Origin of the sequence: Vibrio sp. 10N.239.312.D08 (genome assembly GCF_041466145.1) — a bacterium.
GTDB lineage: Bacteria > Pseudomonadota > Gammaproteobacteria > Enterobacterales > Vibrionaceae > Vibrio > Vibrio crassostreae_C.
The window spans coordinates 1-53,163 of record NZ_JBFSSD010000037.1 but is presented as its reverse complement, the minus strand read 5'-3'; the positions used below and the strand labels follow the sequence as shown (position 1 = coordinate 53,163).

The 53,163-nt window shown below is 44.9% G+C and carries 46 protein-coding genes and 3 pseudogenes; 27 read left to right on the top strand and 22 right to left on the bottom strand.

The window, feature by feature from the left end; all coding sequences use genetic code 11:
* Positions 1–1,088, top strand: a pseudogene (gene tnpC, locus AB6D58_RS17930) (IS66 family transposase); the annotation flags it as partial.
* A gap of 243 nt (positions 1,089–1,331) precedes the next feature.
* On the opposite strand, the gene AB6D58_RS17925 reads toward tnpC, so the two are convergent.
* Positions 1,332–2,126 (bottom strand): ABC transporter permease, encoded by a 795-nt coding sequence (locus AB6D58_RS17925; protein ID WP_136979658.1) that lies wholly within the window; start codon positions 2,124–2,126, stop codon positions 1,332–1,334.
* 437 nt (positions 2,127–2,563) lie between these two features.
* Between AB6D58_RS17925 and torE the strand changes: the two genes are divergently transcribed.
* The 3 genes from torE to torA are packed head-to-tail and all read left to right on the top strand — an operon-like array spanning position 2,564 to position 6,466.
* Positions 2,564–2,746 carry a trimethylamine N-oxide reductase system protein TorE gene (torE, locus tag AB6D58_RS17920; RefSeq protein WP_017060298.1) on the top strand — a complete coding sequence of 61 codons (183 nt, stop codon included), beginning with the start codon at positions 2,564–2,566 and terminating at the stop codon, positions 2,744–2,746.
* A 51-nt stretch (positions 2,747–2,797) separates the two neighbouring features.
* Positions 2,798–3,979 (top strand): pentaheme c-type cytochrome TorC, encoded by a 1,182-nt coding sequence (gene torC / locus AB6D58_RS17915; RefSeq protein ID WP_102393833.1) that lies wholly within the window; start codon positions 2,798–2,800, stop codon positions 3,977–3,979.
* A 24-nt stretch (positions 3,980–4,003) separates the two neighbouring features.
* Positions 4,004–6,466, top strand: a complete 2,463-nt coding sequence (torA, locus tag AB6D58_RS17910; protein WP_017067667.1) for a trimethylamine-N-oxide reductase TorA — start codon at positions 4,004–4,006, stop codon at positions 6,464–6,466.
* Positions 6,467–6,760: 294 nt separating this feature from the next.
* Here the strand turns inward: torA and AB6D58_RS17905 are convergent, their stop codons facing one another.
* Positions 6,761–7,975 carry a putative manganese transporter gene (locus tag AB6D58_RS17905; RefSeq protein WP_102393832.1) on the bottom strand — a complete coding sequence of 405 codons (1,215 nt, stop codon included), beginning with the start codon at positions 7,973–7,975 and terminating at the stop codon, positions 6,761–6,763.
* 201 nt (positions 7,976–8,176) lie between these two features.
* Here AB6D58_RS17905 and AB6D58_RS17900 point away from each other — a divergent pair, with 201 nt between their 5' ends.
* Both AB6D58_RS17900 and AB6D58_RS17895 read left to right on the top strand, forming a co-directional pair.
* Entirely contained in the window at positions 8,177–9,082 is a 906-nt protein-coding gene (locus AB6D58_RS17900) for a manganese-dependent inorganic pyrophosphatase (protein WP_102393831.1), read from the top strand.
* Between the two features lie 149 nt (positions 9,083–9,231).
* A complete protein-coding gene (locus AB6D58_RS17895; protein WP_004734596.1) occupies positions 9,232–9,621 on the top strand; it encodes a DUF2750 domain-containing protein in 390 nt (129 codons plus the stop codon).
* A gap of 98 nt (positions 9,622–9,719) precedes the next feature.
* On the opposite strand, the gene AB6D58_RS17890 is transcribed toward AB6D58_RS17895, so the two are convergent.
* The 7 genes from AB6D58_RS17890 to pspF all read right to left on the bottom strand — a co-directional run bounded on the left by AB6D58_RS17890 (position 9,720) and on the right by pspF (position 16,899).
* Positions 9,720–10,499: a DUF2927 domain-containing protein gene (locus AB6D58_RS17890; protein ID WP_029235328.1), complete on the bottom strand. Its 780-nt coding sequence runs from the start codon at positions 10,497–10,499 to the stop codon at positions 9,720–9,722.
* A 36-nt stretch (positions 10,500–10,535) separates the two neighbouring features.
* A complete protein-coding gene (locus AB6D58_RS17885) occupies positions 10,536–11,318 on the bottom strand; it encodes an ATP-binding cassette domain-containing protein (protein WP_017060304.1) in 783 nt (260 codons plus the stop codon).
* Entirely contained in the window at positions 11,315–12,316 is a 1,002-nt protein-coding gene (locus AB6D58_RS17880; RefSeq protein ID WP_017060305.1) for an oligopeptide/dipeptide ABC transporter ATP-binding protein, read from the bottom strand. The genes AB6D58_RS17885 and AB6D58_RS17880 overlap by 4 nt, the downstream gene beginning before the upstream one ends.
* A complete protein-coding gene (gene sapC, locus AB6D58_RS17875; protein WP_052879883.1) occupies positions 12,316–13,203 on the bottom strand; it encodes a putrescine export ABC transporter permease SapC in 888 nt (295 codons plus the stop codon). Before sapC ends, AB6D58_RS17880 begins: the two co-directional genes overlap by 1 nt.
* Positions 13,190–14,152, bottom strand: coding sequence for an ABC transporter permease subunit (locus tag AB6D58_RS17870; protein WP_102393830.1), 963 nt, complete (start codon positions 14,150–14,152; stop codon positions 13,190–13,192). Before AB6D58_RS17870 ends, sapC begins: the two co-directional genes overlap by 14 nt.
* Positions 14,152–15,774 carry an ABC transporter substrate-binding protein SapA gene (gene sapA / locus AB6D58_RS17865; protein WP_102393829.1) on the bottom strand — a complete coding sequence of 541 codons (1,623 nt, stop codon included), beginning with the start codon at positions 15,772–15,774 and terminating at the stop codon, positions 14,152–14,154. The genes AB6D58_RS17870 and sapA overlap by 1 nt, the downstream gene beginning before the upstream one ends.
* A 102-nt stretch (positions 15,775–15,876) precedes the next feature.
* Positions 15,877–16,899 (bottom strand): phage shock protein operon transcriptional activator, encoded by a 1,023-nt coding sequence (gene pspF, locus AB6D58_RS17860; RefSeq protein ID WP_017060309.1) that lies wholly within the window; start codon positions 16,897–16,899, stop codon positions 15,877–15,879.
* Positions 16,900–17,172: 273 nt separating this feature from the next.
* On the opposite strand from pspF, the gene pspA reads away from it, so the two are divergent.
* From pspA to AB6D58_RS17825, 7 genes are all read left to right on the top strand, one after another.
* Positions 17,173–17,844 (top strand): phage shock protein PspA, encoded by a 672-nt coding sequence (pspA, locus tag AB6D58_RS17855; RefSeq protein ID WP_010440091.1) that lies wholly within the window; start codon positions 17,173–17,175, stop codon positions 17,842–17,844.
* A gap of 14 nt (positions 17,845–17,858) precedes the next feature.
* Positions 17,859–18,092, top strand: a complete 234-nt coding sequence (gene pspB, locus AB6D58_RS17850; protein ID WP_102393828.1) for an envelope stress response membrane protein PspB — start codon at positions 17,859–17,861, stop codon at positions 18,090–18,092.
* Positions 18,085–18,471, top strand: a complete 387-nt coding sequence (pspC, locus tag AB6D58_RS17845) for an envelope stress response membrane protein PspC (RefSeq protein WP_017065334.1) — start codon at positions 18,085–18,087, stop codon at positions 18,469–18,471. The genes pspB and pspC overlap by 8 nt, the downstream gene beginning before the upstream one ends.
* A gap of 158 nt (positions 18,472–18,629) precedes the next feature.
* Positions 18,630–19,664: an efflux RND transporter periplasmic adaptor subunit gene (locus AB6D58_RS17840; protein WP_029236444.1), complete on the top strand. Its 1,035-nt coding sequence runs from the start codon at positions 18,630–18,632 to the stop codon at positions 19,662–19,664.
* Position 19,665: 1 nt separating this feature from the next.
* Positions 19,666–20,751 carry an efflux RND transporter periplasmic adaptor subunit gene (locus AB6D58_RS17835; RefSeq protein ID WP_102393827.1) on the top strand — a complete coding sequence of 362 codons (1,086 nt, stop codon included), beginning with the start codon at positions 19,666–19,668 and terminating at the stop codon, positions 20,749–20,751.
* Positions 20,744–23,854, top strand: coding sequence for an efflux RND transporter permease subunit (locus AB6D58_RS17830; RefSeq protein ID WP_017065336.1), 3,111 nt, complete (start codon positions 20,744–20,746; stop codon positions 23,852–23,854). Before AB6D58_RS17835 ends, AB6D58_RS17830 begins: the two co-directional genes overlap by 8 nt.
* A gap of 76 nt (positions 23,855–23,930) precedes the next feature.
* Complete coding sequence (locus tag AB6D58_RS17825) at positions 23,931–24,497, top strand: DNA-3-methyladenine glycosylase I (RefSeq protein WP_017065337.1); 567 nt, start codon at positions 23,931–23,933, stop codon at positions 24,495–24,497.
* A 244-nt stretch (positions 24,498–24,741) separates the two neighbouring features.
* On the opposite strand, the gene AB6D58_RS17820 is transcribed toward AB6D58_RS17825, so the two are convergent.
* Positions 24,742–25,926 carry a cystathionine beta-lyase gene (locus AB6D58_RS17820; RefSeq protein WP_017065338.1) on the bottom strand — a complete coding sequence of 395 codons (1,185 nt, stop codon included), beginning with the start codon at positions 25,924–25,926 and terminating at the stop codon, positions 24,742–24,744.
* Between the two features lie 188 nt (positions 25,927–26,114).
* Positions 26,115–27,569, bottom strand: a complete 1,455-nt coding sequence (gene cls / locus AB6D58_RS17815; RefSeq protein WP_065583881.1) for a cardiolipin synthase — start codon at positions 27,567–27,569, stop codon at positions 26,115–26,117.
* Positions 27,570–27,935: 366 nt separating this feature from the next.
* Between cls and AB6D58_RS17810 the strand changes: the two genes are divergently transcribed.
* The 4 genes and pseudogenes from AB6D58_RS17810 (at position 27,936) to AB6D58_RS17795 (ending at position 32,929) form a co-directional block, all read left to right on the top strand.
* Entirely contained in the window at positions 27,936–29,369 is a 1,434-nt protein-coding gene (locus tag AB6D58_RS17810) for a sodium-dependent transporter (RefSeq protein WP_050543975.1), read from the top strand.
* A gap of 166 nt (positions 29,370–29,535) precedes the next feature.
* A pseudogene (locus AB6D58_RS17805) lies at positions 29,536–31,091 on the top strand (methyl-accepting chemotaxis protein).
* Between the two features lie 177 nt (positions 31,092–31,268).
* The gene (locus tag AB6D58_RS17800) at positions 31,269–31,967 is read left to right on the top strand and encodes a TIGR01621 family pseudouridine synthase (RefSeq protein ID WP_017060318.1); all 699 of its coding nucleotides are present in this window, start codon (positions 31,269–31,271) and stop codon (positions 31,965–31,967) included.
* Between the two features lie 8 nt (positions 31,968–31,975).
* Positions 31,976–32,929, top strand: a complete 954-nt coding sequence (locus tag AB6D58_RS17795; RefSeq protein ID WP_372102270.1) for a class I SAM-dependent methyltransferase — start codon at positions 31,976–31,978, stop codon at positions 32,927–32,929.
* Positions 32,930–33,022: 93 nt separating this feature from the next.
* Here the strand turns inward: AB6D58_RS17795 and AB6D58_RS17790 are convergent, their stop codons facing one another.
* The 5 genes from AB6D58_RS17790 to AB6D58_RS17770 all read right to left on the bottom strand — a co-directional run bounded on the left by AB6D58_RS17790 (position 33,023) and on the right by AB6D58_RS17770 (position 37,922).
* Positions 33,023–33,640 (bottom strand): CDP-alcohol phosphatidyltransferase family protein, encoded by a 618-nt coding sequence (locus AB6D58_RS17790; RefSeq protein WP_372089797.1) that lies wholly within the window; start codon positions 33,638–33,640, stop codon positions 33,023–33,025.
* Positions 33,630–34,280, bottom strand: a complete 651-nt coding sequence (locus AB6D58_RS17785; protein WP_017065359.1) for an ATP-binding cassette domain-containing protein — start codon at positions 34,278–34,280, stop codon at positions 33,630–33,632. Before AB6D58_RS17785 ends, AB6D58_RS17790 begins: the two co-directional genes overlap by 11 nt.
* Positions 34,246–35,946 (bottom strand): ABC transporter permease, encoded by a 1,701-nt coding sequence (locus AB6D58_RS17780; RefSeq protein WP_372157930.1) that lies wholly within the window; start codon positions 35,944–35,946, stop codon positions 34,246–34,248. The genes AB6D58_RS17785 and AB6D58_RS17780 overlap by 35 nt, the downstream gene beginning before the upstream one ends.
* Positions 35,947–35,951: 5 nt before the next feature.
* Positions 35,952–37,118, bottom strand: coding sequence for an ABC transporter substrate-binding protein (locus AB6D58_RS17775; RefSeq protein ID WP_102431609.1), 1,167 nt, complete (start codon positions 37,116–37,118; stop codon positions 35,952–35,954).
* A 357-nt stretch (positions 37,119–37,475) separates the two neighbouring features.
* On the bottom strand, positions 37,476–37,922 hold the full coding sequence (locus AB6D58_RS17770) for an META domain-containing protein (protein WP_102431610.1): 447 nt from the start codon (positions 37,920–37,922) through the stop codon (positions 37,476–37,478).
* A gap of 191 nt (positions 37,923–38,113) precedes the next feature.
* Between AB6D58_RS17770 and AB6D58_RS17765 the strand changes: the two genes are divergently transcribed.
* The gene (locus tag AB6D58_RS17765) at positions 38,114–38,374 is read left to right on the top strand and encodes a DUF1289 domain-containing protein (RefSeq protein WP_032545716.1); all 261 of its coding nucleotides are present in this window, start codon (positions 38,114–38,116) and stop codon (positions 38,372–38,374) included.
* Between the two features lie 110 nt (positions 38,375–38,484).
* Entirely contained in the window at positions 38,485–38,652 is a 168-nt protein-coding gene (locus AB6D58_RS17760; RefSeq protein WP_017060325.1) for a hypothetical protein, read from the top strand.
* Between the two features lie 57 nt (positions 38,653–38,709).
* On the opposite strand, the gene AB6D58_RS17755 is transcribed toward AB6D58_RS17760, so the two are convergent.
* From AB6D58_RS17755 to AB6D58_RS17745, 3 genes are all read right to left on the bottom strand, one after another.
* Positions 38,710–39,012, bottom strand: coding sequence for a thiamine-binding protein (locus tag AB6D58_RS17755; protein WP_017065764.1), 303 nt, complete (start codon positions 39,010–39,012; stop codon positions 38,710–38,712).
* A gap of 127 nt (positions 39,013–39,139) precedes the next feature.
* Positions 39,140–39,361: a hypothetical protein gene (locus AB6D58_RS17750; protein WP_017057116.1), complete on the bottom strand. Its 222-nt coding sequence runs from the start codon at positions 39,359–39,361 to the stop codon at positions 39,140–39,142.
* Between the two features lie 253 nt (positions 39,362–39,614).
* Positions 39,615–40,853 (bottom strand): DEAD/DEAH box helicase, encoded by a 1,239-nt coding sequence (locus tag AB6D58_RS17745; protein WP_017071932.1) that lies wholly within the window; start codon positions 40,851–40,853, stop codon positions 39,615–39,617.
* A gap of 253 nt (positions 40,854–41,106) precedes the next feature.
* On the opposite strand from AB6D58_RS17745, the gene AB6D58_RS17740 reads away from it, so the two are divergent.
* Together AB6D58_RS17740 and AB6D58_RS17735 are read left to right on the top strand one after the other, a co-directional pair.
* The gene (locus AB6D58_RS17740) at positions 41,107–41,733 is read left to right on the top strand and encodes a LysE family translocator (protein ID WP_017068053.1); all 627 of its coding nucleotides are present in this window, start codon (positions 41,107–41,109) and stop codon (positions 41,731–41,733) included.
* Positions 41,734–41,982: 249 nt separating this feature from the next.
* Positions 41,983–42,339 carry a hypothetical protein gene (locus tag AB6D58_RS17735; RefSeq protein ID WP_017060329.1) on the top strand — a complete coding sequence of 119 codons (357 nt, stop codon included), beginning with the start codon at positions 41,983–41,985 and terminating at the stop codon, positions 42,337–42,339.
* 143 nt (positions 42,340–42,482) lie between these two features.
* On the opposite strand, the gene AB6D58_RS17730 is transcribed toward AB6D58_RS17735, so the two are convergent.
* Together AB6D58_RS17730 and AB6D58_RS17725 are read right to left on the bottom strand one after the other, a co-directional pair.
* A complete protein-coding gene (locus AB6D58_RS17730; protein ID WP_372157927.1) occupies positions 42,483–43,607 on the bottom strand; it encodes a M14-type cytosolic carboxypeptidase in 1,125 nt (374 codons plus the stop codon).
* A 135-nt stretch (positions 43,608–43,742) separates the two neighbouring features.
* Complete coding sequence (locus tag AB6D58_RS17725; RefSeq protein ID WP_017060331.1) at positions 43,743–44,018, bottom strand: nitrogenase-stabilizing/protective protein NifW; 276 nt, start codon at positions 44,016–44,018, stop codon at positions 43,743–43,745.
* Positions 44,019–44,325: 307 nt separating this feature from the next.
* Here AB6D58_RS17725 and AB6D58_RS17720 point away from each other — a divergent pair, with 307 nt between their 5' ends.
* The 3 genes from AB6D58_RS17720 (at position 44,326) to AB6D58_RS17710 (ending at position 48,244) form a co-directional block, all read left to right on the top strand.
* Positions 44,326–45,420 carry a NapC/NirT family cytochrome c gene (locus tag AB6D58_RS17720; protein ID WP_372157925.1) on the top strand — a complete coding sequence of 365 codons (1,095 nt, stop codon included), beginning with the start codon at positions 44,326–44,328 and terminating at the stop codon, positions 45,418–45,420.
* A 16-nt stretch (positions 45,421–45,436) separates the two neighbouring features.
* Positions 45,437–47,890 carry a molybdopterin guanine dinucleotide-containing S/N-oxide reductase gene (locus AB6D58_RS17715; protein WP_372157923.1) on the top strand — a complete coding sequence of 818 codons (2,454 nt, stop codon included), beginning with the start codon at positions 45,437–45,439 and terminating at the stop codon, positions 47,888–47,890.
* Between the two features lie 141 nt (positions 47,891–48,031).
* Positions 48,032–48,244 carry a TIGR02450 family Trp-rich protein gene (locus AB6D58_RS17710; RefSeq protein WP_017068050.1) on the top strand — a complete coding sequence of 71 codons (213 nt, stop codon included), beginning with the start codon at positions 48,032–48,034 and terminating at the stop codon, positions 48,242–48,244.
* A 40-nt stretch (positions 48,245–48,284) separates the two neighbouring features.
* Here AB6D58_RS17710 and AB6D58_RS17705 read toward each other — a convergent pair whose 3' ends face one another.
* Positions 48,285–49,022 carry an HAD-IIB family hydrolase gene (locus tag AB6D58_RS17705; protein WP_017068049.1) on the bottom strand — a complete coding sequence of 246 codons (738 nt, stop codon included), beginning with the start codon at positions 49,020–49,022 and terminating at the stop codon, positions 48,285–48,287.
* 640 nt (positions 49,023–49,662) lie between these two features.
* On the opposite strand from AB6D58_RS17705, the gene proV reads away from it, so the two are divergent.
* The 3 genes and pseudogenes from proV to proX all read left to right on the top strand — a co-directional run bounded on the left by proV (position 49,663) and on the right by proX (position 52,956).
* Positions 49,663–50,859, top strand: a complete 1,197-nt coding sequence (gene proV, locus AB6D58_RS17700; protein ID WP_372157920.1) for a glycine betaine/L-proline ABC transporter ATP-binding protein ProV — start codon at positions 49,663–49,665, stop codon at positions 50,857–50,859.
* 3 nt (positions 50,860–50,862) lie between these two features.
* Positions 50,863–51,957 carry a glycine betaine/L-proline ABC transporter permease ProW gene (proW, locus tag AB6D58_RS17695; protein WP_372157918.1) on the top strand — a complete coding sequence of 365 codons (1,095 nt, stop codon included), beginning with the start codon at positions 50,863–50,865 and terminating at the stop codon, positions 51,955–51,957.
* A pseudogene (gene proX / locus AB6D58_RS17690) lies at positions 51,950–52,956 on the top strand (glycine betaine/L-proline ABC transporter substrate-binding protein ProX). The gene proW and the pseudogene proX overlap by 8 nt, the downstream one beginning before the upstream one ends.
* Positions 52,957–53,163 lie beyond the last annotated feature (207 nt).

The following is a 53,163-nucleotide window of genomic DNA, read 5'->3' as shown; positions in this document are numbered from 1 at the left end:
AAGTGTTGGAATATGTTCGTCCTAAGTACGCTTGCCGCCAGTGCGAGAAAACAGGTGACAGCAGCCGTATCGTTCAGAAGCCATCCCCTCAGAGTCTCATCCCTAAAAGCTTCGCCACAGAAAGCTTGCTGACCAACATCATTCTTGGCAAATACCAATACGCGATGCCACTTTATCGCCAAGAATCGCTGTTTACCCAGTCGGGTATCGAGCTATCACGCACCACCATGGCAAGGTGGGTTATCCAAGTCAGTGAGAAGTTAGCCCCGCTGTATGCCGCCTTGAAAGAGCACCTACTTCAGCAAGTGGTGGTTCAGGCGGATGAAACGCCGCTTAATGTGCTCAAAGAAGAGAAGCAGTGTTATATGTGGCTTTACTGCTCAGGCGCTGACTCGCCCGAAGCGGCACTGCCGAATGTGAAAAAATCGCCTTGTACGACTATCAAAACAGTCGCGCGAGGGTGTGCCCCGTGGACTTTTTAGGTGACTACAACGGTTATCTACAAACCGATGGCTACACGGCTTATCATGGTCTGCATCACGTCACTAATGTGGGGTGCTTAACGCAAGTTCATGGACGCGAAGAAGCTTCAAGGGGAAGGTAAATCGGGCAAGGCTGATAAAGTGCTGGCTAAACCCCAAAAGCTCTACGGGATAGAATCAAGCTTAAAAGGTGCGCCTGCCGAAGAACGCAAAGCAGAGCGTTAAGCGTATGCCAAGCCGATACTGGATGAGCTTTACCAATGGATGACAACCCAGAAGGTGATAGGCTCTAGCCCACTAGGCAAAGCAATAAAGTACACGCTCGGGCAATGGCCTAAACTCATTCGTTATATCGACGATGGTCACTTATCTATCGATAATAATCGCGCTGAACGCGCAATTAAACCGCTGGTTATTGGCAGGAAAAATTGGCTATTCTCCAACACACCAAATGGCGCTGAGGCGAGCGCGATGCTTTACAGTATCGTCGAGACTGCAAAAGCCAACGGTCTTATCCTCTAAGACTACATGGTCAAGTGCATGAAAGAGCTCGCGAAAGCAGAGCCTGATATCGACGCACTCCTACCTTGGAACTTCAAACACTGACAAGTCGCCCCGTGGGTTCATGGGGCGGATACCGTTGAATTCTTAAATTATCATTTGAACGCTTAACAACGCAGTTCTGCACGTGTGTATATGTCTTTGAAATCACCCAAGGATCAATGGCAATGATCTTTGCGCGAGCCGAAATGGACAAAAAAGGATCTATATTGATTTGGTTATCCACAATTTCTGTGGATAACCTGTCTCAAATTCAGTGAGTAACCAGATCTAAGTGGAGTAGGGAGGTTATTTCGAAGGCTGTATTTGAGCGAGAACTCGCCCTTCTTTGGTCAGAGATGTCTTCAATGAGAGGTGAAGTACAAGGGCTAGAGAGCAGCTCATCATCACGAAAATCGCCAGCATGATCATCAGTTGATACTTAATCGCGATCATCGGTGAAGCACCACCTAAGATCTGTCCAGTCATCATTCCCGGCAGCGTTACTAAGCCTGTGGTTGCCATAGAGGCCATGATAGGGGACATCGCTTTCTGTATTGCATTACGTACAAAAGGCGCAGCAGCATAAGTAGGAGACGCGCCTAACGCGATTGCTGCTTCATATTCTGATTTCTGTGTTTCAAAGGCACCAAACAGGTTCTGTAATGCCACGATATTACTGCTTAAGCTATTACCCAATAACATCCCTGCGATTGGGATAAGGTACTGCGCGTTAAAAACCGGTGTCGGCTTAATGATGAAAAAGCAGATGAACAAGACAATAGGTACACAAGTTACCGCAAGGCTAACGGCGACAGGAGCCGAAAGTAGGTTTCTTGGCAGTCTAGATTTTTCAACAATCGAGCTTGCACCGACGATAATCATAGTAAATAACCACAGCAAATTGACCCACAAACTATTCAAAGTGAACAAGTATTCTAGGTAAAGTCCCACCAGAAATAGCTGAATAACCATACGAATGATGCTGATAGAAGCCTCTTTGCCAAGGCCGAGTTTTAACTTGTGGTTGATGGTAATGGGTAGCAAGAGAAGTGAGCTGAAGAACAATAACTGCCACCAAGATATATCAATAACGTCTTGCATAATGTTTCCTTTTAAGTAGGTCCCCATCATATCTGAAAGTGCCAAATGATGCATTTCAGCTTCTCAGCCGTTGCTTTAAAAAATACTCAATAATTTAACAATCAAACCACAGAATATTGGTTTTTTGAGGCATTTTTGGCTACTACTTAGTAGGTAAAACGTTAAAATTGGTTACAATATGGTTGCGCCGGTGTTGGAATTTAACATTTGTGAAATATACTTAATTCTTCACATTTGTTAATACTTTTTAATAACTTTGTTTAACTAAAAACAACTTTGGATGAGCTCAAAAAAGTATTGATTAGCAAGGGTTATAACGGGAGATTTGATTGAACCCTACTTTGAGTATGGTCTAAAATTTGTCGTTAGATACTTAAGAACTTTAGCCCCATAGAATGGGTTACTCGAAATTACTAAATACAAAATAGGCAAAATGTATGAGTGATGTTAATAAAATTGAAACTAGCGAAAAACATTCGCTGGAGTGGAAGTCTTTCCTCTTCATCGCGGTGGTTCTCTTCCCAATATTAAGTGTGGCTTTTGTAGGCGGTTACGGCTTCCTAGTTTGGGCACTGCAAGTGTTTGTATTCGGACCTCCAGGTGCTCACGGCGGCATGTAATGCCCTCTAAGTAACAACATTTTTTAAAATCAATATTTAAGAGAGCTAAACATGAAATCATTTTTAGTTAAATTATGGCGCACAATGACTCGCCCAGCAGTACACATCAGTCTTGGTGTACTAACTATGGGTGGCTTTATCGCCGGTGTTATTTTCTGGGGCGGTTTTAACACAGCTCTAGAGCACACAAATACAGAAGAATTCTGTGTAAGCTGTCACACCATGCGTGACAACGTATACGTAGAACTACAGGAAACGGTTCACTGGAAAAACACTTCTGGTGTACGTGCTACTTGTCCTGACTGTCACGTTCCACATGAATGGACAGCAAAAATCGCTCGTAAGATGCAAGCTTCTAAAGAAGTATTCGCTCAAGTATTTGGTGACCTAGATACGCCTGAGAAATTCGAAGCTCGTCGTATCGAACTGGCTAAACACGAATGGGATCGCTTCTCTTCGAACAAATCTCTAGAGTGTAAAAACTGCCACAACTACGATTCAATGGATTTCGAAAACATGCGCCCAACAGCGCGTATCCAGATGAAGAACGCGGCAGAGCGTGATCAAAGCTGTGTTGACTGTCACAAAGGTATTGCTCACAACCTTCCATTAGATATGGCATCAGCGAGCGGTATTGTTGGCGAGCTAGAAAACGTAGCAAGCAGCACATCTTACGCAAATGGTTCAGACGTGATCTCTATTCGTCACCTACCAATGTACACAGATGAAACAGCTGAAGTTGAAGCGGGTCTATTAAGCCCTGCAAGTAAAGTTGCGGTTATCGACGAAAAAGGCGATATGATCAAGATTCAAATCGACGGTTGGCGTAAAGCGAAAGGCTTCGGACGTGTAATCCAAGAAGACTTCGGTATGAACATCTCAACTGCAATCTTGACGAAAGAAGTATCTCAAAGTGACGTTATCACTGTTGGTGAGAAGAAAGAAGATGAGCTTACTGGCCTTCCATGGGAAGAAGTTAACCTAGCACTTTGGATGAAGAAAGAGTCTATGGTTGATAACTTCGCTCCAATCTGGAACGCAGCGGGTCAAGCGTACCAATCTAACTGTTCAACGTGTCACTCACAGCCAGATGAAGCTCACTTCAGCGCTAACGGTTGGGTAGGCATGCTAGATGGTATGATTGCATTCGTTAACTTCGATACAGATACAGAAGCACTGGTTCTTAAGTATCTACAGAAGCACTCATCAGATTTTTCTGAAGGCCATCACTAATAAGACGTCAATTGGAGTAACACAATGGCAATTACAAGAAGAAGTTTTCTGAAAGGTGTCGCTACTACAAGTGCGGCATCGGTTATCGGTCCAAGCTTATTGGCGTCGGCATCAGCGTCTGCAGCAGAAACAGACGGTGCGTGGAAAGTCTCTGGTTCTCACTGGGGTGCATTCCGAGCTCGCGTTTACGCGGGTAAAGTACAAGAAATTAAACCTCTAGAAATCGATCAGCACCCAACAGAGATGCTGAAAGGTATTAAAGGTATTATCTACAGCCCATCACGTGTGCGTTACCCAATGGTTCGCCTAGATTGGTTGAAGAAGCATAAGTACAGCGCAGACACGCGTGGTAACAACCGCTTTATTCGTGTGACTTGGGATGAGGCACTAGACCTTGTTTACCGCGAGCTAGAGCGCGTACAGAAAGATTACGGTCCATGGGCGCTTCACACAGGTCAAACTGGTTGGAGACAAACAGGTCAGTTCCATAGCTGTACTAACCACATGCAACGTGCAATGGCACTTCACGGTTACTCTGTGAAGAAAATCGGTGACTACTCAACAGGTGCTGGTCAAACGATCATGCCTTACGTGCTAGGTTCTACTGAAGTTTACGCACAAGGTACATCTTGGGAACTTATCCTAGAAAACAGTGACAACATTGTTCTTTGGGGTAACGATCCAGTTAAAAACCTTCAAGTAGGTTGGACATGTGAGACTCACGAGTCGTTCGCATACCTAGAACAGCTGAAAGAAAAAGTTGCTAAGAAAGAGATCAACGTTGTTTCTGTTGACCCTGTTAAAAACAAAACAGGTCGTTACCTAGAAAACGAGCAAATGTACATCAACCCACAAACTGATGTGGCGTTCATGCTTGGTGTTGCTCACGTTCTTTACAACGAAGGCCTATACGACAAGAAGTTCATCGAAACTTACTGTCTAGGTTTTGAAGATTTCATCAAGTACGTTCAAGGTGAAACGAAAGACAGAGTTGAGAAGACGCCAGAATGGGCTTCTGCTATCTGTGGCGCAAGCGCGGACTCTATTCGTGACTTCGCTAAGATGCTGGTTAACGGTCGTACGCAGATCCTTGTGGGTTGGAGTATCCAACGTCAAGAGCACGGTGAACAGCCTTACTGGATGTGTGCAGTTATCGCAGCAATGGTTGGCCAAATTGGTCTTCCGGGCGGTGGTATCTCTTACGGTCACCACTACTCTGGTATCGGTGTATCTTCAACTGGCTTCGCTGCTCCGGGTTCATTCCCGCTGAACATCGACAAAGGTCAATCGCCTAAGCACACTAACACTGATTACAACGGTTACAGCCGCGTAATCCCTGTTGCTCGTTGGGTAGATAGCCTGTTAGAGCCAGGTAAGAAGATCAAAGCAAACGGCGCAACAGTGACACTGCCTGACATCAAGATGATGGTATTCAGTGGTAACAACCCGTGGCACCACCACCAAGATCGCAACAAGATGCGTAAAGCATTCAAGAGCCTACAAACTGTAGTGGCTGTTGATTTCGCTTGGACTGCAACTTGTCGTCACTCTGATATTGTTCTTCCAGCTTGTACTCAGTGGGAACGTAACGATATCGATGGTTACGGCGCGTACTCTGGCCGTGGTTTGATCGCAATGCACAAGCTAGTGGATCCTCTGTTCCAGTCTAAGACTGACTTCGAGATCATGTCTAGCCTAACTAAGCGTTGGGGTCGTTACGACGATTACACGCGTGGTATGGACGAAATGCAGTGGGTTAAATCTCTGTACGACGAATGTCGCGCATCAAACGAAGGTAGCTTCGAAATGCCTGAGTTTGCTGAGTTCTGGGAGAAAGGTTTCCTAGACTTCGGCAAAGGTAAGCCATGGACTCGTCACGCTTCATTCCGTGAAGATCCAGAGATCAACGCACTAGGCACGCCTTCTGGTTTCATCGAAATCACAAGCCGTACTGTTGGCAACATGGGTTACGAGCACTGTCAAGAACACCCAATGTGGTTCGAGAAATCTGAACGTTCACACGGTGGTCCAGGCTCTGACAAGCACCCGTACTGGCTACAATCTTGTCACCCAGACAAGCGTCTTCACTCTCAGATGTGTGAATCTGAAGAGTGGCGTGCGACTTACGCGGTACAAGGCCGTGAGCCAATCTACATCAACCCAGTAGATGCTAAGAAGAAAGGCATCAAAGATGGCGATGTAGTACGTGTGTTTAACGACCGTGGTCAACTACTAGCAGGTGCTGTTCTAATGGATAGCTACGCTCCTGGTGTTGTTCGTATCGAAGAAGGTGCTTGGTACGGTCCGATCAACGAGAAAGTGGGCGCGCTAGATACATACGGCGATCCAAACACACTGACTCAAGATATCGGTACGTCTGAACTTGCTCAAGCAACGTCAGCAAACACATGTTTGGTTGATTTCGAGAAGTTCCAAGGCAAACTGCCTCCAGTAACTTCATTCGGTGGTCCAATCGAAGTTTCTTAAGTCTTGTCTTAAGAACCAAGATTAAAGCTTGAATTAAAGCCCCTGTAAGCACTCTTACAGGGGCTTTTTGTATTTTTGATATCAGTGTTGGTGTTTCTAAATAAGCATTATACAGGGCTAATAGAGGGCGTTTTTGAGACAGGCTGTAACGCGCTGTTTGAGAGAGGTGGTAGAAGCAGTGAAGCAGGAAGGGAATGTAAAAAGAACCTGTGGAAAGACTTAAGCAGGCGGAAACAAAAAGGCCGATACAAAGTACAGACCTTACAGAAGCCTATGTAGTTAACTCTGATCAAGTTAGATCTCAAACATAAACCAATAGCCATAAGCACAGATTAAAGCGGGCACACTTGAATACAAGGTTGCGACCAGTGCTGCTTTCGGTGCCATCGCAATCGCAGGGAATAGCGCATCTCCATCATTTGAAATTGCGTTACCTACCTGAGCCGAAAGTGGCAGGGCGCCTGAAAGGTATAAGCTAGTGACCAATAATTGCGGTCCACAGCCCGGTAGCAAACCCATCAACACGCCAGCCAGGGGGAGCATGATGCCCCAGCTTGAGAATAGCGTCGCAAAATCAACATTTGCTATCACAGAGCCAAATTCAAAGAAAAGAAAGGCAACCACCACCCAAGCGGTGACAAAGTTTGTATCTTGAGCGGTCTTTTGCAATGGGTGAGAGCCTATACACTTTTCGTCCTCACTCACGGCTGATTTGTAATCCTCAATTTCACGGGTTAGCCCCCACAGAAACATCGAGCTGATCAGCAAAACTGTCCCCGCCCATTCCATCGACATTTCAGGCAAAGCGAGCAGCTCGTTCACATCGACTTGAAAAGAGCCAAGTAGGGCAACGGCAGCACCCGGAATAATCAGTACAGACCACAGGTAACCTTGCAGGTTTATCGCTTTTTTAGAGACCGATTCTTTGTCTTGAGATTGAGAAGCACAGCTGCTCACCACTTCATTTTTCTCTGCTTTTTTTGGGCGTAAGAAGTCGTCTGCGTGAAACAAGTTAATGATTCGGCCTGACGCAGTACCCACGATCACGCCCATCGCCATCATGGCTAAACCTGTCTTAGGCTCGCTCGCTATGAGCAGGAACGCCGCGTCACCCATGGTTGAGACGAGCACCGCAACTACCGCACCAAATCCGAGTTTTCCCGAGATAAATTGTGTGGTTACCACTATCGCACCGCCACAGCCGGGCAACGCGCCCATGAGAGCCGCGAATACCACTTGGTTTGAACGAGATTGATGGACGAGCTTATTGAAGACGTTATCTTTGTTTATGTACAGACTTAACCAGTGGTAAATAGCCAAGGTTAAAGCAACATAACAAGACACTGCCCAAAACGCGTCTGACAAAGTAGTCACCGTCAGCTCTCGTGTAGCTGGGGCTGCAACCAAAGCTGCAAGTGAGACAGGCAAAAGCAGGCGCTTAAATGACAGTGAAAACTGAGTTGTTTTCGCAGCACTACTGCTTGGCAAAAAAGAGATTAGTCGATCCATAGGTGTTACTCAAAATTAGTGGCTTAAGATAAATATATACGAATGATAATAATTATCAATTGCATTTGTTGTTTTTTTATCTATTGTTACTATTGGCTAAACCCACGAAACATGACCAATCTAAAAAAATGAGGTAAAGTATGGCTAATAAAGAGAGGCTCTAAAGGTAGAGTCATAATTGTTAGTGTAATAGGAAGAAACATGATTTTAGTTGTTGGTCACAAAAACCCTGATAGTGACAGTATTTGTAGTGCGTTAGTTGCAACTGAGCTTCTTAAGGCTCGTGGCGAGGAAGCGACACCAATTCGACAAGGCGAGATCAACCGCGAAACTCAACACATTCTAGAAGTCGCTGGTGCTGAAAAGCCAGAGCTTCGTACTTCTGTTGCTGGTGAGAAAATCTGGCTAGTAGACTACTCAGATCTAGCACAAGCACCAGATGATGTTGCTGATGCAGAGATCGTAGGTATTGTTGATCACCACCGTCTAGGCGACGTGATGACAGTAAACCCAATGGAAGCTTGGATCTGGCCTGTTGGTTGTACAAACACTGTACTTTTCAACATGTTCAAGATTGAAGGTCACGCAATCTCTCAACAAATCGCTAAACTAATGATGTCTGCAATTCTTTCAGACACAGTTGGTTTCGCTTCTCCAACATGTACTCAAAAAGACAAAGACGCGGTTGCTGAGCTTGCTGAAATTGCTGGCGTAACTGACGTTGATGCATTCATCAAAGCGCTTCTAATCGCAAAAACAAACATCGAAGGCCTATCTGCTGCACAGCTAGTAGAAAAAGACCTTAAAGGCTACCCATTCAACGGTCGTGATGTTGTTGTTGGTCAAGTTGAACTTGCGACTCTTGAGCAAGTAGACGGCATGATCGAAGCGCTAGAAGCTGATCTTGAAGAGCGTTGTGAGAAAGACGGTCTAGCGTTCGCTGCGGTAATGCTAACAGATATCACTACTGCTCAAACTCGTCTTCTATACAAAGGTGAGTGGGCTGAGAAATTGTTTAAGCACGAGAAAGGCGGCGTATTAATGATGGAAAATACACTAAGCCGTAAGAAGCAAGGCTGGCCTTGGCTACAAGGTGAGCTTGTTTAATCAAGTCGCTTAATATTAAACGCCTGCTTATTTAGCAGGCGTTTTTCTTTGAAGTAGACTTTCTTCTTCATCGATAATGTTTGAAGTTAACAACACTCGGCATAAAATAGCTTTAAGAGCAAAGTTACTGACTAAAGTAGGAAATTAAGATGACTACACAGCTAGACGATAAAAAAATCGCTGAAATCAACAAGTATACGGGCGAGCAACGCCTGAAATACTGTGTGAAAGAAATCGTAGCAAACCGTGAAGTATGGATCTTAACCGATGAACACGGTTGTGTAATGCTGAACACAGAAGATGAAGATTGTGTTCCAGTATGGCCAAACCAAGAGTTCGCAGAATCATGGGCAACGGGTGATTGGTCTGAGTGTAAAGCTGAGTCTATTTCGTTGAACAAATGGCACAGTCGCTGGACGAACGGTCTAGAAGACGACGAACTTGCTGTTGTAGTATTCCCGAACGAGCAAGAAGAAGGCGTTATCTTGTTCCCGGATGAGTTCGACTTCGAATTGAAAAAGCAGGCAGCTAAGCGCTAGTTCTTTCGTAATACAGTAACATCGTAAGTCAGCGTTGCCTTTCTTAGGCAGCGCTATCATTCAATTATCCCATCTAAGTTACTTCCAACGTATATTCGTCAATACCCAATCAACTGATACAAAGGCGCTTGCTGTGCGGCTTTAGAAGCTTGCTGAAGCACACCTGTTTTGCTGTATCTCTTGAGTATCTTTCGAACGATAGGTTTTACTTCAGATTTTGTCATTCCAGCTTTCAATTCTGGTTCATACAGCAATTGCAGTAGCACTACGTCTAGCGGCGATAATAAGTCTTCTGGCGTGTGGTCGTTGAAAATAGAAGGGTAGGCTTTATCTGAATCATTCGGCAGGCCTAGAACTTGTGTGATCTCTTCCACGATACAGGCGACCAGCTTACCTCGCGATCTTGCCTGATCAACCGGGATTACAATCCCAGCGTATACAATCTCGCCTTTAGAATTGGTTCTATAGCCCGCCGTGCAGATGGCGCTATTTAAATGTTGAGTTGATTTGAGCTTGAGCACCGATTTCGCCTCAGATACCCACTGGCTCTGCCTTGTGTATATCCATTTAACGTTCGCTTCGGACTCTTTACTGACGATTGTTATTGGATGTTGGGTGACTTCAGATAAGTGTTTGATATGAAGCTCTGTGATCTCTTGATGCAGTTCCTCATCGCCCACTCGATGATCGATCCAAATCTTGATCGGTTGTTTCCACTTGGCGAGCGGTTTGTTGCCTTGGGAGTATTCGTGTTGAAGCGCGACGTTATAAAAGGCAGTTTCGACGAAGCTTCTATCTAGCCATGTGAGCGGTGTGCTTGTCGCGTTAAAGGACAACAGCACCAACAAGAGGGGAAGCATTGAAGCTGTTCGATACATACTTTTCCCCTCTGCTAAATGTAGCGTGATTCCAGGTTAGTGGTTCGGCGCTTTGGAGAAATGGCTCTCAACCAATCTTTGGGTGATTTGGTGAGTTGGATTGGTTAGCACTTGATCTGTTTCCCCACTCTCAACCACATTGCCTTCATGCATGACAATAATCTTGTCGGTAATGTGCTTAACAATACCGAGGTGTTGAGATACATAAACGAACGATACGCCCATCTCTTCTTGTAACTCTAAGAACAGATTGATGATTTGCGAGCGCATTGCCATGTCCAAACCATTTAAAGCTTCATCAGCAACAATGATGGATGGCTGAAGTATTAAGGCACGAGCCAAACAAACCCTTTGTTTCTGGCCTGCAGCAAGCATCTGAGGGTAGAAATACGCATGTTCCGGTAGAAGGCCTACGCGCAGTAGTGTGTCTTTCACACGACGCATACGAGCTTCTGGAGGCATGTTGGTGTTTCGCTTTAATGGACCTTCAAGAATTCGACCGATCTGAATGCGCGGGTTAAGTGACGTATTCGGATCTTGGAAGATCATTCGAATCAGCTTACAACGAGTCGAGTAGTCTTTGTGCTCTAGCTTTTCGCCATTCACGCGGATCTCGCCTGCGGTTGGCTCCACCATGCCTGCGAGCATTCTGGCTAATGTTGATTTGCCAGAACCATTCTGGCCGATAAAACCAATTGTCTGGCCTGCTTCAAGAGAAAAGCTAACTGGCTTCACCGCCTGATGAATCTTTTTACGGAAAAGACCAGAGCGAGTCGTAAAGTCTTTAGACAAATCACTGACTTCTAATAATGCACTCATGATTTCTTTTTCTTCTCCATATTCAGAGGGAAGTGACAGTTGAACTTATGGTTCTTGATACGTTTCGTATGTGGGATCTCGACACACTGCCTTTGTGCGTATGGGCAGCGAGGCCCTAATCGACAACCAATAGGAAGATGTTGCAGCGGTGGAATTGACCCCGGCAAAGACTGGAGTTTCTCCTTGTGGGGAATCCAGTCGTTAAAGTCTGGCATCGCTTTTAACAAAGCAACGGTGTACGGGTGCTTTGGTGCATCCAACAGCTTCGGTGTATCAGCGGATTCTACCGATTGACCACAGTACATCACGGTAATGCGAGTCGCCCATTGGGTAATGGTGGTTAAGTCATGGCCGATCAACACGATGGTGGTGTTATTGATCTGGTTCATACGACTCAAAAGACGCAATATTTGAGACTGTGTAATTGGGTCTAAATCGTTGGTTGGCTCGTCAGCAATCAAGACTTTTGGCTTGGCTGCGATCGCCATGGCGATCATGACTTTTTGACACTCACCATCGGTCAACTCATAAGAGTAACTGTCCATTAGGCGAGAGTGGTCTTTGATGCCGACTTTGTGTAGTAATGCGATCGCTTGCTTCTTACGCCACTTAAATCGTTGCCACCAACGACCTTCAAACGAATGGGAAGGGATCGCTTCAACGAGCTGGTTACCTACTTTTTCAGAAGGGTCAAGACACGTTGATGGCTCTTGGAAGATCATTGCGATATCGCGGGCGATCACTCGGCGTCTTTCTTTCGGCGTCAGTTGCAGTAGGTCGATATTACCAAGGCGCATTCGGTCTGCAGAAACCTTCCAGTTTTCTTTACATACTCCGACGATCGCTTTTGCAACCAAACTCTTACCTGAGCCTGATTCACCTACTAAGCCACGAATTTCCCCTTCATTGAGGGTAATACTCATTCGATCTACGGCTTTAACCATCCCTTGAGGGGTCTCAATCTCGATGGTTAGATGTCGAATATCAAGTAACGGCATTATTCGATTCCTGCATTTAGCGCTTGGCGAACACCTTCACCGACGAGGTTAATCACGATAACTGTAAACATAATAGCTAAGCCGGGTAGGGTAACTGTCCATGGCGCAAGGTAAATCAACTCGACCGAATCACCCAAGATGGAGCCCCATTCGGTACTCGGTGCTTGAGCGCCAAGCCCTAGGAAACCTAAAGCCGTGATGTCAAGAATTGCGACTGACAGTGCCAGCGTAACTTCAAGAGCGATCACGGTAAGGATGTTCGGAAGGATTGAGTTCCATAGCAGGTAAAAATCGTTCGCACCATCAAGGCGAGAAGCCAGAATATAGTCTTTTTCTACTTCAGCATGCACGGCAATGTACACCGAGCGTATAAAGCGCGGGATCAGTGCCAAGCACAAGGCGAGCAAGATATTAAACTCCCCAAAGCCAAGGAATGCCACGAAGATAATCGCCAGCAGAAGAGATGGAATCGACATAACAGTATCAAGCAGGTGGTTTAGCGTGCTTGATAGTAAACCGCGCGTCATACCAGCAAGTACGCCAATCACACAACCAATGACGGCTGCGATAAAGGTAATCACCACCGCGGCGCCGAAGGTTAACTGAGAGCCAATTATTAGGCGAGAGAGAATATCTCTGCCTAAGTCATCCGTACCCAAAAAGTATTCTACCGTTCCCGCAGGATCCCAAGAGGGCGGCGTTAATAGGTGACCGGTTTGTTCTTGTGCATCATGCGGGGCTAGCCACGGTGAAGTGACGGTGACCAGAATGATAAGCACCAAACACCACAAGCCAAACATAGCTAGATTATTGCTGCGGAAGCTGCGCCAGAAACGTTCGAACTGGGTTGGAATCTGTTCTTCTTGGTAGACGTTATTTGTTAGCATACCATTCCTTCCTTACCAGTGGATTGATCATCGCGCCCAGTAGATCGGACAGAATATTAGCGGTCAAAACTAAGGTAGCCACTACAATTACACCAGCTTGAATTGAAACGTAATCTTGATTCGATAAGGCATCCAATAACCAGCGGCCAATGCCCGGCCAGTTAAAGATAGACTCGGTAACAATAGCAAGCGTTAACATACTCGATAGCTGAACACCGACCTTAGGAATAATCGGAGGTATCGCGTTTCTTAGCACGTGCTGCGTGATGATCTCTCTAGTGGAAAGACCTTTAATTCGCGCAGCGCGGATGTAGTTTTGCGTCATTACTTCAGCCACTGACGCTCTCATCAATCGGATGACCTGAGTCGTTGGCGCCAGTGCTAAAACAAGACAAGGCAACGCCATGTGCTCGATAACACTTTGTAGTGCGTGCGCACGGTAGCGACCCTCGGCAAAAAAGGCGTCAATCATCGCGAATCCAGTCACGTGTTCAATCTCGTAAAGTAGGTCGTATCGGCCACCAACTGGGAACATTTCAAAGTGCAGTGAAAACACCATGATCATCAGCAACGCGACCCAAAATATAGGCGCAGAGTAACCGGCCATTGAGGTGAACGATATGGTGGTATCAACAAATTTACCTTGTCTCATACCAGCAATGGTGCCGAAAGGGATACCGATGATGAGTGCCAACATAAAGGCAAAGAAGCACAGCTCTAGCGTTGCAGGGAACACCAGGACCAACTCATCGATGATAGGCACACCGTGTTTGCTTAGGCCAAAGTTTAGCGTCGATAATTCAGTGATATAGCTAATCCAACCGGGCCAAAAATCTTGAATTGCCCAAGGTGAGGATTGGTCTAATCGAAGCAGGGAAAAACCTACCAAGGTCAGAATTCCTAGCGTAATAACGAATAAGTTTACACGTCTTAATGTATACCAAAACATTACTGCACCTCTCTTCTGACTTGATCAAAAGGTTGGGCATTGAAAGGACTTGCTTTAAAGCCTGTTAGCGAACGATCGTGCACGCGAAATTGCACGCCATGAGCCAAAGGAATCACAGGAACTTCTTCATTGAGAATGTTTTGGGCTTGTCGGTACAAGTTCACACGGTGCCTTTGTTGATTGATCTCTAATGCTAAGTCGAGAAGGAAATCAAAGTCTGAATTACACCACATCGAGACGTTTAACCCTGCACGCTCAGAGCTGCATGAGAGCAGCGGACGTAAGAAGTTGTCCGGGTCACCGGTATTGCCTATCCAGCCTGTAAGCAACAAGTCTGTTGAGGAAATAGAGGACAACTGTGTGCGGTCAAATCGGTCGTCGGTATAGAGTTTCAATTCAATACCAATATCGGCTAAGTTTGCTTGGATAAGTTCTGCCGTTTTTCTTGGACTTGGATTGTATGCGCGTGGCTCTAGTGGTACCCACATTGAAAGCTCTAACCCAGGTTCAACGCCAGCTTCTTTGAGAAGCGCAACCGCATAGTTTCGGTCGTAGCGAACTTGAACGCTGTCTTTTTGGTGAGCCCAAGAAGTCGGAGGAAGCAAGGTGTAGGCTTTGGTTCCTGTACCGTAATACACAGAATCAAGAATGTTCTGACGATTGATGGCTAAGTTGAGCGCTTTACGAACTCGAGAGTCACGCAGTGCAGGGTGCTCAGTATTCAGCGCGATGAAAGAGACATTAACCGCCGGAGTAGCAGAAATCTTCAACTCTTCATGAGCCTGAATAATAGGGATTTGGCTAGAAATTGGTGAGTTGAGCACGTCACACTCACTACGCAGAAGCTTGGCAAGTGTGCCTGTTCCACGTTGCGAAGTATCGAACACAACTTGGTCCATTTGTACTTCACCCTTCCAGTAGTGCTTGTTCTTTTTCAAGCGCACTAGGTCGTTGATTTGGTATTCATCCAAGTAGAAAGGGCCAGTGCCGACTGGATTGGAATCGATTCGATTTTTCTCATCCGCTGCAATGAGCTGATTGGCATACTCTTTAGAGTGAATGACCGCATAGCTGGTGGCGATGTTATTGAGAAATGAATTGTCTGGGCGACTTAATTGGAATTTCACTGTTAGGTCGTCAACCGCGGTGATATCGACAATCAGGGTCTTGAAGTCGATTCCGGCAAACCACGGGTATAGGCCGCCACCCACATAATGAAATGGGTTTGAACTATCAATGACACGTTCAAAGCTAAACACCACATCTTGTGCATTCATGCTACGAGTAGGGGTGAACCAGTCTGTCGTTTGGAACGCAACATTTGGGCGCAGTTTGAACGTGTACTCTGTACCTGATTTATCAACAGACCAACTTGTCGCCAAGTTCTGTTTTGGTCGGTACGTCATCGGATCAAGAGTGAGCAGTGTATCGAAAATTTGAGGACTCAGCGATTCTGCGGCAATGCCACTATCAACCAGCTGTGGGTTGAAGGTACTAGGATTACCTTGGCCGCAATAAATGAAGCCTTTTTCACGGATTTGCTCGTGATTCACACTCTCACCACATCCAGCGAGAAAGCTCAGCGTACAGATGCTCAGTGATAGTCTTATTAGTGCTTTCATAAAAAGAAATACTTTTCGAAACGAGGCGTTAGAGGAGCCTCAAGATCCGGACAATTTAACATTTTATTTATTCGGCTCCAAATAATAATCAAGCGTGGACAGCTATTTATCGTTAGCTTGTCCGACAATCGCGTACTTCCTCACCATTCCACGTAATTGGTTGTAGGTTAACCCAAGTAATTCTGCGGCTTGTTTCTGGTTATATTTGCTCTGTTTGAGGGCTTGGTTGAGTAGCTTGATGTCTTGTTGTTCTTGCCATGCTTTGTAATCAAGCGGCAAAGAAAACAAGCTCTCTGATGAAGTATGGCTGTTAGACGGCTCATTGCCAGTTTCCGGAGAGGAATCTTGCTCTGTTTTCCATGCGGGTTTAAATGGGTTAAACACCAAATATTCAATAGGATATGGATCTTTTCCGTGCTGATAGATAGCTCGCTCAATGACGTTTTTGAGTTCTCGTACATTCCCTGGCCAAGAATAATCCAAAAGCGATTCAACGGCAGAGGGGGCAAAGCCAACAAACAACTCCAATTCCAATTCACGACACATCTTAATGGCGTAATATTCTGCCAGTAGCATGATGTCTTCTTTTCGCTCACGCAAAGGAGGGATAGTAATGACGTCAAACGCCAGTCTATCTAATAGGTCTGCTCGGAATTCGCCCTTTAATGCCATGTCTGGTAAGTCGGCATTGGTTGCACACACCAGTCTGACATTGGCACTTAGCGCCTTTTGCCCACCGACACGTTCATATTGCCCGTATTCAATAACGCGCAGTAGTTTCTCTTGAACCGCAAGGGGAGTGGTCGCCAGCTCATCCAGAAACAGCGTTCCGCCTTCTGCTCTTTCAAAACGACCTTGATGACGCCCTTTCGAACCCGTAAAGGATCCCGATTCATGACCAAACAGTTCTGAATCAATCAAACCTTCACTTAAGGTTGAGCAGTTCAATGAGATCAAAGGTTGATCCCAACGTCTTGAAAGGTAATGCAGTCTTTGTGCGATCAACTCTTTACCTGTGCCACGTTCGCCAATGATCAGAATGGGTCTTTCTATTGGTGCGAGTTGGGAAACTTTATCTAACACAGAGAGAAAGCTAGGTGATTCACCAATGAGGTTCTGCTGCATAGCGGGTCCTTGTATGAATTAATCGCTGGAGAGGTCATGTAAGAGCCATAGTGGTGAAAAATACCAATACTTGGCTAAATTCATCATAGCATGGTTCGAGTTAATCACCATTTTATTGTAAGTAACTGATAATAAATGGCTTAAAAGTTGGCACGCTACTTGGATTATTTATGGTAGGTTTAACAACAAACGTAAATTTTTGAGCAAGTGGATTGATAAAGTCGCACAACGATTTGAAACGCATTTGCCATCATTGTAATTAAGGAGTTCCTCATGGGTATTTTTTCTCGCTTTGCAGACATTGTAAATTCAAACATCAGTGCACTATTAGATAAGGCTGAAGATCCAGAAAAGATGATTCGTCTTATTATCCAAGAAATGGAAGACACCTTAGTTGAAGTTCGTACCAACTCAGCAAAAGCAATTGCTGACAAGAAAGAGCTAGCGCGTAAAGTAGAAGCTATCGAAACACAGATTCTAGATTGGCAAAATAAAGCGACACTTGCCCTGACCAAACAACGCGAAGATTTGGCGAGAGCGGCGCTAATCGAAAAGCAAAAACTGGAAGACATCATCAAGAGCCTTCACACCGAACAAACCTTGGTTCATGAAACCATCGAAAAATTGACGAGTGAAATTGGTAAACTTGAAACAAAGATCGCAGAAACTCGTGCAAAGCAACAAGCATTAATGATTCGTAACAATGCGGCAAGCAACCGTCGTGATGTTCAAAAACACCTGCACTCAAGCAAAACCAACGAAGCAATGGCGAAGTTTGAGCAATTCTCGCGTAAAGTGGATGAATTAGAAGCTGAAGCGGACGTTTACGCTAAGACTGGCAACGCAAAATCTTTAGACCAAGAGTTTGCCGAGCTACAAGCTCAAGATGAAATCGAAAAAGAGCTAGCGAAACTGAAGCAACAAGTTGAAAACCGCGATAAATAATCTAGGAGTTGTCTATGTCAACATTTCTAATTGCAGGTCCACTGATTGTCTTTTTAATCTTCGTGGCACCGCTATGGTTATTCTTACATTACCGCAGCAAGAAGAAATCCAGCAATGGTCTTTCTGAAACGAATCTTCAACGTCTGCATAAGCTTTCTGCGCAAGCCGAATCCATGCAAGACCGAGTGAAAACGCTAGAAAAAATACTGGATGCGGAGTCGCCTAACTGGAGACGAAACTATGAGTAGAGAACTGTATCGCGACACGATTAACGGCAAATTGTCTGGTGTGTGTGCAGGGTTAGCGAACTATTTTGGCCTTGAAGTGTGGTTGGTTCGCATCTTAGTTATCTCAGCAGCACTGCTTGGTGGTAGTTTTCTGGTGTTATTAGCGTATTTAGCTTTGACATTTATGCTTGAAAAACAACCACCTCAGTATGTCGACCAAATGAAGGCGAAACAAGAGCATACGCTCAAGCAAAAGCCTTGGGAAAAAGGGCAAACTGCAGAGTCGCTATTGAACACTTTAGAGGGTGATTTCCAGAAGTTAGAGACCAGTGTCCGCAACATGGAAGCTTATGTCACCTCAGACACGTTTAAAGTGAATCGTGAATTTAAGAACATGTAGTGGTAAAACCTAAAAAGGATTAGATAACGGTTTAGGAAAATTTATTCCAAGCCGTTATTTTTTTTAATAATTTTCTCTAAATAAATCTTCCGCTGACTGGTAAGTTACATGTGATTAATCTATGTTATAAAAATATTTATAGATATGGATGATCACCAATGTATAGAGCCTCCCTTGTCCTATTGACTGCCTTAGCTGGGTTGTCTGGGTGTGGTAAGGAGCTTCCTCCCGTGCCTGAACCTGAGTCCAGACCCGCCAAACTCTTCACTGTCTCCGTCGGTAATAATGCCTTTGAGCGTAATTTCCCTGCTACCACAGAAGCTGGTGACAGAGCGGTACTCGCATTCCGTGTTCCTGGGTTATTGCAGAGCATCGATGTGACCGCTGGGCAGCACGTGTCTAAAGGCGACGAGCTTGCTAAGTTAAATCCCGATGAATATCAACTACTCGAGAAGCAAGCAAAAGCGAATTTTCAGCTAGCCGATGTTCAATATCAACGTGCGATCAAACTTCGTAAAGATCGTGTGGTATCAGAGCAAGATTTCGACCAAGCGAAAGCGAACCACAATTCAGCTCGCGCGGTGCTTAATCAAGCTAACGCGAATCTTCGCTACACCACTTTGGTTGCGCCGTATGACGGAACCATTTCCATCATTCCTGCTGAAAACCATGAATACATTGCGGCTAAACAAGGCGTGATGAATATTCAAACCAATCAAATTCTTAAAGTCGTCTTCTTATTACCCGACCAACTTATTACGCGCTTTTCATCAGGGTTCGAGATGGATGCAACCATGGTTTTTGATGCGTTTCCTGAAAACTCTTACGTTTTAACCTTCCAAGAAGTGGATACCGAAGCTGACCCGAAAACAGGTTCGTACAAAGTCACCATGGTAATGGAAAGACCAACCGATGTGGGTATTTTGCCCGGTATGTCTGGCTCGGTAAATCTCGTTTCATCGTTAGCGGCGGCCACCAAAATACCAACGTCAGCAATGATGACCGATGGGGATGATGTCTCTGTATGGCGTGTGAATAGCGACGGCATTGTTGAAAATGTTGCCATTGTCATCGATGAAAAACGCCATATCGTCTCTGGATTGAACGATGGCGATCGCATTGTGACTTCTGGCGTCAATGGTCTTGAGTCGGGCATTAAAGTTCGAGAGTGGATCAAGGAAAGGGGGCTATAACATGAAAACACTTAAAGTGACCGCTGGACTGTCGTGTTTGGCTTTACTTACGGCTTGTGAAGATAAACAAGTTGTAGAAGTGAATAACACGCCCTTGGTTAAAGCTATCGAGATTTCAGTCATCGACTTTAGCGACAAACTCTATTTCCCAGCGGTTGCAAACGCTGCCGAGAAGGCTCATCTCAGCTTTCGAGTCGCTGGTGAAATCAATAAGCTTGATGTGAAAGAAGGTGAGCGTGTTTCACAAGGAGACATCATTGCAGAGCTTGACCCTACCGATTATCAACTGGATGTCGACAATGCTCAGGCGCGTTACACGGTAATTAACAGCCAATACAGACGTTCAAGTCCGCTAGTGAAGAAAGGCTTATTGGCGAAGTCACAGTTTGATGAAATTGCTGCTCAACGCCAGATCGCTTATGCCGAGCTGGAACTCGCAAAACTGCGCTTGTCGTTCACTAAGCTTCGTGCTCCTGTTGATGGGATCATTTCTCGTGTCAGTGTCGATCAATATGAAAATATTCAGGTAGGCCAGCAGGTCGTGAACATTCACAGTGTCGAGGATGTTGAGGTTGTTATCCAACTGCCTGACCAGATTTACGTGAATCAGCCTAGCGAACAGCTGTTATCGAATGTTGAGGCTGTGGTAAGAGTACCCAGTGGCAATGAATACACGGCGGCTATTAAGGAGTTTACCACTGAACCTGACCCAAGCACGGGCACGTTCACGGTGACGCTTGCTCTACCTATGCCGGAAGATGATTTGATTCTGGATGGTATGGCCGTTGAGGTGACGTCAAATGGGCGAGATATCGGTTTGGAGCTAAAAGCTGGTGTACTTATTCCGATCGAAGCGGTATTCAATGCAGACGGTGATGAACTGGATCGTAAAAACTCTTATGTGTGGGTTCTTAACGACGACAAGACAGTCTCGAAACAACAAGTCGTGTTAGGAAAAGCAAACCAGGAAACATTGCAGGTAGTGAAAGGATTGGAAATGGGGCAGCATGTCGTTGTTGCAGGCGTATCGCGATTGCGAGATGGGATGACAGTGGAAGTATTGTCTCAGGAGACGAACAATGAGTGAAGTAAATAACAAGCCCCAAAATGACGATCAACAGGGTGATGATCAGATCACAGGTGTTGCTTCTTACTTTATACGTAACAAAGTCATTAGCTGGATGCTATCTCTGATCTTTCTTATTGGTGGTGTCTCTGCCTTTTTCGGCTTGGGTCGTTTAGAAGATCCTGCCTTTACCATCAAAGATGCAATGGTCGTGACTTCATACCCGGGGGCAACGCCTCAGCAGGTGGAAGAAGAAGTTACTTACCCACTAGAAAAAGCGATTCAACAACTTACCTATGTCGACGAAGTGAACTCTATTTCAAGCCGTGGCCTGTCTCAGGTAACGGTAACGATGAAGAATAACTACGGCCCAGATGATCTTCCGCAAATATGGGATGAACTTCGCCGAAAAGTGAATGATCTCAAGGTTGAACTGCCACCCGGCGTCAATGATCCTCAAGTCATCGATGATTTCGGTGACGTTTACGGTATTTTGCTGGCGGTGACGGGGGATGGCTATAGCTACAAAGAGCTGCTGGATTACATTGATTACCTAAGGCGAGAGCTAGAGTTGGTTGATGGGGTCAGTAAAGTCTCCGTTTCCGGCCAACAACAAGAGCAAGTGTTCATTGAGATATCGATGAAACGGATAAGCTCTCTGGGTCTGTCTCCAAGCACGGTATTTAACCTTTTATCGACTCAAAATATTGTATCAAGTGCAGGAGCGGTAAGGATTGGTGATGAATATATTCGAATCCATCCAACGGGTGAGTTCCAAAACGTTGAGCAGCTTGGCGATTTAATTCTGACAGAAGGTGGTGCTCAAGGTCTCATCTATTTAAAAGATGTGGCGAATGTAACTCGTGGTTATGTTGAAGTGCCAAGTAACATCATTGGCTATAACGGCAAGCTCGCACTTAACCTTGGTGTCTCTTTTGCGCAAGGCGTGAACGTAGTAGCGGTTGGTGAAGCGTTTGATCGAAGATTGGCCGAGCTAAAGTATCAACAACCCGTCGGCATCGACATCTCCGAGGTTTATAACCAACCTAAAGAGGTAGACAAGTCGGTAAGCGGATTTGTGGTGAGTTTAGGGCAGGCGGTTGCGATCGTAATCGTGGTGTTACTGTTCTTCATGGGACTAAGATCGGGCCTATTGATTGGTTTGATACTGCTATTGACCGTATTCGGTACATTCATTTTCATGCAGTACTTCAAGATCGACCTACAACGTATTTCACTGGGCGCGTTGGTTATCGCCTTGGGGATGCTGGTGGATAATGCCATTGTGGTGGTGGAAGGGATATTGATCGGCACGCAGAAGGGGCGAACCCGGATGCAGGCCGCCACCGATATCGTAACTCAAACCAAATGGCCGCTGCTTGGTGCGACGGTTATTGCGGTGACTGCGTTTGCTCCAATTGGTTTATCTGAAGACTCAACAGGCGAATACTGTGGCACCTTGTTCACGGTGCTACTGATCTCCTTGATGCTGAGTTGGTTTACTGCCATCTCGCTCACGCCGTTCTTTGCCGACATGTTCTTTAAAGGTCAGAAGGTCGATCCAGATAACGAAGGTAAGGACCCATACAACGGGATGGTTTTTGTTATCTACAAAAACTTCCTTGAGTTCTGTATGAAGCGTGCTTGGTTAACCATGTTTGTTCTGATTATTGGTTTAGGCGCGAGTGTGTACGGTTTTGGTTTCGTTAAGCAAGCCTTCTTCCCGTCTTCAACCACACCTATGTTCCAAGTGGATGTGTGGATGCCAGAAGGTACCGATATTCGAGCGACCAATACCAAGCTTAAAGTGCTTGAGAGTTGGCTAGCTGAGCAGGACGAAGTTGAACATATCACGACAACCGCGGGTAAAGGCCTGCAACGTTTCATGCTGACTTATGCGCCAGAGAAAAGTTATAGCGCTTACGGCGAGATAACGGTTCGTGTGAAAAGTTATGAAGTACTTGAAGGGCTAATGAAACGCTTCCGTGAACATGTAAATGGTCAGTTCCCAGAGATTGACTACAAGCTTAAACAGATCGAATTAGGTCCTGGTGGCGGTGCGAAAATTGAAGCGCGAATTGTGGGTTCTGATCCAACGGTTTTACGTTCAATCGCTGCACAAGTGATGGACATCATGCGTGCTGATGAAGGCGCATTTAACGTTCGTCACGATTGGCGTGAAAGAACTAAGGTATTAGAGCCTCAGTTCAATGAAAGCCAAGCGCGTCGTTATGGTATTACTAAATCTGACGTTGATGATTTCCTAGCAATGTCTTTCTCTGGTAAGTCGATTGGTGTGTATCGTGATGGTACAACGTTAATGCCGATTGTGGCTCGTTTGCCTGAAGACGAGCGTGTCGATATTCGTAACATCGAAGGCATGAAGATCTGGAGCCCAGCATTAAGTGAGTACATCCCACTTCAACAAGTAACGTTAGGTTACGAGCTAGAATGGGAAGATCCACTGATCATCCGTAAGAACCGTAAGCGTATGCTAACGGTAATGGCGGATCCTGATCTATTGGGTGAAGAGACGGCCTCAACTCTACAGAAACGCTTACAACCACAGATTGAAGCGATTGAGATGCCTCCGGGTTACTCATTGGAATGGGGGGGTGAATATGAGTCGTCAGCAGATGCACAGGCGTCACTGTTCACAACCATGCCTCTGGGTTACTTGTTCATGTTCTTAATCACTGTGTTCTTGTTTAACTCGGTGAAAGAGCCTCTGATCGTTTGGTTAACGGTTCCATTGGCGTTGATAGGGGTGACGACAGGCTTGCTAGCCTTGAATACACCATTCGGCTTTATGGCGCTGTTGGGCTTCTTGAGTCTATCTGGGATGCTTCTGAAGAACGGTATCGTACTACTTGATCAAATTGAGATTGAGATGAAATCTGGTAAAGATCCGTATGTAGCGGTTGTTGATGCGGCTCTGAGTCGTGTTCGCCCGGTATGTATGGCGGCGATTACCACCATTCTAGGTATGATCCCTCTACTACCGGATATCTTCTTCAAACCAATGGCAGTAACCATCATGTTTGGTTTAGGCTTTGCGACTGTACTCACGCTAATCGTAGTGCCTGTGCTGTATCGTTTGTTCCATAAAATTGAAGTGGCTTAACGTCAACTGACCTTTGAAATAATGCCCCTAATTGGGGCATTATTTTTATGTACGATTACTAAAAGAGACCATCGAAATGGAAGCTAATACAGTGGATAGAACGTGTGCATGGGCGCTTAAACATGAGCTTGAAAGGGAGTACCACGATGCAGAGTGGGGCGTGCCTGTTTATGATGACCAAGTTCTGTTTGAGTTCATTACTTTAGAAGGTGCTCAAGCAGGTCTGAGTTGGATTACGATCCTTAAAAAGCGTGAAGGCTATCGTGCCGCGTTCGATAATTACGATCTAAACAAGCTAGCTGAGCTGAATGAAGACAACGTGCCGCACATCATTGAAAACTTCGATGTGGTTAAACACAGGGGTAAGATTGCTTCGGTATACAACAATGCACGAGCAACGCTTGAATTACAGAAAGAGTTCGGCTCTCTTTCTAATGCCTTATGGCAATTTGTTGATAATGAAGTGATCGTGAATCAATGGACTGAGATGTCTCAAGTTCCCGCTTCTACCGAGCAATCTAAAGCGATGAGTAAGTTTTTGAAGAAGAGAGGCTTTAAGTTTGTAGGAGAAACAATCTGTTACGCATTTATGCAAGCAACAGGTATGGTCAATGATCATTTAGTCGGTTGCCCACACAAATAAAGTGTTATTTATTTCAGCGGAACAATCACTTAGAAATTGAAAAATTCATAGCCATTTTTTCATCGCTCTGAGATCTTTAAGTGGATGTGCTTTAAGGTTCAATATTGGCTTTGAAAGCTTCTGGACTATGAGCGGTTTGTATTATGAGCTGAAGTATCTGCATATGAGTATTTTGAGTTATGCTTTAAACAGAAAAAGGCAGGAATATCCTGCCTTTTTTGCATATTAGACCTATCGTCTCAGATTAAATCAGAGCGCTATAACGTTCTAATCCCGCCTCTAGATCAGCAATCAGGTCATCAACATCTTCTAACCCAATATGAACACGTATCAAGGTACCTTCGAAATTAGGATTGGCAACAGTTCTCAAGCTGTCAAAACTGCTTGGTTCGTTAGCTAGAATCAAACTTTCAAATCCACCCCAAGAGTAACCCATACTAAAATGTGTCATTCCATCAAGTAACGCTGTCGTCGCTTTGATATTAGAGTTGTTTAGTACAAAAGAGAACAAGCCATTACCGCCAGTAAAATCTCGTTTGAAGAATTCATGGCCTGGGCAAGACTCAAGAGCAGGGTGACGAACGTGGTTAACTTCAGGACGAGTCTCTAACCATTTTGCGACCTTCAAGCTGCTTTCTGCGTGTTGGCGTAGACGCACATCAAGAGTACGAATGCCGCGAAGCCCTAAATAAGCATCATCAGGTGAGACACATTGCCCCATCAAGTAACTTTGCTCTCTTAGTTGATCCCAGCATTTCTCATTGGCGACTGCCGTACCTAGCATCACATCAGAGTGACCCACGATGTATTTGGTCGCTGCTTGAATCGAGATATCAACACCAAAATCAAACGGTGAGAAGTTCACGCCAGCCGCCCAAGTATTGTCTAGCATAACGATGATGTCATGTTCATGAGCGATACGCGCTAGTGTTGGAATATCCTGCACTTCCATGGTGACAGAGCCTGGAGACTCAGTAAACAGCACCTTAGTGTTTGGCTTGATAAGGTCTTGGATACCTTCACCAATCGTTGGCTCGTAGTAAGTTGTCTCTACCCCCATCTTTTTCATGATGGTGTCACAGAAATCACGAGTAGGTTCGTAGCAGGTGTCAACCATTAAAATATGATCACCTGTTTCTACAAAAGAGAGAATGGCATTCGAAATTGCTGCTGTACCACACGGGTACAGTGCACAACCCGCGCCGCCTTCTACTTCAACCATCGCATCTTGGAAGGCAAAATGAGTGTTGGTTCCACGACGTCCGTAAAAAAGGGTCTTGTTAGCGCGGTTAATCGTAGCTTTACGCTTCTCTTCTACTGAGTTAAATACGACAGTTGAAGCGCGTTGTACTGGTGGGTTAACAACACCATTGGTCCACTTCTTATCACGACCGGCAGTGATAAGTTTAGTGGTTTTGTTCTCGGACATGCTGTGAATTCCTTATCAATCGGTTATGTCCTATTTAAAACATGCGAGTAGCCATCAAAGCAAGAGGGAAGAGAGAGTTTTTAACGTTTTCTTTTGGTTTTTAACTTTTCCTCGATTTGTGATGAAAAGTTAAAAAGCGGTCGCAAAGATACTATTCGTTGCCAATGGTGGTCGGCGAGCGAGGAGTATTAGAGCAACGGGTTGAATAAATAGAACAGTCTCTCAAAGAAGCGGTTACGTAAATTTCTCTGTTCCCACTGCTCTAATTCCACGGGATGAGATGATTCAATATAGGATTGCTGTAAATCAAACAATTGCTTGGTGAAGTGTACGTCGTCAACGGCAAGGGTTACTTCAAAGTTGAGCCACAAACTGCGCATGTCGATATTGACGGTTCCGATCAAGCAAAACTCTTCATCGATCACTACCGATTTGGTATGAAGAAGGCCACCGTAAAATTCATAGATCTTCACGCCAGCTTCAAGCAACTCGGTATAAAACGCACGAGAAGCCCATTTAACCATTAGTGAATCGTTATTGTGTGGAATGATCAGTTCTACAGTTACGCCGCGTTGAGCTGTCATCTTAAGTGTTTCGAGTAAGTCAGCACTTGGCACAAAATAAGGTGTAGTAATACGTACAGAATGATTCGCTTGATTGATGGCGATGGTCAGTACTTGTAAGATCAAATATTCCGGCATGCCAGGGCCAGACGGCACTACTTGAACCGGATGATGTGTCATGATTTCTTCAACTGGGCATTCAGGTATATCAGGGAGAATGCGTTCACCAGTCTCAACTTCCCAATCCCAGCCATGAATAGCGGATAACACATTAACGGTTGGCCCAGTCACTCTGACCATTACATCAATCCACTGACCAACGCCGGAACTTTGTTTGAAGTGAGCAGGATCGACCATGTTCATTGAACCCGTATAGGCGATAGTCTCGTCAATCACAATGATTTTGCGGTGTTGTCTTAAATCTAGGCGACGTAAAAAAATACGCCATGGGCTCACTTCTAGTGCTTGTACGACTTGAACGCCTGCGTCCTTCATCATTGACTGCCAGTGGCTTTTGAAAAAGCGAGGGCTACCGGCTGAATCGAGTAAAACTTTAACATCTACGCCACGTTTTGCAGCGCGAATCAGCGCAGAGGCAACCGAATCGGTCAGGCCACCTGGATGCCAAATATAGAAAACCATCTTGATACTGGTTTGTGCATTTTCTATATCTTCGATAATTGCGTGTAGGATCTCGTTTGGTGAAGATTGCAGCGATAGAGTGTTTCCACTGAGTGCAGGGATGCCCATTCGATTGTTACAAAGCTCGTCAATCTTATGGATAGGGGAGCCGACTTTCCCTGGTTGGTGAAGTTGGCAATCATTCAATTGACGGAACCAGTCGCCGAAAGGGGTAAACATACGATGAGCGCGTTCAGCCCTTTTTCTGCCTAGGTTTAGCTCACCAAAAAGGAAGTAACAAGCTACACCAACAATCGGGATAATGTAGATAACCATTAGCCAAGCAAGAGAAACGCTGACAGAGCGTCGTTTTAGTACAACACGAAACGTCACACCGGCTACGAGAACCCAGTACAAAACAACAGAGGCCAAAGTTAAAAAATGATAAAGCTTATCCACATTGAATACTCGAAAAAAGAGACACTTAGATAGTAATGCTATTTAACGGATATGGGAATTTAAGGAATCAACTATTTACAAAATAGAGCAAAAGATGTAAATAGGTTAAAGTTGTTAATTTTTGGTCAACTTAAGAAGAAAACGATTGTTTTGTATGAAAAGTCGGCATTTAACCATAAAAATTTACATCTTTAACGAAATTTGTACGGTATGCACTTCCAATTTTATTCTTAAACTGGTTTACTTGCTAGACAACGAGCGTCAATCAAATCTTTTAGGTGTGTAAATTTATTTATACACCTTCCTTTTAAAGACGCCACCCAAAGCAAAACACAACATCACATAACACAAAAGTTTGGAGTACACGTGGCTACTAGTAATACAACCACAACACCCCGCGATACCTGGGGTTCGAAGTTAGGATTCGTAATGGCTGCAGCAGGTTCTGCTGTTGGCTTAGGTAACATTTGGAAATTCCCATACACAGCAGGCGAAAGTGGCGGTGGTGCATTCGTTGCCATTTACCTGTTTTTTGTAATTTTTATTGGTTTCAGTGTCATGCTGACTGAATTTGCGATTGGCCGTCATACGCAAAAATCAGCAGTAGGTGCATTTAAAACAACTGACCGTCGTTGGACGTTCGCTGGCGTTATCGGCGTATTCAGTGGTCTACTTATCATGGGTTTCTACCCAGTAGTAGGCGGTTGGTCAATCGCATACATCGGTAAAATTGCAGGTGGTCTTCTAGACGCACCAGAAGCAATTGGTGATAGCTTTGGTGGCTTTATCTCAAACCCAGTTCAACCACTAATGTGGATGGGCTTATACCTACTACTTAACGTTGTTATCGTTATGAAAGGTATCTCTGGTGGTATTGAGAAAGCAGGTAAGATCCTGATGCCGCTTCTTTTCATTATCCTTATTGTAGTATCAATCAAAGGCATTATGCTTCCGGGCGCGATGGCTGGTCTTGAGTTCCTATTCAGTCCTGACTTCTCTAAAGTAGACAGCAATGTAATCCTAGCCGCTCTAGGTCAAGCATTCTTCTCTCTAAGTCTTGGTATGGGTTGTATGATGACATACGGTTCTTACCTTAAGAAGAAAGAGAACCTAGTTCAGACAACAGCAATGGTAACCGCAATGGATACTGGTGTTGCTATTCTAGCTGGTGTTGCAATGTTCCCTGCAATGTTCGCGTTCGGTATGGAACCTGCAGCGGGCCCTGGTTTAGTATTCGTTGTTGTTCCTCAGCTATTCGCTGAAATGGGCGGCGTAATCGGTCTTCTATTTGCTCTTATGTTCTTCGTTGGTTTGAGTGTTGCGGCACTAACATCTTCAGTATCTCTACTTGAAGTTGTGGTTTCTTACCTAATCGATGAGAAAGGCATGAAGCGTGTAACAGCGGTACTGTCTGCAAGTGTTGTAATGGCGATTCTATGTATCTTCGCTTCTCTATCACTTGGCGGCTTCGGTCCAACACTGTTTGATACTGGCGCGTTCGACATTTTCGACCTACTAACGGATAAGATTTTCCTAGCGGTTGGCGGTATGTTGGTATGTATCTTCGCTGGTTGGAGACTAAACCGTGCAGACCTAGAGAAAGAAATCACTAACGACGGTGAAGTCTCTTTCCCACTATTTGGTCTATGGTACACACTAGTTAAGTACATCATCCCTGTAGCTATCGCAATCGTTGCGTTCATGGGTATCTCTTCTGGCTTCGATAGCGGTAAAGGTGCAATCATGCTACTAGGTATTGGTATCATTGCTGGTTTTGCGCTGATTTCTAAGAAGTTCTAATCGCAAGATAAAGTAATTTGATAAACGGGAGCTCATTAGCTCCCGTTTTTTTATGTCTGGAACTTAATTATCTAAGAAAAATAATTATTAAAGGTATCCGTCTGATAGCCGATATAAATGGAACGAATAGCTGTTAGAGCTATATTTTGATTTAGGTAGGTGTTGTGTGAAATTGTCAGTGAGAAAGAAACTGTATGCCGGTTTTGGCTCTATATTGGCGGTGCTTGTCACGTTAGTCAGTATTGTATGGATAGAAGTTATTGGCGCTCATAGAAGTGCTGATGAGATCAGAATGGACGATGTACCGGGCACTGTTACCTATCTTGTTCTGATAGATGAAGCTGGAGATGTCTATCGAGATGCTCTGGGTGCAATCACTCTGGTCGATAATGCACTCAATGATTATCGAACCAACAAGAACGAATTTGCTCAAGCTATCGAGCAGGCTAAGCGTTTGGAGAGTAGAGGTTCGGAAGACCACCGCCGTATTCAGCGAATTGAAGACCTGATGGGGCGTTTCACTCAAGAGTTTGAATCAAAGCTTGTGCCGAAGATCAATGATGAAGCTGCGCTACTAGCCAATATTCAACAGCTACGATCTTTGTATGAGAGCAATCTTATCCCTATTGAGAACTTACTGGATCAAGCGTCAGCAAGTGAGCGCGCAGATACAGAACAGTCACTACTGACACTAACCGACACGTTTACTACCATCGAGCGCACCATCATGGTGTTGTCTGCTATTGCGATTGTCTTTGGTTGTGTGATTGCGTATCTATTGTCTAGCTCTATTACCAATCGTCTTACTCGTGTAGAACAAGTAGCACGACGTGTAGCAAATGGTGACCTAACGGCAGGCGACATTATTGATGATTCTGGTGATGAATTGGCTGAACTGGCTAAGTCGATTAACCAGATGCAGAAATCACTAGTAGACCTATTAGCCAAGACATCGTTACTGGTGCATCAGCTCAAGCAGACAAAGCTAACTTGATTGCAACGGCTGCTGAAGAGCTAAGCTTGACCATTTCTGAAGTGGCGCAGCAAGGTACTTCAACTTATGAAGAAGCACGTCGCTCAGAAACCTCTGCAGAAGATGGCCGCAACGTGATTGTTGAGATGGTGGCGAGTATTCAACAAGTGTCGACTCAAATGAGCGATATGTCGTTGCAAATGAATACTCTAGGTTCTCACGGTGAGCAGATTGGTAGCGTTATCAAGGTAATCGAAGACATTGCTGAGCAAACTAACCTGTTAGCTCTTAACGCTGCAATTGAAGCGGCACGTGCAGGCGAGTTTGGTCGTGGTTTTGCTGTGGTAGCCGATGAAGTGCGAGCGCTAGCAGAAAGAACAACCAAAGCGACACGAGAAGTCTCGGGCATCATTCAATCGATTCAATCGGGCACTCAAGAAGCGGTGACTTACACTCAAGATAACTGTCGTTTAGTTGAGATTGGTGTTGAGCAAAGCTCAGGTGCTGTTTCGGCTCTAGAAGCGATTGTGAGCGGTGCGGGCAATGTACAAAGCATGGTTAACTCTATTGCGACTGCGGCAGAAGAACAGACGGCTGTGACCAAAGAAATTGCAGCGGACATTACCGCGATTAGCGATATCTCTGAGCAATCTCTGCAGCTAGCAACTCGTAGCTCCGAAAATACATCAGGCTTGAACGCTAAGGTTGCTGAGCTAGAAGCATTAGTTGGTAAGTTTAAACTGGGGTAAAGCGGTAGCTTGGTTCTATTTACCTATTGGTAATCGAGTAAAGACCACGCACTGATCGCTAGTTGCTGAAAAGAAGCCCAACGATTCAATATTTATTGAGTGAGTTGGGCTTTTTCGTAGCTGGAATCTGGGTTCAGACGAGGTATACTCCACGTTCTACAATGGAGCTAGCCTTTAATGTTCGATATTCTTCTGAACCACTCTGATTTTTTACTTATCAATAAGCACCCTGGAGTCAGCGTCCACAAAGACGATGGCGATACCATGTTGCTTCAAGAAGTTGCTAAGGCAATTAATGAGCCTAAGCTGTATCTCGTTCATCGACTAGATAAAATGACTTCGGGTATTCTGCTGCTGGCAAAAAATGCGTCGGCGGCGAGCGAGCTTTCACAGCTATTTGCAAAGCGTGAAGTAGAGAAATACTACCTTGCGATCGGTTCTAAGAAGCCAAAGAAAAAGCAAGGTTTGATCTCAGGAGACATGGAGCGCTCACGACGCTCAAGTTGGAAACTTCTGACATCCAAAGAGAACCCTGCGATTACTCAGTTTTTATCAGCAACGGCTGAACCCGGTGAGCGTCTGCTGTTATGCAAACCCTATACGGGGCGAACTCACCAGATCCGTGTCGCGATGAAGTCGATCGGCTCAGCCATTGTTGGTGACCCTATTTATAATCCATCGAGTGAGGCTGACAGAGGTTATCTGCATGCCTTCGCGATTCGATTTGCCTATCAATCACAAGCCTACGAATATGTCTGCGATCCAAGAAGCCTAAACTCCTTGGGTGAGAAGTGGCATCAAGAAACCGTGTCGAACGGTTTGGACAGTTGGCTTGAACCTTGGTCATTAACTTGGCCAAAGCTAAACACTAAGTGAGTGAAATAATGGAAGCATCAGCTTTACCTCTGTTTTTTAGTCATATTGAACAGCAACTTAATGAAGTACCAAACGAACTACGCCGTATTTTCCACGGGCGCGGTAAGTTTTGGCCTGGTCTAGAGCAACTGACATGTGACTGGGTTGATGGACAGCTACTGGTTAACGTGTTTAAAGAAGTCGACGATGAATTCTTGTCATCTCTTAAAGCTGGATTGGTTGAACTCACCAACAAAGATATCTGGCAATCAAAGCAGGGCACAAGCATTGTTCTGCAACACCGTTATGCCGATGGTGCGCCTTCAGAGGTTCTATGTGGTGAGTTGAATGACTCTCCGGTTGTGGTTGAGCATGGCCTTAAGTACCAATTAGACATTGGCCGTAATCAGAACTTCGGTTTGTTCCTAGACATGCGTAATGGTCGTCAGTGGGTACAAGATAATGCCAAGGATAAGAACGTTCTTAACCTGTTTGCATACACTTGTGGTTTCTCTGTCGCGGCTATCGCTGGTGGCGCTCGTCAATGCATGAACGTGGACATGTCACGTGGCTCGCTAAACAAAGGTCGCGATAACCACCGTCTGAATGAACACGATATGCGCTCGGTTAACTTCCTTGGCTACGATATCTTTAAGTCGTGGGGGAAAATCAAGAAGGGCGGTCCTTACGAGCTCGTTATCATCGATCCACCTTCGTTCCAAAAAGGCAGCTTTGCTCTAACCAAAGATTACAAAAAAATCTTACGTCGTTTGCCTGAACTTCTAACTGAAGGCGGTGAAGTGATTGCGTGTGTGAACTCACCAGCAGTATCACCAAACTTCCTGATTGAGACGATGGCAGAAGAAGCACCAAGCGTTGAGTTCATTGAGCGTCTGGACAACCCGCCTGAGTTTGTCGATGTCGACCTTGATTCAAGCCTAAAGGTATTGAGGTTTAAAATCACGGCTTCAGCTGAAGCTTGATGTCATGATTTAGCGGGCATTATCCATACTAATATAGAAAACGCCGCTCACAATGAGCGGCGTTTTTATAGGTGCAAGAAACTAACTCATTTATTAACTAGCTTGGTTTTTTAGTGTCTGAAAACCAAAATAAATACGCATGAACGTGGTTAGCCAACAAGCTGCACCAAAGGTGTAAGCGATAACCGCAAAGTGTTGAGGCCAAATACAAAACGCGATGAAACAAGCGATGGTTTCAGTGCCTTCGGTTAGCCCTGACATGTAGTACAGAGACTTATGCTTATAGACTGGGTTTTCAATGCCTCGCTTGCCTGCCATAACCGCAAACGCTAAAAAGCTGCTGCCTGTGCCGATAAAAGAGAAGATCAAAAATGCACCGGCAATGGCGTTGTGTTCTGGGTTGGCAATGACAAATCCAAAAGGGATCAGCGAGTAGAATAGGAAATCTAGGCTGATATCGAGGAAACCGCCCGCATCACTAATGCCTTGGATTCGAGCCAAGGCTCCATCAAGCCCATCACATACTCTATTAAACACAATGAAGCCTAACGCCCACTCATATTGTTGAAATGCCAACGCTGGAAACGCTAAACACCCAATCAGAAATCCGAATAACGTGGTTTGATTGGCCGTGATACCCAATTGTTTTAGTAACTTAGCAGACTGATTTAATGGCCACTTAATGACCTTAATGGAGTACTTATCCAGCATGGTTACTTCTCCATGGCCAAGACAGTACTTCTGCCCCTTGAGGTACATCGGCTTCGTCGTGCGTGACCATTAATGTAGGGATATTCGCTTTGGTCAGCTGTTCGAAGACCCAATCGCGAAATTGTGCTCTGAGCTCTTGGTCTAACTTACTGAACGGTTCGTCAAGCAGGGCGAGTTTAGGCTTGGCTAACAACATACGAGTCAAGCTTATTCTTGCGCGTTGACCGCCGGATATTTGATCCGGGAAAGATTCAGCTAAGTGAGTTAGCTCTATGTCTTTTAGTGCAGCCATTGCTTGTTTTTGGCGAGCGGAACCTTTAACAGAGTTCGGTAACGAAAAGGCCAAGTTTTCCCATACTTTGAGGTGCGGAAACAACAAGTCATCTTGAAACAAAATACCGACTTCACGCTGATGTGATGGAAGCTCGTCGAGCTGAATATTGTTCAACACAACGGTGCCAGAGTACGAAAACTCTTCACTTAAGTGACCAGCAATCGCATCCAGTAAGGTCGACTTTCCGCAGCCACTCGGCCCCATCAAAGCCAGTATTTGGCCAGATTCTAATGTGACGTTTAGCGCTGAGAACAGCGAATCTCCATCGGTTTTACGGATGGCGAGGTCGTTGAGGTACAGACTCATTACTTAGGAAACCTTTAAAAGTAAGACGGCGATATCTAAGTTGAAGTCGGCTGACTAATATCGCTAAAGAGAAAAAGAACAGAGGCAATAGGGCCTGCCAAATGGCATAGATTGCTGTCACCCTGCGGTCGAAACCACTGGTTAGGGCAACGGCTTCGGTTGTGATCGTGTTAATGCGACCCGCACCGAGCATCAATGTTGGCAAATACTGAGCCAAACTCACGCTGATTCCGACCGCCCAAGCAAAGGCGATAGCAGGAAGCAAAATTGGCAGTTTGATTGAATACCAACTCTGAAATGGCGATTTACCCAAGCTCAGTGAAGCTTTTATCAGCCCATCATTGAAGCTTTTCCATGGGCCGTCCAAAGACAAGTACACAAATGGAAAGGCGAAGAATACGTGTGCCCAAATCACCCAAAACTCATAGGCATTGCTGCCTATGTATAGGGTGGTCACTTGCATGCCAAACAATACTGAGAGTTGAGGTATCAACATGGGAATCGCGATAATAAAGCCCGGAACTTGCCACTTGTATTTGATTCGGTATTCGTGAGCAACCAGCGCAAGCAACAAAGCGACTGAAGCCGCAATCAGACCAATCCATAAGCTTTGACTAACGGTGCTCATGATGCCATCCCACTCGAACTCCCAGAAGCGCACGCTGTAGCGGCTCGGCAGTAAATCAGGGAAACGCCAGCGCTGAGCAACGCTCCAAATTGCCATTAAAGGAATGACCAGCAATGAAAGGCTAGCAAGGACAGTGAATATGGTTTTCCCCGGCAAGTTAGCCCCTGTTCTTCCTGAATACTGCCAAGTTCGAAAGTACTTAAGAATTGCCCATTCAACTAAACGCGCCAAGGCGATGATCAATGAAGCTAAGCCAAACAAAACGATAGCACCAGCAGCAGCTCGCGGGAGTAGATTAAGATCGGGATCGTTGAACCATTGCCATACTAAAACGGCAAAGGTCGGCGGGTTGGTTGGGCCAATGATCAGAGCAATATCGACAACCGACACACTGTAGGCGAGTACCGCCAACATTGGGAATCGAAGCTTAGTAAACCATTGTGGGAAAATACATTTCCACCAGATCTGAGCACGACTATAACCCAGAGATGCACTGACCTTAGTGATACGCTCTACATCAATTTGCTGAAGTATCGATATGCTCATCAACAATAAGAAAGGGACTTCTTTAAGCGCCAACATGATGATGAGGCCGAATGCGTATGGGTCTTTGACCAACAAAGCTAATTCAGAACTCGTAGCCGATTCACCAAGTAAGTGATGTACGGCTCTTGCGCCAAGGCCTGTTGGGCTAAATAAAAACGCAAAGCCAATGGCGAAAGCCACATGTGGAATGGCAAGCATTGGCGATAGCGTTAACTCAATCTTTCTCCAAAATTGGTTTCCCCAAGAGGCTTGAAGAATACAAAAGGTCAGGAAGCAGGCTATATAGCTGCTTGCAATCGCTGAACCTAGGCTCAAGCCAATAGAGTGCCAAGCTCCTTCCCATTGAAAGACTTGGCTAAAACCGTTGAGTGTCGGCTCCTCTAAACCTAGGGGCGGGATGAAACTCAGTGACGAAGCCACGACTCCCGCCACCCCAGGAATGGTTGGGATAATGCACACAGCTATAACAACAAAATATAGAGCGCGTAGCATAAAGATTAGTTACCGTATCGCTTCAGCCACTCTTTCTCGAGCGCGTTTTGCCAGCTAGGGTGTGGTTCATCAATCGATTTAAATTGTTGGGTGTTTTTAGCGCTGCCAGTCAGGTACTTGCTGCTCAGTACCGAAGGGTCGCCCCAAACATTGAGGTCACCTTTACGAGATTGCGCTTCTGGGCTCAGCAAGAAGTTAATGGTCACTTGAGCTCCTGCGGTTGCATTGGCATTCCAAGGAATAGCAAGGAAGTGAATGTTAGATAAAGCGCCGCTTTCTAGAGCATAGGCCTTAGTGGTTTCGGCTAGGCGACCACTTGCTTGTGCTGAATAAACAGAGTTTGGATTGAACGTAATCGCGAGATCGAGCTGTCCATCATCCAAAAGTTGGATACTTTCTGATGTGCCTGCTGGGAATTGTTTGCCACCGCGCCACGCTACTTTATGGAATTTATCTAAGTAAGCCCATAGTGGTGCTGTAACTTCTTGGAAGTTGTCTTCTGAAACAGGCTTAGCGAGTTCTGGGCTGTTGTTGGTTAGTTCAATCAGTAGAGACTTAATGAAGCTCGTACCATGAAATTCTGGTGGGCGAGGGTAGCTTAATCGGTTCGGGAAAGCTTGAGCGTAGCTCAACATCTCTGAGAATGATTGTGGCGGGTTGTGTAGTGTCTCTTGGTCATGAATAAACACCAATTGTCCAACGCCCCAAGGTGCTTCAAGGCCTTCTGTTGGTTCAGAGAAGTCGACATCAATCGGCAGAGACTTATCGACATATTGCCAGTTTGGAAGCGACTCCGTGAACGGGCCAAACAACAAAGCGTTATCTTTCATCGAACGGAAGTTTTCGCCATTGATCCAAACGATATCAACACTGCCTTCGCTGTTCTTGCCTGCCGCTTTTTCAGCAAGCAGTCGAGTGGTGGTTTCCGCAATATCGGTTACTTTCACATGCTTCAACGTGACACCGTAGTTACTTTGTAACTTCTTGCCTGCCCATTGTAGGTAACGGTTGATCTCTTGGCTTCCGCCCCAAGCGTGAAAGTAGACAGTTTCTCCCGCTGCCTGCTGTTCTATTTGGTTCCAACTCTCGGTGGATGTTGCTTCATCAGCATAAATGGTTGCGCTGTATGCAACGGTTGCCATGATTCCTAACGTACTTACTATCTTGTTCATAAACTTTTCCATTTGGTAGTGAACGGGCAAGAGCATTGTGTTTTCGAACTCCCTTGGGCGTGTTGACCTTTCGTGGCTAACGAAAGATCAACACGGCATAATAGTTATTCTATCTGTTTCTCAAATAAATTCTAATTCAACAGTAAATTCAATCAATTACTAGGGGCCTTTGCCATCCTAGCAACAGACCGTTAAAGCGGTGAATTAATTGCACCTAAATGAGGTTTTTTTGATATTTATTGGAGGTTGGTACGAAAAGAAGGTGAGAAGTAGCGTTTTTAATGATTAGGTTTTGAGCAAGCAATAAAAAAGGAGCCGTGAAGGCTCCTTAAATCAATATCTGGTGTCGATGATGGGTTAGTTTACCCAGTCACGAATTGTGTACGTTAGTGTGTGTACATCGTTTTTCAGTACTAGCGTATCGTTTGTTAGCGTTACGTCGCTCCACTCGCTTAGAGTAGCTGAAACCGATTGTTCGATTTCCATCGCTGAGCCCTGACACATTTTCATTGTCATGCCCATTTGTTTGATACGGAATTGACCGTCTTTCAGCTCACCTTGACCGAAGAAGTTGTTACAACCAGCCATGCCGTTTGCAGTCATCTTTTCGCCGATCTCTAGACGAGGAGCTGCTTGGTCTTCGCTTTTCACAATGTCCTTGCCATCAATTTGCGCAAGTTCCCAATTATGGTGCTGTAGATCGGTTGGTGTTACTTGCATCGCGTTGTCACCTGTTGTTGTGCATGCTGCTAGCATCATAGGTAAAGCGGCTACTGCTAGTAATTTTTTTGAACTAAACTTCATATTATAAGGCTCCAAAGGAAAGAACGAAGTTACCGAATAAGTGTAACTTGATGGGTTCAAAGTATAGTTTACAAAACACTATATGTGTCAGTATAAGGTCATAGTTTAGTATGGATTTCATGAGCTAGGCGACAAATTAATCGCTTATTTTTGAGATAGTAAGCGTAATTTTAAATGTGTAAGGAGGCACGGTGGAGCAGTTAGAGTTTTTCCAAGTTCCAAGCCCTTGCGTTGGGGTTTGTTCAAGCGATGACAAAGGCTATTGCAATGGTTGTATGCGCAAAAGAGAAGAGCGCTTCAATTGGATGTCGATGACACCGTCAGAACAATTGCACGTCATAAAGCTGTGTCGTCAGCGCTATAGAAGAAAAATAATGAATCAAAAAAACTTGATTGGTAAGCAGGTCGATGAAGAGGGAAATACCAGTCCCCAAAGAGATCTTTTTGGCTAAAGAGGAAGCATTTAGATTTTATTTAACTCCGAAGTAACTATTACTTTACATAATGGTTGGGGTGTAATATTAAAGGTAGGTACCTTTGTACCTGAAGGAGTGGTGTCGGTATGAATAAAAAGAACGTAAAAATCAAAAAAGAGCCAGTCAAAGCACTTGACCGAAAACCGATCGGGGCAAAAGATGACCCTGAAGAGACTCCGCGTGATTGGCATTCGATGTCAGAAGAAGAACGAATGGAAATCCTTTCTCACCTCTCAGACATGCCTTTCCAATAACACCACTGGTTCTTCAGAGCCTTTCTTAAAGCTCAGTTTTCAGAAACAAAAATGTGATTAAACAAACATGTGATTCGCTTTCGTTACACCACGATGGTACGTGCAAAATGTATCATCGGCCTCGGTGGTTTTACTGTGAATCTTAATGTTTGTGATCACTTCTACCGCCCCTGCATCGTAGCAAGCTTGTTCTGCTTTTTTAACGATATCGAGTAATTGGTTGAGTTCACCTTTCATCGTAGTTTCCATCGCACCGACTTGGAAAGGCACATCGGCAGCTTTCACAACTTCAATGGCTTTATCAACCACTTCGAAGTTGTTGCCTTCTTTAACGCGAGGTATCACTTGGAAGGCAACCATTACTTCTTTTTCTCTTTTTAACTCAGACACTTTCTGCTTACTCTAGGATAGGGAATTGTTGCAGATGATAGGTTAATTCGGAGACGAATTCTACAGCGATTATGCTGGTTGGATTACTCTCTTTGTCCTACTTGTTACCCCAGTGGTCACTTACCCAACCACCTATGTGCTCATCAAAATGACTGCCACTGAACCTCTGGTTGCGTTCAACCGAAGTATCACAATCATCTTTATTATCTATTAGGGTTTGTATGTAGTTTGCCATCGGGTCATTGGAACGTTGACGATCTCGGCGAGTTGCCACTTCCTTAATCAGTTGTAATCGATATGTAGAGCTAGCACGTTTCATTTCAATGACCTCCTGTTGTAGACACTAATAGAAAAATCTAGTTGCTAGATATAGGGGCGTCAACGTGATTTAAGAGTATTTTTTTTGAGCAACCAAGAATCAATACGTTGGCATCATAATTCACAAAAGTGTCATTTAAGTTGGCAACTTTAGGGAAGTTTTTGGGTGTGAATTTGTATTTTGTTGCATATAAAAAAGCCCAGTACAAACTGAGCTGACCATTCTATTTCTGGTTACTTAGAGTTATTTCTGGTTACTTAGAGCTATTTGGTTTGCTTTTAAATTGCTTAATGCTTTTCTTTTTAGCTGTTCTTCGATTGGCCATTTTATCTTTAGGTGGACGCTTGCGAGCGGTCGTTTCAGATGCAGGTTTGTCGGTAACCGGGAAACCCTCTAATGGTTGCAGCACTAACGGCTTATTGGTCAAGGTGCGAATCGCATTGAGGTAGTCAGTTTCGCTGTGGCTAACCAGAGAGACCGCGCAGCCAGTACTTCCTGCTCTTGCTGTACGACCAACGCGGTGTACGTAAGTTGCTGAGTGAGAAGGTAATTCGAAGTTAATTACGACAGGTAATTGATCAATATGAATGCCTCTAGCCATCACGTCTGTCGCGATAAGCACACGAGTCTCGCCATTTTTGAAACTTTCTAATGCTTGCTCTCGTTCTTCTTGGCTCTTATTTCCATGTAACGCACTCACACTGATTTTGGCTTTATTCAATCGTTTGGTTAATGCATCGGCATTGTCTTTTGCGCCAATAAATACCAATACTTGCGGCCATGTGTGTTGATTGAGTAGTGCGATGAGCGCTTGAGCTTTACTGCCTTTGTTCACTAAATACAGGGTTTCTTCAATAGCCGCGACCACGCTGTTTTCTTGATGTGTCGTGACCTTAACTGGATTTGAAAGAAGCTCTTCAGCCTGACCTACTAATTCGGGCGGAAGTGTCGCAGAGAACAACAGTGACTGACGTTTGCTCGGTAGTGCTGAAGTAATCGCTTGAATATCTGGCCAAAATCCCATGTCGATCAGGCGGTCGGCTTCATCAAGAACCAATGATGAACACCGAGCTATATCCAGTTCATCACTTTTGATTAAAGCAAGTAGGCGGCCCGGTGTGGCGATGGCTAATTGTGGTTTAGTCGATAATTGTTGCTGTTGATCATCAGTATTTACGCCGCCCGTTAGCGTTACCAATTTGATATTGAGCGTTGTCGCGATCGGTTCTAAAGATTTGGTCACTTGAGATGCAAGTTCACGGGTTGGAACAATGATCAGTGCTTGCAGTTCATTCACATCTTGGTTGATGTTATTCAGTAAAGGTAAGCCGAACGCCAATGTTTTACCGCTGCCCGTTTGAGCCAATGCGAGTACGTCTTTCCCCGCAATAATGGTAGGAATTACCGCTTGCTGTATCTCTGTCGGCTTATTGAATTGAGATGAGAGCGCGGAGACGGTTTTTGCGTTAAGGGTTAGGCTATCAAATGACATAAATGAACCAAGTATCAAAATGGAGGTGGAGTCTAACAGGGCTATAAATGTTAGAGAATGAGTTTTGCTGCGTTACAGGATAAACGGGTGAATTATACACGTTAAATTTAAGCGTTATCCATACAACTGAACTAAGGCAAGCGAGCTAAGCTAATTAAACGTTGGGCATATTGTAATGGTATTGAATGGACGTACAATACCCGCCCTAAAACGATCAAGTATGATTAGGAAGCTTTAAGGAAATGAGAGCGAAATGAGTTGGGAAAGTATCTGGCTGTTTATTATCATCGTGTTTTTTATTGCCATTATTCCAGGCCCAAATGCTCTGTTGGTATTGAGCACGGCTCTAACCCAAAGAAAGCTGTTTGCGTTTATTAACGTGTTGGGTGTGTCATGCGGGTTCTTTTTTCATGCGTTTGTTTCTGCGAATGGCATGAGCTTACTGTTATCTCAGACCCCAATGGCGTTTGAAGGTCTTAAGTGGCTGGGCGTCTTGTACTTAATCTGGCTTGGTTGTAATCACTTTCGAGCGGCATTGCGAGCTCAAGAGGGCGTGCTTGCTGTGGTGAGCGCATCGGGAAGTAAGCTATATCATCAGTTTTTCAAAGGGCTTCTCACTAATCTACTGAATCCTAAAATTGTCCTGTTTTATCTTTCTATATTCCCTCAATTTGTTTCAACAGATGCGATTGTGACAGACAGTTTGATACTTGGTGCAATTCAAGCGTCAGTGGTGTCGATGTGGTTCTTAGTTGTGATCTTAATGGCGGATACCTTTAAGCGCTTGTTAGTTCAAAAGCGCACCTCGCAAATGGTGAACATTGTGTGTGGGATTCTATTCGTGGGCTTCAGCATTCAGTTGGCATTGTTTCAGCTTTAGGGTGCGATGCGAAGAATTGGGTTTTTAGCTATTGGTTCAGTTCATTTCCGGCTTAGTTTTCATTTCCGATTCAGTTCTCATTTTTTACTGAATGCTAAGCAATCCTTGTTTCTCTGTATAAATCTCTAAAGCATTAGCTCGGAAAGTCGATATAATAATTAGCTATCAATTTGGTGAATGTGTTTATTTAAAACCAATTGAAGCTACAGTCTATTGCTTGACCGAAATAACAGAGACAGGGAGTCACTAATGCGTGAAGATTCATTCACCCAGAAACGCAAATATTACCGCTTAAAGTACCCTCAAAAGGCACGTCCGGTGATGCGAATTAAGGATGAGCTTTTTCATGTCAGTGAAGTGTCTGAAAAGGGGGTACGCCTGATGATGCGTAACATCATTCCTGTTTATCGTGGCTTTTCAATGGCCGGCACCTTGAGGTTGCATGACAACAACAGTATCGATATTAGTGGTGCTGTGTTGAGACAAGAGGGCGATGAAGTGATCGTTCAGTTATCACAAGGCCCAAGCTTCAAAGATATGGTGTCTGAACAAAGGCATATTAGGCAAAGATACCCGGTATTTTTTGCAAGTCTCAGAGTGGCATAGAAAGCTTTTAAAGTTAGATTCACTCATCCAAGCCGATATTAAAAAGCCCAGCACTTTCACAAGTGCTGGGCTTTGTTCTATCTATAGCCCAGATTCTTATAAACCAAAGGCGATACAGGTAAAGCTAATGAGCTTAGTTCGCCTTATAGCTCGTCTACTGTAGCCCAAACTGCGGCTAGCATATCGTGACCAAACGCGACACTTCGTTCTGGAGACCAGCCGTAAAGTTCGTCAGCGTGACTGATGTGATCTTTAAATGGCATCTCGACGGTGTAAGCCAAACACTTGAATTGCTCACCAATCCAGTTTGTGCCAACTGTCATGTTTGCTTTGCCTGGTTCGTCTTTATCGTAACCAAATTCATCTTGGAACTCTGGCGTGATAGTGAGCAGTGCTTGCTTGAAGTGGCTCTCTAGCTTCGCGATGCGCTCGTTGTAAGAAGGTGTGCCTTCGCTACCTGCTACAAAGTTATATGGAATCGCTTCGTCGCCGTGAATATCTAGACACAGGTCAACGCCCGTTTCCAGCATACGCTCGCGAACAAGGAATACCTCTGGGCTGCGTTCCATAGAAGGTGATTGCCATTCGCGGTTCAGGTTTACGCCAATCGCGTTAGTACGCAGGTGACCGCGGATGCTGCCATCTGGGTTCATGTTTGGTACAACTCTGAACACAACGCTGTCTAGAAGAGAGCGACCAACCGTATCTGTTTCATCAAGTAGGCGTTGTAGCAGGCCTTCGATCAGCCATTCAGCCATCGTCTCGCCAGGGTGTTGGCGACCAATAACCCAGATGTTTTTCTTCTCTTCACTTGGCTCGCCGATGGTTAGCAAAGTGATGTCGTTGTTGTCTAGCGTGTGGCCCAGAGTTTCAAGCTTACAAGCCGGGTGCGTTTGAGCATTGTGCAGAAGATCTTGGTGACGATCGTATGAGTACGGCGCGAAGTACGCGAAGTACATTGAATCGTGTTCAGGGATGATATCGAAGCTTAATGTATCGCCATCGAACTGAGATGGGATACGGAACCACTCTTCACGGTCATACGATGCAACTACATCGTAATCTTTCCAGCCTTCAGGGTAGGCAGATGTTGCCAATTGACCGATTTCAAAGTGGTGTGCTTGTTGAGCATCGCTTTCTAAGCGGAAGTGGAACCACTGAGAGATTTCAGTTTGGTAGTCTGCTGGGATCGTCAGTTGAATGTTTTGTGGTGAATCTGCAGAAACGACGTGAATGTTGCCGCTTTCGAAATTGCTGAAAATTTTCATTGTAGTTTTTATCTCGTAGTTGAGTTGCCGTAAGACTAGCACACTTTTTTTCGAGCAAACCACTAACTAAATCGTAATGAGATGTTATTTCAACTATCTACTTTTTAGTTCTCTACTTTGAGCAGTACTTCCTATCTATCGACGCTGACAAGTTGTACACCCACGACAGGCTGAACGTGTGTGGCGATCTAACTTGCTGCGTTGAACCTTACAATAAGCGTTTTTCAGCGCTCTTCTTCCTGAGAACCAATCATCGGGTTTTGACAGGATCAGATAACCATTAAAGCGTTTCATAAGCTCGACTCTATTTTGGTTGATGAACTTGCTATCAAACCCAATTTCGAAGTAATCAAGCGCTTGTTCAATCGAGGTGAAACTCGCCATTTTTTGTTGGAATTCTGTTTGGTTCATTGAGTGAGGAGTTTATGAAAAATAGATAGCCAATATTGTAATAGATTTACAATTTACTTCTTTGACTTAGAAAGCCGTTTTGTCTCGTTGATGTTGGATTGATCAATAATGAATATTTAACCGCTGCTTCTTATTTGGTGGGTGATTGTATCTGGTGGGGAATAATTTCGTGAAGTGACCTTGGGTTCTCATAAAGGTTCAATTTTTGTTCCTCAGAATGCGATTTGTGATCCAAATCAAACTGATCTACCCCTAAAGTACTATTCTGATCTTAATTGTAACCAATTGTTGAAGATGATTAAGAATTATGACAATAAAAAAACGTTATATCGCACTAATAGCGGCGGTTGGTATAGGTATTGGCTGGTTAACCTTAGGGGGAACTGCAGCCGTTATGCACTATACATCGAGCACTGAGTTTTGTGTTTCTTGCCACACAATGGAAGCACCCCACAAAGAATACCAAGGTTCTGTACACTTCAGTAACGCAAAAGGCATTCGAGCTGAATGTGCCGATTGCCACATTCCAACTGATCCGATTGACTACGTGATCACCAAAGTAAGAGCGTCCAAAGACATCTACCACGAATTTATTTCAGGTAAGATAGACACGCCTGAGAAATATGAAGCACACCGTGAAGAGATGGCTGAGACAGTTTGGGCTCAATTCCGCGAGAATGACTCAGCGACTTGTCGCTCTTGTCACGAATTCGATGCAATGGAAGAGTTCGAGCAATCTCGTGATGCAGCAAAAATGCATGCTTATGGTCGTGAAAATAACCAAACGTGTATCGACTGTCATAAAGGCGTCGCGCACTTTGCCCCAGAAGCTCAACTAGACAGCAAAGCCTTCGAGACCTTGATTGCCTTTACTCAAAATACGCCAGTTGATGCGAAAGTGGTTTACCCAGTAACCGACATCGCAATGGGCGAATTTGGTAACCTAAATCCAACAGCAAAACTAGAAGTGGTTAAAGCTGAAGGCGACAACCGTACTGTGACTCTGAATGCTTTCCAAATGAAAGGCGCAGAGCAAGTGCTTTACTTCGGTGAAGGTCAACGTGCAATCGTTGCGACACTAACTGATAAAGGTCAAGAAGCACTGACTACTGGTGAATACGAAGCCGATGCTTATGGTAACGAGTGGCGTTCTGTTGCGTTAACGGGTGACATTACTTCGCCAGTTGTTGATAGCCTAGACCCAATCTGGTCTTACGCAGAAGAGTTAGACAACGTCTACTGTTCGACTTGTCACGCAAAAATTCCTGGTGAGCACTTCACTGTTAACGCTTGGGGACCAGTAGCTAAAGGTATGGGAGCTCGTACAGATATCTCAGAACAAAACCTTGAACTTCTGACTAAGTACTTCCAAAACCACGCGAAAGACGTTGTTGGCCACTAATAGTAAGGAATAAAAAATGACAGATATTACACGTCGCGGATTTTTAAAAGGCACAGGTATCACTGCTGGTGCGATGGCGTTTACATCGTTCTCTCCAATGTCGGTCGCTTCGTCAAACACGCGTGGTAAAGGTGTTCTAACGGCAGGTCGTATGGGACCAATGCTGTGTGAAGTGAAAGATGGCAAGTTAGTGTCGACCACGAATGCGGTACCTCAAACCGTTTTTAACAGCCTTCAAACCACAGGCCCAGATCAAGTACACACCAAAGCACGTATTAAATACCCTATGGTGCGTAAGAGCTACTTAGATAACCCGTTAGCGCCTAAAGCAGAGCGCGGTAGCGATGAGTTTGTTCGCGTATCTTGGGACGAAGCTTACAAACTCATACACGAACAACATATGCGTATTCGTGCAAATAACACCCCAGATGCAATTTTCGCAGGTTCATACGGCTGGCGTTCAAGTGGTGTGCTTCATAAGGCACAGACTTTACTTCAGCGTTACATGGGCATGGCTGGTGGTTACTCTGGTCACATGGGAGATTACTCAACAGGTGCTGCGCAAGTTATCATGCCGCACGTTGTGGGCTCGATTGAAGTATATGAGCAACAAACAACGCACCCAATGGTGCTAGAACACAGTGATGTAGTTGTACTTTGGGGCCTAAACCCAATGAACACTTTGAAGATCGCTTGGAGTTCTACAGACTGCTCAGGCTTAGAGTTCTTCCATCAGTTGAAGACGTCGGGCAAAACGGTTATTGCTATCGACCCAATGCGTTCTGAAACTATCGAGTTCTTTGGCGACAACGCTGAGTGGATTGCTCCACACCCAATGACTGATGTCGCGATGTTGATGGGTATTGCTCATGCGTTAGTTATCAAAGGTAAACACGACCGAACGTTCATCGAAAAATACACGACTGGCTATGATGTTTTCGAAGATTACCTAATGGGTAAAGAAGACGGCGTAGTGAAAGACGCACAGTGGGCGTCGAGCGTGTGTGGTGTGTCAGCTAAACAGATTGAATTGCTGGCTGATATTTTTAGCAGCAACCGCACAATGTTGATGGCAGGTTGGGGTATTCAACGTCAACAGTTTGGTGAGCAACGCCACTGGATGTTAGTAACTCTTGCTGCAATGCTTGGTCAGATTGGTTTGCCAGGTGGTGGTTTCGGCTTCTCTTACCATTACTCTAATGGCGGTAACCCATCTCGCGATGCTGGCGTATTGCCTGCAATGTCTGCATCTTTAGGTGCTGTAGCGGGTAGTGATGAGCGAGGTTGGTCTGCGACAGGCAAGGTGATCAACTCGTTCCCTGTTGCTCGTATTGTAGAAGCCCTAGAAAATCCGGGCAAAGCGTACAAGCATAATGGTCATGATCGTGTATTCCCAGATATCAAAATGATCTGGTGGGCGGGCGGTGGTAACTTCACTCATCACCAAGACACCAACCGTTTGATCAAAGCGTGGCAGAAACCGGAATTGGTTGTTATTTCTGAAATCTACTGGACCGCAGCTGCGAAGCATGCAGATATTGTTTTGCCTATTACAACATCGTTTGAACGTAATGACCTGACGATGACTGGTGACTACAGTAACCAGCACCTAGTACCAATGAAGAAAGCGGTTGAGCCACAAGGTGAAGCGCGTAATGACTTTGATGTATTTGCAGACATGGCAGAGCTGTTAGCTCCAGGTGGTCATGAAGTATACACCGAAGGCAAAACAGAAATGGAATGGTTGTACCAATTCTACAAGGCTGCTCAACAAGGTGGTCGCGCTGCACGCGTGGCTATGCCGAACTTCAGCAAGTTTTGGGAAGACAATCAACTGATCGAAATGAAGTGGAACGAGAAGAACGCACAGTTCGTTCGTTACGCTGACTTCCGAGAGAATCCAATCATGAATCCACTAGGTACACCAAGTGGTAAGATTGAAATATTCTCGAAAACGATTGAAGGTTACAAGCTTGATGATTGTCCTCCACATCCAACTTGGATGGAGCCAACAGAGTACACCGGCAATGCTAAAGATGGCGAACTGCAATTGATGACAGCGCACGCGGCGCACCGTCTACATAGTCAGTTCAACTACGCGAAGATTCGTGAAGAGTACGCTATCGCAGACCGCGAGCCGATTTCAATCCACCCTGAAGACGCAAAAGCGCGTGGCATTAAAACAGGTGATTTGGTTCGTGCACACAATGGTCGTGGCCAAGTATTGGTTGGTGCATTAGTGACGGATGGCATCAAACAAGGCTCAGTATGTATCCATGAAGGCGGTTGGCCAGATTTAGATAAAGATACAGGCCTATGTAAAAACGGCGGCTGTAACGTACTTACGTTGGATATTCCGACCTCTCGTTTGGCAAATGGTTGTGCAGCGAACTCTGCGCTTGTGAAGATTGAAAAATACACAGGTCCAGTATTAGAACTCACGGCATTTGATCCACCTAAAAACGGCTAATCTTTAACAAGTAATAGCTAACTGAATGAAGCCAGCCTAATCGCTGGCTTTTTTTGATCCTTTTCTTGCGACGAAGACTATTACTCAGTGTCGGCTAGACAATCCATAATAATCAATGACATCTAAGCGAGAAATAAACTCATGAATCGAATCAATCCAAAGAAACTACTTCGCAGTAAATGGACGGCCGTTAGCCCTGTAAAGAAAGAAAAACACTTTATGGTCACAGAGGTAGAGTTTGAAGAAGGGGAGGTTATTCGTTGTTTGATAGAAGCGGTGATGACCAAACGAGAGGAAGACATCAACTGGCGGGATCTCACCGACAAGGATCATTGGCTTCCCGGTTGGAAATAAGGATAGCAAGTAGGGAGCAGTCGGTCACCTCTACTTATTTCTAATTACCCGCTGCTGCACGCCCTTGCCAGTATTTAAGGCCTTCTAAGACACCCTCAGCATGTGTTGCTCTACTCGTGTATACGTTGTCTCTATCCGATAGGTGAGCAACCTCTGGGTAATGGTTAGCAACCAGTATCGAGTTTACGCCTTCAATGGTGAGCATTGAGGTGTCGTTAGCTGAGTCACCTGCGACGCACACTTCTGCAACGCTCAAATCGTGTTGTTCGAGTAGGTGGTGAATCGCAGTCGCCTTGTTAACGCCTTTTGGTGTGATATCTAAGTACCAATCATGAGAGTAAGTCAGGTGAACATCTAATCCGTGCATCTCCAAGCTAGATTCAATCAGTTCGTGTTGAGGCTCTGAAAGCTTTCCTTCAAAGGTGATCTTGTAATCGCCTTGATGGTTTTCTATGCGCTCACCCATAAAATCAAGGGGGGCGAGAGCCGTCTCTACCCTTGATTTGTTCCAAGAAGCTTCCAGTTGGTTATGCCAAACATGGTCTGGTTTTTGGGAATGAACATGATGAATTTTGGTGCCCACATCGCTAATAATACTGTGTGGCTTCGGGTAGTTATCCGATTCTAAACCCATTCGAATCGAAGGTAATGTTCTTCCTGTCGCGATGATAAAGCGAATATCAGGTTGTTCTGTGAGGTAATCAAATAGCTGGTTAACACCGTGAGATGAGCCTCCATCAAGCGTACCGTCAAAGTCACACACCAACATTTTTATCATTCGAATTCCTTGTCTTTTTCTCTATTTCGTCACGGGAAAATGCTTATTTCTTTTATAAAGAATGGCTCAGCAATGAGCACTCTACAAGTTGAAGTTCAGCTTAGATAATCACCAATTGACAGTTTGCAGCAAGTATCACAGTTGGTGTGACGTATTAAAATTCTTGGTTGAAAAGGTTGATTTCAACTCGCTGACTTTAGCCGGTTGACCTTTGGTTTTTAGGTAGAGATTGAGAGTTGATCTTATCTTTTCTACCGAGCGAACTTTCGCCTCGGAAACATCATGAAAGCTTAATGAATAGTTCGTACTCGAATTATTTGTGCACGAACTAATTATGGCTTTTGTTGGTTCATTCAGCCTATTAATCACTCTAATGTAAAATTAATATTCAATAATCTACGACTACGTAATACATAATATTGGCCGTACGCTTATCTAATTTATACCTTTTATTATCAGTAGCTTGCTTTGTTTTTGCTTATTTTTTGGTCTTGTTGTTGCTGGTCTGGTTTCAGTCTGTTGCCTTGTTTCACCGAACGAAGAACCTTGATTTACACGTGCCAATTACTTAGAGTGCTAATTGTTTTTTGGGTTTAAATAACCAATTTAAGTTTAAATAACTGAGAAGGGATTAGATTACATGGATCCCATACTGGAAGTTAAGGGACTGTACAAGGTGTTTGGTGAAGACACCGACCGTGCTTTTACAATGATTAATGAAGGCGCAAATAAAGATAAAGTTTTCGAAGAAACAGGGCTAACGATCGGCGTTAACGATGTTTCTCTTAGTATTCAAGAAGGCGAGATTTTCGTCATAATGGGACTGTCAGGATCTGGCAAATCAACCCTAGTACGCCTTCTCAACCGCTTGATCGAACCAACCAAAGGCAATGTGCTTCTTCGAGGCAAAGACATTGCCCACATCTCAGAAGATGAACTCCGCGAAGTTCGCCGCAACAACATCTCCATGGTTTTCCAAAATTTCGCTTTGATGCCGCATATGACGGTCATCGAGAATGCCGCATTTGGTCTAGAGCTTGCGGGTGTTGAAGTTGAGCAACGAAAGCAATCAGCACTTGAAGCACTTGAAGCACTTGAGCGTGTTGGCCTTAGCGCATATTCAGAATCTTACCCAGATGAGTTGTCTGGTGGTATGAAGCAGTGTGTTGGTTTGGCTCGTGCACTAGCATGTGACCCAGATATCTTGTTGATGGACGAAGCGTTCTCGGCGCTCGATCCTTTGATTCGTACTGAAATGCAAGATGAGCTTATTCGCCTTCAAAATGACGATAAACGAACCATTGTTTTTATCTCGCATGATTTGGATGAAGCGATGCGTATCGGTGACCGAATTGCGATTATGCAAAATGGCGAAGTGGTTCAAGTAGGTACTCCAGACGATATTCTTAATAACCCAGCCAACGATTATGTCGAAGCCTTCTTCCGCGGTGTGAACGTAGCAAGCGTGCTTACTGTGAAAGACATTGCGCGTAAGAAGCCAGCTGCGGTATTTAAAAAATCAGAACACGATGGCCCGGCGTCCGCTCTACAAATTTTGATGGATAACGACCGCGAATACGGCATCGTAGTTGAGAAGAGCAGCCGTTACTCCGGTATTGTCTCTATCGACTCGCTTCGTAAAGCTCACAAAGAGAACAAATCACTCGTCAGCGCGCAGCTCGATGATAGATTAACGCTGAACCCTGATTTACCAATCAATGATGTGCTTGGCCTAGTTGGTGGTGTGCCTTACTCAGTGCCTGTTGTGGATGAGCAAGGTAATTACTTTGGCGTGGTGACTAAGTCACGACTGTTACAAACATTGGATAAGGGGTAGATCATGTCGTCTGAACAAACAAATAATGACCCATGGTCTCAATCGGCCCCTGCAGCTCAACCTGCAAGTGATCCTTGGGGTCAATCCGCTGATACCTCACCGTCAGCGGATTGGTTAAGCAGCGAAACCGTTGAAACGACACCTTTTGATCCACTTAACCCTTTTGCAGAGGCTGTGCTGCCTGTTGACACTTGGGTTGAGTCTGGACTGAATTGGTTAGTTGAGCACGGACGCCCATTATTCCAGGCAATCCGTGTGCCTATCGATTTTATCCTAAGTTCATTTGAAACGGCGTTGGTGTCTACGCCAGCACCATTCATGTTGATCATCTTGTTTCTAGTGGCATGGCAGTTTTCAAACTTGAAGCTTGGCGTTGCAACGGCCGTATCTTTGACTTTCATTGGCTTGATTGGCGCTTGGTCTGAAGCAATGACCACATTGTCACTGGTCATGACATCCGTATTCTTCTGCCTATTGATTGGCTTACCCATGGGGATATGGCTCGCTCGAAGTAACACGGCTGCTAAATTCGTGCGCCCAATTTTGGATGCTATGCAAACCACACCAGCCTTCGTTTATTTAGTACCGATCGTCATGTTGTTTGGTATCGGTAACGTTCCGGGTGTCGTGGTGACCATCATATTCGCACTTCCTCCTGTTGTTCGTTTGACCATTTTGGGTATTCAGCAAGTTCCGGAAGAATTGATCGAAGCGGGTCACTCATTCGGTGCAAGCAAAAAGCAGATGCTTTACCGAATTCAACTGCCACTTGCATTACCAACTATCATGGCGGGCGTGAACCAAACACTGATGTTGTCGTTATCGATGGTGGTTATCGCATCAATGATTGCGGTAGGTGGTTTAGGTCAAATGGTACTGAGAGGTATTGGCCGTTTGGATATGGGACTGGCCGCTGTTGGTGGTTTAGGCATCGTTATCTTAGCCATCTTATTAGACAGAATCACCCAAGTACTGGGTGTCAATGCTGGTAATACAAAATTACGCTGGTATCGCATGGGACCTGTTTCCCTTGTACTGAATGTACTTAATCGCGGTAACAAATCAGAACTTCAATTAAGGAAAAACACCAATGAATAATTCATGGAAGAGTAAACTCGCAGTAAGCATCGTTTCTACATTAGCGGTATCGACTAACGTGTGGGCAGCAAGCCTACCGGGTGATGGCGTATCAGTTCAGCCTGTTCAATCGTCTGTAGCGGAAGAGACATTCCAAACATTGATCGTTAACCGTGCTCTAGAAGAACTGGGTTATGACGTGAAATCAACTCAAGAAGTGGACTACAACGTAGGCTACACCTCGATTGCAAAGGGTGACGCAACGTTCCTAACGGTAGGTTGGTTCCCGCTTCATGCTGATAAATACACAATGGCAGGTGGTGATGAGAAATTCTACCGTGAGGCCAATATGTAAGCGGCGCTGCTCAAGGTTACCTAATTGATAAGAAAACGGCTGAAAAGTACAACATCACCAACATTGGTCAATTAACTGATCCAAAAATCGCGAAGCTGTTTGATGCGGACGGTGATGGCAAAGCAGACCTAACAGGCTGTAACCCAGGTTGGGGTTGTGAGATGGTGATTGAACACCAACTTTCAGCGTTCAAACTGGACGATACGGTAACTCACAACCAAGGTAACTACGCTGCAATCATTGCAGATACAATTTCTCGTTACCAAAAGGGTGAATCAATCCTTTACTACACGTGGACACCTTACTGGGTAAGTGGCGTATTGGTGCCTAATGAAGATGTAGTTTGGTTAGAAGTTCCTTTCTCAGCACTTCCTGGCGAGCGTTCGAACGTGGATACGACGCTATCTAACGGCAAAAACTACGGCTTCGAAATGAACTCAATGCGCATTATTGCGAATAAAGAGTTTGCTAAGAACAACCCATCAGCAGCGAAGCTTTTTGAAATCATCAAACTTAACATCAATGATGTAAGCGCTCAGAACATGATGATGAGTAAAGGTAAGAACAGCTCTGCTGATATCGAAGCGCACGTAAACGGTTGGATCAAAGCGAACCAAAGCACGTTCGATGGTTGGATTACAGAAGCGAAGAAAGCAGCACTGTAACTTTGACTTGTATTTGCTCTGTCTTACCAGACATTTTGATTTGAAATGATGAGCGTGTTGAGTGATTGTGTAGAGTCACTCAATCACCTTCAAACCAAGTGAAAGGGCGACAAGAGTGAACATTATAAAGCCAGCAGTCCATTTGGATTGCTGGCTTTTTGTTGTGCGCCGAGCATGGCGTTGATCTAGGAGGTGAAAGTCCTCTAC

Coding starts and splice junctions, on each gene's coding strand:
- AB6D58_RS17780 (WP_372157930.1), bottom strand. CDS start 35,946: ATGCTACGCGCTCTATATTTTGTTGTTATAGCTGTGTGCATTATCCCA.
- AB6D58_RS17720 (WP_372157925.1), top strand. CDS start 44,326: ATGACAATAAAAAAACGTTATATCGCACTAATAGCGGCGGTTGGTATA.
- AB6D58_RS17890 (WP_029235328.1), bottom strand. CDS start 10,499: ATGTATCGAACAGCTTCAATGCTTCCCCTCTTGTTGGTGCTGTTGTCC.
- AB6D58_RS17835 (WP_102393827.1), top strand. CDS start 19,666: ATGAAAACACTTAAAGTGACCGCTGGACTGTCGTGTTTGGCTTTACTT.
- AB6D58_RS17830 (WP_017065336.1), top strand. CDS start 20,744: ATGAGTGAAGTAAATAACAAGCCCCAAAATGACGATCAACAGGGTGAT.
- torC (WP_102393833.1), top strand. CDS start 2,798: ATGAAATCATTTTTAGTTAAATTATGGCGCACAATGACTCGCCCAGCA.
- AB6D58_RS17820 (WP_017065338.1), bottom strand. CDS start 25,926: ATGTCCGAGAACAAAACCACTAAACTTATCACTGCCGGTCGTGATAAG.
- AB6D58_RS17885 (WP_017060304.1), bottom strand. CDS start 11,318: ATGAGTGCATTATTAGAAGTCAGTGATTTGTCTAAAGACTTTACGACT.
- pspF (WP_017060309.1), bottom strand. CDS start 16,899: ATGCAGCAGAACCTCATTGGTGAATCACCTAGCTTTCTCTCTGTGTTA.
- AB6D58_RS17880 (WP_017060305.1), bottom strand. CDS start 12,316: ATGCCGTTACTTGATATTCGACATCTAACCATCGAGATTGAGACCCCT.
- AB6D58_RS17760 (WP_017060325.1), top strand. CDS start 38,485: ATGAATAAAAAGAACGTAAAAATCAAAAAAGAGCCAGTCAAAGCACTT.
- sapC (WP_052879883.1), bottom strand. CDS start 13,203: ATGCTAACAAATAACGTCTACCAAGAAGAACAGATTCCAACCCAGTTC.
- torA (WP_017067667.1), top strand. CDS start 4,004: ATGGCAATTACAAGAAGAAGTTTTCTGAAAGGTGTCGCTACTACAAGT.
- AB6D58_RS17745 (WP_017071932.1), bottom strand. CDS start 40,853: ATGTCATTTGATAGCCTAACCCTTAACGCAAAAACCGTCTCCGCGCTC.
- AB6D58_RS17870 (WP_102393830.1), bottom strand. CDS start 14,152: ATGTTTTGGTATACATTAAGACGTGTAAACTTATTCGTTATTACGCTA.
- AB6D58_RS17925 (WP_136979658.1), bottom strand. CDS start 2,126: ATGCAAGACGTTATTGATATATCTTGGTGGCAGTTATTGTTCTTCAGC.
- AB6D58_RS17725 (WP_017060331.1), bottom strand. CDS start 44,018: ATGAACCAAACAGAATTCCAACAAAAAATGGCGAGTTTCACCTCGATT.
- AB6D58_RS17735 (WP_017060329.1), top strand. CDS start 41,983: ATGCGTGAAGATTCATTCACCCAGAAACGCAAATATTACCGCTTAAAG.
- AB6D58_RS17895 (WP_004734596.1), top strand. CDS start 9,232: ATGACTACACAGCTAGACGATAAAAAAATCGCTGAAATCAACAAGTAT.
- AB6D58_RS17795 (WP_372102270.1), top strand. CDS start 31,976: ATGGAAGCATCAGCTTTACCTCTGTTTTTTAGTCATATTGAACAGCAA.
- AB6D58_RS17905 (WP_102393832.1), bottom strand. CDS start 7,975: ATGGATCGACTAATCTCTTTTTTGCCAAGCAGTAGTGCTGCGAAAACA.
- AB6D58_RS17730 (WP_372157927.1), bottom strand. CDS start 43,607: ATGAAAATTTTCAGCAATTTCGAAAGCGGCAACATTCACGTCGTTTCT.
- AB6D58_RS17785 (WP_017065359.1), bottom strand. CDS start 34,280: ATGAGTCTGTACCTCAACGACCTCGCCATCCGTAAAACCGATGGAGAT.
- AB6D58_RS17790 (WP_372089797.1), bottom strand. CDS start 33,640: ATGCTGGATAAGTACTCCATTAAGGTCATTAAGTGGCCATTAAATCAG.
- proW (WP_372157918.1), top strand. CDS start 50,863: ATGTCGTCTGAACAAACAAATAATGACCCATGGTCTCAATCGGCCCCT.
- AB6D58_RS17900 (WP_102393831.1), top strand. CDS start 8,177: ATGATTTTAGTTGTTGGTCACAAAAACCCTGATAGTGACAGTATTTGT.
- pspB (WP_102393828.1), top strand. CDS start 17,859: ATGTCAACATTTCTAATTGCAGGTCCACTGATTGTCTTTTTAATCTTC.
- AB6D58_RS17775 (WP_102431609.1), bottom strand. CDS start 37,118: ATGAACAAGATAGTAAGTACGTTAGGAATCATGGCAACCGTTGCATAC.
- pspA (WP_010440091.1), top strand. CDS start 17,173: ATGGGTATTTTTTCTCGCTTTGCAGACATTGTAAATTCAAACATCAGT.
- AB6D58_RS17740 (WP_017068053.1), top strand. CDS start 41,107: ATGAGTTGGGAAAGTATCTGGCTGTTTATTATCATCGTGTTTTTTATT.
- AB6D58_RS17825 (WP_017065337.1), top strand. CDS start 23,931: ATGGAAGCTAATACAGTGGATAGAACGTGTGCATGGGCGCTTAAACAT.
- AB6D58_RS17770 (WP_102431610.1), bottom strand. CDS start 37,922: ATGAAGTTTAGTTCAAAAAAATTACTAGCAGTAGCCGCTTTACCTATG.
- sapA (WP_102393829.1), bottom strand. CDS start 15,774: ATGAAAGCACTAATAAGACTATCACTGAGCATCTGTACGCTGAGCTTT.
- AB6D58_RS17800 (WP_017060318.1), top strand. CDS start 31,269: ATGTTCGATATTCTTCTGAACCACTCTGATTTTTTACTTATCAATAAG.
- AB6D58_RS17710 (WP_017068050.1), top strand. CDS start 48,032: ATGAATCGAATCAATCCAAAGAAACTACTTCGCAGTAAATGGACGGCC.
- AB6D58_RS17840 (WP_029236444.1), top strand. CDS start 18,630: ATGTATAGAGCCTCCCTTGTCCTATTGACTGCCTTAGCTGGGTTGTCT.
- AB6D58_RS17705 (WP_017068049.1), bottom strand. CDS start 49,022: ATGATAAAAATGTTGGTGTGTGACTTTGACGGTACGCTTGATGGAGGC.
- pspC (WP_017065334.1), top strand. CDS start 18,085: ATGAGTAGAGAACTGTATCGCGACACGATTAACGGCAAATTGTCTGGT.
- torE (WP_017060298.1), top strand. CDS start 2,564: ATGAGTGATGTTAATAAAATTGAAACTAGCGAAAAACATTCGCTGGAG.
- proV (WP_372157920.1), top strand. CDS start 49,663: ATGGATCCCATACTGGAAGTTAAGGGACTGTACAAGGTGTTTGGTGAA.
- AB6D58_RS17755 (WP_017065764.1), bottom strand. CDS start 39,012: ATGGTTGCCTTCCAAGTGATACCTCGCGTTAAAGAAGGCAACAACTTC.
- AB6D58_RS17750 (WP_017057116.1), bottom strand. CDS start 39,361: ATGAAACGTGCTAGCTCTACATATCGATTACAACTGATTAAGGAAGTG.
- AB6D58_RS17715 (WP_372157923.1), top strand. CDS start 45,437: ATGACAGATATTACACGTCGCGGATTTTTAAAAGGCACAGGTATCACT.